Raw genomic sequence first — 57,671 nt, 5'->3', positions numbered from 1 at the left:
CAAAAAATAATTGGAATATATACTTATATTATGAAGAAGGACAAGTTAAGGGGACTATTTATTTCGTATATACTCCATTACTTATGGAAATTTTTGGTGTGGATTTTCAAGATAATAAATTTGATAAAAAAATTATGAATAATTTATTAATAAAAGCTCTAAATGTATCAAAAAGTGATGGGCAAAAATATATGACTTATTTTGTAGGAGAAGAGGAAATAGATATTGTTGAAAAATTAGGATTTAAGTTTTTAGATAAGTATGAATTATATAAACTAGAGCTTAATTAACGTATTTCTATTGTAATCGAAATTATAATATTTAATTGAATTATATAAAGATTAAAAAATAAGAATTTTTCAATTAAAAAGTACATTTTAATAAATAAGATAAAATGATATAATTATAAAAAAATCTAAAGAGGTGAAATATGACAAGGATACTTTTAGTTGAAGATGATAGATCATTAAGCGTTGGGTTAGTTTATTCCTTAAATAAAGAAGGATATGATATAATTCATACTGAAAATATTTTACAAACAAAAAAAGTTTTAGAAGACGAAATATTTGATTTAGTAATTTTGGATGTTACACTTCCTGATGGGGAAAGCTTTGAATTGGTTCCAAATATTAGAAAAAATAAATCTACACCGATAATATTTTTAACTGCGAAAGATGAAGAAGAGGATATAATTAAAGGATTTGATAATGGTGGAGATGATTATATTACTAAGCCATTTAGTCTAAAAGTTTTACATGTAAGAATTAAAAGATTATTGGAAAGAACTGTTTCTGTAAGTGATATGACTAGAGTTTCAGGTGAAATTAAAATAGATGTGCCTTCACTTAAAGTTTATAAAAACGATAAAATGATAGATTTAACGCATTCAGAATATAGACTACTAAATTATTTTATGGATAATTATAATTTAGCATTGAGTAGGGAAAACATACTGGAATTTTTATGGGATTCAGATGCTGAGTTTCAAGCATATTCTACTATTTCCGTATATGTAAATAGAATTAGAGAGAAGATTGAGGATAATCCAAGTGAACCAAAATATTTAAAAACTAAAAGAGGAATAGGTTATATTTGGTCGGTGGAGGTTAAATAATGGTTCTACTAAAGGGAAAAAAATATTTTACAATTGTTATTGTAAATATATTTATAATATTTTGTGTTGCAGTACTTGTAACTCAATATTTGGATTATAGAACAAGTAAAAAAAGATTAATTATAGAAAAAACCCTAATAAAGCAAATGCGTAGATATGAAGATATGACCGGAGTAAATATTTATGAAAAATTAAAAAATGAACCTGATGAAAATTTAATAAATGAAAAGTTGACAAAATTAAATGATGCAAGATATGGATTTATAAATTTTAGAGGGCAATTATTTTCGTTAAGATTGGTTTATATTTTATGTATAGTAACAATTGTATTTTTAATTTTACAATTAATTAACTTTATTTTTATAAAAAGAAATCAAAAAAAATATATAAAAAAGATTGATAAATTTATAGATTCATTGCAAAATAAAAGATTTGATTATCAGCTGAAAGAAAATGATGATAGTGTTATTTCCAGCTTAAATAGCAGATTCAATAAGTTGGGATTATCTATAAAGAGTAATTATGATTCCTTAGAAAAAGAGAAGGAAAAATTGAAGGATACATTAGTTGATATATCCCATCAAATAAAAACTCCATTAGCCTCTTTAATGATGAATAATGAAATTATAATGGATTCAAACAATCTAGAGAAAAGTCAAATAGAATTTTTAAATTTAAGTCAGTCTCAAATTATTAGATTATCTTGGCTAGTTTCATCTTTATTAAAAATAGCAAGATTTGATGCCAATTCAATTCAAATTAAAGAAGAAGATTTTAAGATATCTAATTTATCTTTAGGTTTTGAAGATGTTTTGTATGAACAATTAAAGAAAAAAAACTTGAAATTGATTCATAGTGGAGATTTGGATTCAGAAGTTAGACTGGATTTAAATTGGACTAGAGAAGCTTTACTTAATATTGTAAAAAATGCTACAGAACATGCATATGAGGGTACGAGCATTATCATTGATTATTTAGTAAATGTATCTATGATTAGAATAGATGTAAGTAATTTAGGTGAAAATATATCTAATGATGATATCACAAATATATTTAAAAGATTTTATAAATTAAGCAGTAATACTAATAAAGAATCTGTAGGAGTTGGTTTAAACTTATCTAAAAAGATAATTGAAGCTCAATTAGGAACGATTTCTGTTCAAAATGACAGTAATGGTGTTACATTTACAATATTATTTTTAAAATAAAAAATTAAAAATAAAATGATCTAAAAGTTAACATTTAGATCATTTTTGTATTTATAACAAAATTGTTATATAAATTTAATAATTATTTAAAAAATAAATGATATAGTATAAATATAAACTTGTTTTACGTTCTAAGGAGGAGAAGATGAAAGTAATACAAACTGTTAATTTAAATAAAACATATGGAAAGGGGGATACATTTGTACACCCGGTAAACAATGTGAATTTAGAGGTTGAAGAAGGGGAATTTGTTGCCGTAGTTGGAGCTAGTGGAGGAGGGAAATCTACATTATTACATCTTTTAGGTGGGTTAGATATACCGACAAGTGGAACTGTATATTTAAATGGTAAAGATATATATGCAATGAGAAATGATGAGAGAGCGATATTTAGGAGAAGAAATATCGGATTTGTATTTCAGTTTTTCAACTTAATACCGGTTCTTACTGCTGAAGAAAATATAAAACTTCCTACATCATTGGATAATATTGAAATTGATAAGGAAATGTTTGATGAAATTATAAAACAATTAGGGCTTACAGACAGGTTAAATCATTTTCCTTCTCAATTATCGGGCGGAGAGCAGCAAAGAGTTTCTATTGGAAGGGCATTGATAAATAAGCCATCCATAATACTTGCTGATGAACCGACCGGGAATTTAGATAAAAAAAATTCACAAGAAATTTTAAATTTATTGAAACTTTTTGGAAAAAAATATGGAATTACTGTGGTAATGATAACCCATGATTTAAGTCTTGCGGCAGCAGCTGATAGGATAATAAAAATTGAAGATGGAAAAATAATGGGGGCATAAGATGAAAATTATAAGTAAACTTAGTTGGAGGTATATTAAGAAAAATAAACTGAGAACTATTTTGACTTTATTAGGCATTATTATTTCTATTTCAATGATTACATCAATTGGAAATATAGCGTATTCACTAATAAAAGAAAATAGATCTTCGTACGAGAATGTGGATGGACCATATGATTTCAGGATTAAGGAATCAAATAGTAGTGAAGAAATGAAGGCTAATAATTTAAAAAATTTAGGAGGTATATATAAAATATCCAGAAAATATATTTCAAGGATACACACAAAAACTTCAGATTTAGGTATTGATAACTATATTGAATTTGAACACAGAAACGCTAATGAAGAATTTTATAATAAATATTTTCCTAAAGATAAGTTAATAGAAGGTAAGCTGCCTAAAAATGAAAATGAAATTTTAGTTCCATTTAATTTAAAATATATCGCACCGGGATTTGATAAAATAGGAAATACTGTAAAATTAGGTGTTCAAGAAAGTTTGAAATTTGATAATTTTTTTGATTATAATCCTACTTTTAATAAAAATTACATAAATAGGATGGAAAATAAACCACTTTTAAAGGGGAAAATAGAAGAAAAAAATTATAATAAAATTGATAAATCAAAATTAGTTAATATTGATGATATAAAAAAAATGACGGATGTATTTAATGGTGAGTATAAAGATTATAAAATTGTTGGCTTTATTAAAGAAGAGGTAAGAGATGGGAATTTTTTAGCTCATTTTGATGATGAAAATATTAATAGAGATAAACAAATATGTCTATTTTACGGAGATATACTCGGATTTGATAATAAGATACATGATAGATTTGATCTTTTTGGATTTTTTTCAAATTATGATAATTTAGATGAAAACTTAGATAAATTAAAAGAAATATCAAAATATGATGAAAACACAAGTGATTTAAATAATAGATTAGTTATAAGAAATGATTACATAAAATTAAAGGATATAACTCAATCTAGAGTTTTAGACACCCTGTTTAATGTAGCAATAACATTAATAGTGGTTGTATCGGTAGCAATTGTATTGTTTATATATAATATTTTTACTACAAATTATTTTGAAAGATTAAGAGATTTGGGATTACTAAAAGTTGTCGGATTTACAAACTTGCAACTATTTAAAATGGTTATGTTAGATTCACTATTTTATTTTGTAGTATCGGTTCCTTTAGGTTATTTTGTAGGAAACATAAGCATGAAAATTGTTTTTGAAATAGTAAACAGAATTATTAGGACAACATCTATAATTTTTACAAATAATATAAATGTTCATTTTAGTAAAGAAGTATTATTAGTATCGGTAATTGTAGGGTTTTTAGTTATATTTATTTCGAATATACTTTCAGCATTATTTGTATTTAATAAATCGCCAATTGATGCCTTAAATCAAGTTACTAAACAAAAGAAAAAGGTATATAAACCTAAAAAAAGAAGAATTATTAATAAATTATTTGGATATGATGGATTTTTAGCGTCAAGAAATATTGATAGGAATAGAAAAAGATTTATTATGACGACTATTTCAATTTCTGTAAGTGTAGTTCTTTTTGTTGTAATGTCAAGTATTATTAGCTTGTTTGATAATGATGTTGTAAAATCTATGGAAAACAATCAAAAAAATAATATTGTTCTTAGAACGAACAAAAAGTTTTCAAGAAATCTAGTTAGTGATATTTCTAAAATTAATGGAATTAACATAACAGAGGAAAAAGATTTGATAGAATTAAGAGGAAATATAAAAGGTAAAAATGTAAAAACTCAAAGTGATGTAGATTATATAAGGATTGAAGTGTTAGATGATAAAATTTTTGACTATCAATTTGGTAAAGATGAACAAAATGTCATCACAAATATAAAAAATTCAGCAGAAAATAGTGAAGCATTTAGCATTGAGATTATTCCTATAAAAGTTATTTATGATAAAGAGGGATTAAAACATGAACAAGAGCTTGTAAAAAATAGTGCTACGAACCTACATGTTAAAAACATAAAAAATTCAGATGATACAAGGCAATATGTACTTTATATTAGGAGATCCAACATTGAACAAATTTCAAAATTAGAGAAAAATGCCTTAAGTGCACAAACAGAAATTGGCATATATAGAACAAAATTTGACAATGAAACCAGTTATGAATTTTCATCAATAATGACAAAATATCCTAAGACATCAAGTGTATCATTAATTTTTCCTGTGATAAAAATTGCAAGATTATTTGTTTATGGATTTATAGGGTTGATATGTGCTATAGGAGCATTAAATATTATAAATTCAACTTATTCAAATACATTAACTAGAAGAAGAGAATTTGCGTTAATTAAAGCGGTAGGAATTAAAGAAAAAAGACTTCGAAAGATAGTTTTATTAGAAAATTTACTTTCAGTAATTATAGCTTCGGTTATATCTGTAGTATTTTCGCTAATTATATTTTATATAATGTATGGACAACTATTAAGCGGATTACCAATTTTGTATTCAAAAGAATTATTAAAAACATTTTCAATTTCATTTGGAACTTGGGGATTAGGAGTATTAATTGCATCTATATTAATTTACATTTCGGTTATAATACCTTATAATAGGATAAGTAAAGAAAATATTACTGAAATTTTAAAGTAGATTAGCTACAACAAGAGGAAAATATGAATGATTTAGAAGAAAGAAAAATTTTAGATTTAGAAAATATAGAAGAAGAAAAACCTGCTAAATTTGAATTTTCAAAATTAGTTTTGTCTTTTTTCTTTATAATATCTATAGTTTTCGTTGGTTTTATATTTTTATATAATGTATTTGATACTAAGATGAAAGCCATTATAATATTTTCAATTTTGGTGTTTAATATTTTAAGTTTTATAATTATATTAAAAAATAAAAAATATAAAAAGACAGTAAGATTTATAGTGTCTATAATTATGATATTATTAATAGCAGCTATGTCAGTTTTTGCTATGTATTATCTAAAACTTGATAATTCTATAAAAAAAATGAACCAAAATGTAGAAAACAGTAATCCTAATATAGGATTTGAATCAAAAGATGTGCATACTTCAGAGTCATTTAATGTTTATGTTTCCGGTATTGATATAGGTGGGGATTTGAAGAAAAATTCAAGATCTGATGTGAATATAATTGCCAGTGTCAACCCAAGTAAAGGTAAAGTATTATTAACATCTGTACCTAGAGATACCTATTTACCTATTGCAGATGGGGGAAATGACCAATATGATAAATTGACACATGCAGGTAACTATGGCGTTATGAGTTCTTTACACACCTTAGAAAGATTTTTAGAAATTAAAATTCCATATTTTGTTAGAGTAAATTTTGATTCAGTTGTTAGAATAGTTGATGAATTGGGAGGAGTAGATGTTTATATAGACGAATCTTTTACATCAAATGTAAATCATAAATATTATGAAAAAGGATATACGCATCTAACAGGAAGCGATGCCATTGCATTTGTTAGAGAAAGATATGGACTTGAAGAAGGTGATATTGGAAGAGGCAAAAATCAAGAAAAACTTTTAACTGCTATAATAAAAAAAGTTACACAACCATCAATTTTAAAAAATATAGACGGTCTTTTGAAAATATTAGAAAAAAATGTAGTAACAAATCTTTCTACTAAATCATTAGTTGATTTAGCTACAAATCAATTAATATCAAGAACAAATTATGATGTGAAATCACAAACATTAATGGGAGAGTATACTTTAGACTTACCTTCTTATGCAATGCCTAATTATAGATTGTCAATGATGATTCCAAATGAAGAAAGTTTAATAAAAGTGAGGGAAAAAATAAATAAAATTGTAAAAAACACATATGTAAAAACACAAATTGAAACAATTCAAGAAAAAGATGAGGATTCTAATTAATAAAGACATTAACTTGGAAGCATTGCGAAATGATTAAAATTTTATTTTGCAATATTTCCAAGTTTTTTATTAATCTTCACATTTTAAACAAATTTTACATATTTTGAATACAAATTTTATGTATTATATAGACAAATAATAAATGGGAGGATAATATGAAAGATAATTATAATGATGAATTTAAAAATTGGCTAAATAAAAATAATGATGATGAAAATATTACTCCTGATATTTCAGAAGAAAAAAAGTTTTCAGAGTATAGTGGAAAAGAAAATAATGAAAATCATTCCAAAAATGATTTTGAATTTTCAAATACTATAGATAATAGAAAATATAAAGATAATATATTTTTTAATAGAGAAAGGAATAGAGAAAAGTTTGAATATGTTGATAAAAATTATGTTGATGAACAAATAAAAAATAGTAAACCTAAATTTGGTTTTGTAAAAGCTACAGCATTGGTTTTAGTGGGGTCTATTATAGGATCTTTTATGGGACCATATACTATGGGTTATTTTAATAAAAAAAATAAAACAATATCTGAAAATGTTCAAACAGTTAATATATCTAAAAAGTCAGGGATCAATGTAGAAAATGCAGTAGCTAAAAAAGCTATACCTTCAGTTGTTGGAATAAATACAAAATTTGAGGGAAAGAGAAGTATATTTGGCGAAGCATTAAAAGGTGAAGGTATAGGTTCAGGGGTAATTGTAAGTCAAAATGGATACATACTTACAAATGCTCATGTGGTTCAAAATAATCCAAAAGAAATAAATGTTATTTTTTCTAATGACGATCATGCAAAGGCTAAAGTTGTTTGGAAGGATGAAACATTAGATTTATGTATTATTAAAGTAGACAAAAAAGGATTGCCTGCTGTAGAATTTGGAAATTCTGATGAATTAAATATTGGAGATAAAGCTATAGCTATTGGAAACCCTGTAGGGCTAAATTTGCAATCAACGTTAACATCCGGTTATATTTCAGGATTAAACAGATCAATAACTATGGAAAATGGCTTAATTATGAATGGATTAATTCAGACTGATGCCTCGATTAATTCTGGAAATAGTGGGGGTGCGTTATTAAATGACAGAGGGCAGCTGATTGGTATAAATACTGCTAAAGTTGGAAGTACAGATGGAATCGGGTTTGCGATACCTGTAAATATAGCTAAATCAGTTGTTGAAAGCGTGATAAAAAATGGGAATTTCAGTCCGATACTTTTAGGTATAAGAGGTATAGATTTAAAAAACTATATTCAATATACTTCTGATTATGATTTAGATGTTAAAGAAGGTGTTTATGTAGCTGAAGTTATGCCGGATAGTACTGCATCATATGCAGGGATTAAAGCAGGAGATGTAATTTTATCTATTAATGGTAAAAAAATAGGATCAATGAATGCGTTAAAACAGGCATTATTAAAATATAAAATTGGAGATAAGGTTAAAGTTACCGTATTAAGAGATTCTCGTAAAATAGATTTAAATATAATTTTTAAGGGGGAAAAACCTAATGCTTAAAATTTTCCGGAGATAATATTATAAATATTATCTTAATAAAGTTATCAACAATTTAGACACAACTTCTCCTCAAAATATATTTTCTAGATTTAAGTTATCAACCTGATTTTAATAAAACAAGTGGATAATGTTGATAACTTTATATAATATTTATAATAAAAAATAAATATTGATATTGAATTAAATTTCAGTAACAAAAAAATCACTATTGTGGATAACTTTAGTGATTTTTTTGTTGGAGATTTTCGGTTTTAATTGTTATTTTTTTATTTAAAAGGGTATATAAAAAATAACAAAATAGTAGGAGGTAACATATGAAAGTTCAATATGTTGGGAAAAATATAACTGTTCGAGAAAACTTCAAAGAAGAAGTTGATAAAAAGTTAGGAAGAATAGATAAATTCTTCGATAGTGATATTGAGGCAAAAGCTTCATTTTCAAATCATGGTAATTTCAAAACAGCAGAAATTACAATATGGTTGAAAAAAGGCACTATTTTAAGAGCAGAAGAAACTTCAGATGATATGTTGTCTTCAGTTGATAGAGTTATCGAGTCATTAGAAAGACAAATAAGAAAATATAAAACTAAATTACAAGTAAGAAACTCAGGAGAATCTATTAGATATGATGAGATACCTGTTGATGACTCAACTATTTCGGAAGATGATGAACCAAAGGTTGTTAAAATAAAGAAAATAGGATTAAAACCAATGTTTATAGAAGATGCTGTGATGCAAATGAATCTTTTAGGTCATGATTTCTTTGTATATCAAGATGCGGAAACTGAAAAGGTATCGGTAGTATATAAAAGAAATGATGGTAATTATGGTTTAATAGAACAAAATTAAATTATATATTTAAAAGTTGGTAATGGATTTTCGTCCATTATCAACTTTTTTTGAGTATTTAACCTCATTATGATATAATAAAACGGATTGTAGAAAAGTATGAAAGGAAATATAATTAATGGGCTTTTTAAGAAAAATTTTTAGATCTTTTAGTGAAAAAGAAATAAGTAAATTACAGCCAAAAGTTGATCAAATTTTATCACTGGAAGAAGAATATTCAAAATTAACAGATGAACAATTAAAAAATAAAACAGAAGAATTCAAAGTAAGATTAAAAAATGGAGAAACTTTAGATGACATTTTAGTAGAAGCATTTGCGACTGTTAGAGAAGCATCATGGAGAGTTTTAGGCATGAAGCACTATCCGGTTCAATTAATAGGAGGGATGATATTGCATCAAGGAAGCATCTCTGAAATGAAAACTGGTGAAGGTAAAACCTTAGTAGCTACATTACCTGCATATTTAAATGCATTGGAAGGCAAGGGGGTGCACGTTGTTACTGTTAACGACTACTTGGCGGAACGTGACAAGGACTGGATGGGTAAGGTTTATAGATATTTAGGCTTATCAGTAGGTTGTGTACTTTATGGACTAACTCAAAGAGAGAGACAAGAAGCATATAACGCAGATATTACATATGCAACAAATAATCAACTAGGGTTTGATTATTTAAGAGATAATATGGAAATCTATAAAGAAGATACGGTGCAAAGAGGTCTACATTATGCGATAGTCGATGAAGTGGACTCAATTTTAATTGATGAAGCAAGGACTCCTCTTATTATTTCTGGACAAGGTGAAGAATCTACAGATATGTATTTAAAAGCAGATACATTTGTAAAGACTTTAGAAGGTAGAATTTTAGATCCTGAAGAAACTGAAAAAAATAAATTAGATATGCTTTTAGAAGATGTAAAGTTAGAAACTGTAGATTTTGTGGTAGATGAAAAGAGAAAATCAGCAACACTTACAGAACAAGGTACAGAAAAAGCTGAAAAATTCTTTGGAATTGAAAATTTATCAGATGCTGAAAATATGGAATTAGCACATCACATTAATCAAGCGTTGAAAGCTAGAAATACAATGCATAATGATATTGACTATGTTGTAAAAGATGATGAGATTTTAATCGTTGATGAATTTACAGGTCGTATCATGCAAGGTAGAAGATATTCTGACGGTTTACACCAAGCATTAGAAGCTAAAGAAGGAGTAAATATAAAGAGTGAACAAAAAACTTTAGCGACAATTACATTCCAAAACTTCTTTAGAATGTATGATAAATTAGCTGGTATGACAGGTACAGCTATGACTGAAAAAGATGAATTTGCTGAAATATATAATTCAGATGTTATAGAAGCTCCTACAAATAGACCTGTTATAAGAATTGATGAAAATGATAGAGTTTATGTAAATGAAAAAGCAAAGTTCAATGCTGTAGTTGAAGAAATAAAAGAAGCTCATGCTACCGGACAACCGATCTTAGTTGGTACGGTTTCTATTGAAAAGTCAGAATATTTATCAAGTTTATTAAAGAAACAAAGAATACCTCATGAAGTACTTAATGCTAAGCAACATGCCAGAGAGGCTGAAATTGTTGCTCAAGCCGGCGAATTTGGAAAGATTACAATAGCAACCAACATGGCAGGTAGAGGTACAGATATTGTGTTAGGTGGTAATCCTGAATACATGGCAAAAGCTGAGATGAGAAAGAGGGGTATTGAAGAATATCTAATAGATGAAGCTGATGGTTATGCTGAAACATCGGATGAAGAGATTATTGAAGCAAGAAAAATATTTGCTGAACTAAAGAAACATTTTAAAGAAAAAACAGATGAAAATGCTAAAAAAGTACTAGAAGCAGGTGGATTATTAATAATAGGTACTGAAAGACATGAGTCAAGACGTATTGATAACCAATTAAGAGGACGTGCTGGACGTCAGGGAGATCCCGGTAGATCAAGATTTTTCGTATCATTAGAAGATGATCTGATGAGATTATTTGGTGGACAAGCATTGAAGAGATTTACATCATTCCCAGAGGATGAACCAATAGAAGCCGGTATATTATCAAAAGCAATTCAAAGAGCTCAAGCTAGAGTTGAAGCAAATAACTTCTCAACAAGAAAAAGAGTTTTAGAATATGATAATGTTATGAATAAGCAAAGAGAAGTAATCTATGGAGAAAGAAACGCAGTATTAAATGGAGATAATATCAAAGAAAGCATTATGACGATGTTAGAAACTGTTATTGATGAAGCTGTTGATTTGTTCTGTAATTCTTCAACAAAGAAATCTGATTGGGAATTAGTCGGACTTAAAAATTATTTAGCTGATATATGTGTACCTGCTAATAAATGGACTACATTAGAAGTTACTTCTATTGAAAAATTAAAAGTAGATTTATTAAATATTGCAAAATCAATTTATGAAGTTAAAGAAGAACATATTGGTTCTGAACAAATGAGAGAAATTGAAAGGATAATTCTTCTAAAAGTTGTTGATCAAAAATGGATGGATCATATCGATGCAATGGATCAATTAAAACAAAACATCGGGGCCAGAGCTATTGGTAATGAAGATCCAGTTAGAGCATATGCTAATGAAGGTTATGAAATGTTTAATGAATTAAATCATTCAATTAGAGAAGATACCATAAGATTTTTATTTAGAGTTGAAGCTGAATCAAAACTTGAAAGAGAAAAAGTTGCAAAAGCTGAAAGAGAATCTTTGGAAGGGGCTGCGGACGAAACACCAAGACAAAGAACAGTTTCAAGAAAAGTTGGTAGAAATGACTTGTGTCCATGTGGGTCAGGTAAGAAATATAAAAACTGTCACGGGAAGAATGAATAAAAATATTTATAGCTATAGTAAAATAATTAAAAAGTTATTTTACTATAGCTTTTTATGTTTTAGGGAAAATAAACAGATTAATTTTTAAGCAATTAAAATTTTTTAAGTGTCATAAATTTTTAATTACAATGTAATAATATAATAAATTATTATATAAAATATAGTATTTTACTCTAAAAATATACTTTATTTTATGTTATAATATAGTGATATAAAAATTGAGAGGTGATCGTCATAGAACAATTTGAAATGAACAATGAAATTGAAGGTTTACTTAAGATTATGAATAGCCTAGGGAAATCTTTAGACATTGAAGGTAAAAAAATTGAATTAAAAAAATTACAAGATAAATCATTTGAACCGAATTTTTGGGATGATTCTGAAAAAGCTCAAAAAATAATGATAGAGTTAAATTCTATAAAGGATACAGTTGAAAAATATACCGATATAAGTGATAGTTTAGACTCTGTAAAAGATTTACTTGAAATAATGAGTGTTGAAGAGTTTATTGAAATGCAGGAAGAATTGACATCTGATTTAATTAAAGTTAAGAAAGATGTTTCCAAGTTGAAAATAGAAACATTATTATCTGGAGAATATGATGCTAATAATGCTATAATTTCTATACATGCTGGCTCTGGTGGGCTTGAGGCTACTGATTGGGCAGAAATGATATATAGAATGTATACACGATGGATCGATTCTAAAGGATATAAATATGAAGTTGTTGAATACAATAATGAGGATGGTGGCGGTATTAAGTCTGTTACTTTAATTGTTAAAGGTAAGAATGCTTATGGATATTTAAAGGCTGAAAAAGGAGTTCACAGATTAGTAAGAATATCTCCTTTTGATTCAAATGCTAGAAGACATACATCATTTGCGAGTTTAGATGTTTACCCCGAATTAGATGATGAAATGAATATTGAAATTGAAGAAAAAGATTTGAGAATTGATACATATAGAGCAAGTGGAGCAGGTGGACAACACGTTAATACAACTGACTCGGCTGTTAGGATAACTCATATTCCTACTGGGGTTACAGTGAGTTCACAAAATGAAAGATCTCAAATTCAAAATAGGGCAACTGCTATGAAAATGTTGATGGCGAAGTTGATTCAAATAAAAGAAGAAGAGCATAAGGAAAAAATTGAAGATATTCAAGGAAAATATTCACAAATATCGTGGGGATCACAGATAAGATCATATGTATTTCAACCATACACAATGGTTAAAGATCACAGAACAAATTATGAAGTTGGTAATATTGAAAAAGTTATGAATGGTGATTTAGATGATTTCATAAATTCATATCTTAACATGAAAGAAGTAGAGAAAAGATGAATATAAATAAGAAACTATCAGAAATATTAAATATTAAAGAAAGTCAAATTGAAAAAACTATTGCGTTAATGGATGAAGGAAATACAATTCCTTTTATTGCCAGATATAGAAAAGAAGTTACTGGAAATTTAACTGATGAAGTTTTAAGAGAACTGGAAACAAATCTTAATTATTTGAGAAATTTAGAAACTAGAAAAGAAGAAGTAATTTCATCTATTGAAAAACAAGAAAAAATGACTGATGAATTAATGAAGCAAATTCAAGCAGCTGAAACACTAAAAGAAGTAGAAGATATTTATAGACCATATAAGCAAAAGAAACAAACTAGAGCTACAAAAGCTAAAGAAAAAGGATTGGAACCACTTTCAAACTTCATTCTTACTTGGAAGGAAGGCAATGAATTAATTGAAGAAAAAGCAAAAGAATTTTTAACTGAAGAGGTTGAAACTGTTGAGGATGCGATAAATGGTGCTAAAGATATAATTGCGGAATTGATTTCAGATACAACTGTATTTAGAAATATTTTAAGAAGGGATGCAGAAAGAGCGGGAATATTAGTTTCTGAAAAAGCTAAGATAGATGAATCTCAGGAAGAAGAAGCAAAAGTTTTTGAAAATTATTTTGAGTTTGAAGAAAAAATTACAAAGCTTCCTTCGTATAGAATTTTAGCTATAAATAGAGGTGAAAAATTAGGATTTCTAAAAGTAGGAATTAAATTACTAGATGAAGATAATATTTTTCAAATTGCTATAAGTATTCAAAAACACAAATTCTATGACTCATATAAGTATATTTTCGAAGCAGCAGAAGATGGATATAAAAGATTATTATTTCCGTCAGTTGAAAATGAAATCAGATCAGAATTAACAGAGAAAGCAGAGTCCCAAGCTATTAATGTTTTTGCTGAAAATTTAAAACCATATTTAATGCAAGCTCCGATAAAAGGAACAGTTGTAATGGGACTTGATCCGGGGTATAGGACAGGTTGTAAATTGGTTGTTGTTTCTGAAACGGGAGAATTATTATATGATACAGTAATTTATCCGGCAAAACCAAAAGAAGATATTGACGGCTCAATAAAAGTTATGAAGACATTAATTGAAAAATATGGAGTTGGGCTTATAACAATTGGAAATGGGACAGCTTCAAGAGAAACAGAAGCGGTTGTATCAAAAATGATTAATGAAAATGAGTTTTCTAAAAAGGTATTTTATACAATAGTAAATGAATCGGGAGCCTCTATATATTCGGCTTCTAAAGTTGGTATTGCAGAATTTCCGAATAAGGATGTTACTGTGAGAGGTGCGGTTTCAATTGCCAGACGTATACAAGATCCATTGGCAGAACTTGTTAAAATTGAACCGAAGCATATTGGTGTTGGTCAATATCAACATGATGTAAATCAAGCAAAATTATCAGAAACTCTTGAAAATGTAGTTGAAGACTGCGTTAATACAGTTGGAGTAAATCTAAATACAGCTTCACCATCTTTACTATTATATGTTTCAGGTATAAATGCTAAAGTTTCACAAAACATTATTGATTATAAATTGGAAAACGGTAAATTTACTTCAAGAGAACAATTGAAAAAAGTTAAGGGATTAGGGCCTAAAACATTTGTGCAAGCAGCCGGATTTTTGAGAATTCCTGAGAGTGATAATCCTTTGGATAATACTGCTGTTCACCCCGAATCATATAAGATTGCAAAGCAAATTATGGATAGAGATTTAGAAAATATAAATATTAAAGAAGTATCGGAAGAATTAAATGTTGGGGAATTGACATTAAAAGATATTATAGAGGAATTGAAAAAGCCGGGTCGTGATCCAAGAGAAGATATGCCGAAACCTATTTTAAGGGCTGATGTTTTAAGTATTGACGATTTAGAAGTTGGAATGGAGCTAAAAGGAACTGTAAGAAATGTGGTAGATTTTGGTGCTTTTGTAGATATTGGAGTTAAAAATGACGGTCTTGTTCACATTTCTGAGATAAGTGATAAATTTATTAAGCATCCAAGTGAAGTTTTAAAAGTTTCAGATATAGTAAAAGTTAAAATAATAAATGTAGATAAAGCTAGACACAAAGTTGGTCTAAGCATGAAAGGATTAAAATAATGAAAATGGACAAATATTATATGCCTACTTTAAAAGAAGATCCTCAGGATGCAGAAATTGCAAGCCATAAACTTCTTTTAAGAGCTGGAATGATTAGAAAATCAGCATCGGGTATTTATTCATACTTACCATTAGGATATAGAGTTATTAAAAATATTGAAAAAATTGTAAGAGAAGGAATGGATAAATTTGGAGCTCAAGAGGTTTTAATGTCTGCATTGCAACCTCAAGAAATTTGGGAAGAGTCGGGTAGATGGAAAAAATTTGGTGAAGAGATGTTTAGGTTAAAAGATAGAAATAATAGAGATTTTTGCTTGGGACCTACAGCAGAAGAATATTTCACAACATTAGTTAGAGATGAATTAAAATCTTATAAACAATTACCGTTAAATATATATCAAATTCAAACAAAATATAGAGATGAGAAAAGACCAAGATTTGGTATAAATAGAGCAAGAGAATTTACAATGAAAGATGCCTACTCATTTGATAAAGACCAAGAAGGTTTGGAAAAATCATATCAAAATATGTGGGATGCGTATGAATATATTTTTGATAAAATCGGCTTGGATTACAGAGTTGTTCAAGGCGATAGCGGGCTTATGGGAAGTGGTATTTCTCATGAGTTTATAGCTATGGCTGAAACCGGAGAAGGGGTTATTGTTTATTCAAATGATAGTGATTATGCAGCAACAGATGAAAAATGTGTTGTAACACTTCCTGAACTTGAAAAAGAAGAAGCTCTAGAATTAGAAAAAATTTATACACCTAATGTAAAAACAATTGAAGAGCTTTCATCATTTTTAAAAGAAGATTCAAGTAAATTTGTAAAAGCTATTGCATTAAAATCAGATGATGAATTTTTTGTGGTATTTGTACCGGGCAATAGAGAATTAAATTTATTAAAATTTTTATCATATGTTAAAGTTTCAGAAAATGAAATTCAAATGATGAATGATGAAGATATCCGAAAATTAACAGGGGCAGATGCTGGATTTACGGGACCTATAGGTTTGTCTAAAGAAGTAAGAATAATTGTAGACTCAAGAGTAACAAAAATGTCCAATTTCGTTGTTGGAGCAAATGAAACAGATTACCACATTAAAAATGTAAATTACGGAAGAGACTTTGTAGGTGAAGTTGTTGAAGATTTACTAATGGTTCAAGAAGGTGATAAAGGACCAAATGGTGAAGAACTTTTATTTGCAAGAGGTATTGAAGTTGGTAATATATTCCAATTAGGCACAAAATATTCCGCAGAAATGAATGCTAAATTTTTAGATGAAAATGGAAAAGAAAATTATTTCATCATGGGTTCATATGGTATAGGGATAACAAGAACTGTAACAGCTATCATTGAACAAAACTACGATGAAGATGGGATTATTTGGCCTGAATCTGTTGCTCCATATAAAGTAATTATTACGGTTGTAAAAGTTGGAGATGAAGAACAAGATAAACTTGCGGAAGAAATCTACAATACATTAACAGAAAATGGTGTAGAAGTAATGCTAGATAATAGAAAAGAAAGACCGGGAGTAAAATTTAAGGATAGAGATTTAATTGGTATCCCATATAGGATAACTGTTGGTAGAGATTCTAAAGATGGTATTGTAGAATTTTCAACAAGAAAAGAAAAGGAAAATGTATCTAAAGATTATAAAGAAGTAATAAAAATATTGACAAAATAAAAATTATTTTATGCATTAAATTAATTTTTATGCAGTGTATATAATTTATAAATTTATTAAATAAACTTAAAAACAAGTCTCTAGTGTGTATTTTACACATTTGAGACTTTTTTGTATTGTTTTTTGTTGAATAATATTCAATATACATTTTGTGTGATTCATATATAATTTATAAAAAATTTTTAATATTTAACACAAAAAAACTTGACAATTGTAAATGATTTGATATAATAAGTAACAATATATAGAAATTGGGATGGATAAAAAATCTGGAAAGATATCTATAAAATATACTTTAAGGAGGAATTATGAAAAACAGTAAGAGAATATTATCATTCTTTATGGCTTTTGTTATGGTATTCCTTGTTGCGTGTGGAACAAAGGGAACAGATAAAACAAATTCGGGAAAAGGTAACAAAGTAAAACAAGTAGAAGGTTCTGAAGTAAAAGAGCTAACAATGCCTGGTGGAAATTCACTTGCATCTATGGACTATGTTGTATCAGATAAGGCTGCTGATAATGAATGGAATGCAAACTTTGTAGACGGTTTATTAGAGTTTGATAGATTAGGACAATTAAAAGGTGCATTAGCTGAATCATGGAAAACAAATAAGGATATGTCAGTTTGGACATTTAAGCTAAGACCTGGAGTTAAATGGGTAACACATGAACAAGTTGAATATGCTGATGTTACAGCTGAGGATTTTGTTACAGGGCTAAGACACGCTGCAGAATTCAAATCAAGAACTGCTTCATTACTACAAGGTGTGGTTAAAGGATTATCAGAATTTATGTCTAGTGATTTTTCTGATGCAGCTTGGGAAAAAGTAGGGGTTAAGGCAGTTGATAAATTAACTGTTGAGTATACATTAGAGGCACCAACACCATATTTTGGCGATTTAACAACATATGCTATCCTATTACCAATTAATAGACAATTTTTGGAAACAAAAGCTGGTGCAAAATTAGGAAAACCAGATCCAAAGAATTCAGCATTTGGGTCAACATCACCTGATTCAATTTTATATAATGGTGGTTATGTATTAGAAACATTAGATGATAAATCACAAATTGTTATTGTAAAGAATAAAAAATATTGGGATGCTAAGAATGTATTTATAGAAAAAATTACAGAAGTATTTGATGATGGTAAAGATCCATATTCAAGCAAAAAAGGTTTTGAATCAGGTATTTACCCTTCAATGTCACTGAAACCAACTTGGCCAGATTATACAAAAGTAAGAAAACAATATGAAGAATATGTAAGAGAAACAGTACCAAATCCAACTGTATTTGGTATGGTATTTAACTTCAATAGACAGGTATTTAATAATACAAATTATGCAACAACAAAAGAGGCACAAGATAACACGAGAAGTGCTATTCAAAACCTTAACTTTAGAAAAGCTGTAAGAGCTGCATTTGATAGACAATCATATATTGAAATTGACGCTCCAAAGCAATTAGCTACTCAGGTAAAGAGAAATATTAATAACTTCCCTGAAGCTGCATTAACAAAAGATGGTAAAACATATTATGATTTAGTAAATGAAGTATACAATAATACTACAGGAGAAAAAGTTGATTTACACGATGGACAAGATCCATTCTATGGAAAAGAAAATGCATTGAAATTTATCGAAGCAGCTAAAAAAGAGGGAATTAAATTCCCAGTTCATTTGGATATGTTAGTAATATCAACAAGTGATAGATTAATTAAACAAGCAAATTCATTAAAACAAAGTATTGCTGAAAATACAGATAATCAAATTATAGTTGAATTAGTTCAAAGATCAAAAGATGAAGTTAATACTTTAGCTTATAGAAATGAAGATCCTTCTACTGTAGATTATGATATTTCAACATTTACAGGATGGTCACCGGATTATAACGATCCAAAATCATTTGTAGATATATATTCACCAACAACAGGTGCTTATATGATTAATGTTGGATTAGGTAACTTAGATGAAAAAGGAAATCCAATAAATAATGATTTAAAAGAAAAATTAGGCTTTAATGAATATGAAAAATTATATAGAGAAGCAGATAAAGAATATAAAGATTTAGATAAGAGATATGCTGAGTTTGCAAAAGCTGATTCTAAATTGATAGAAAATGTATTATTTATACCTGTTCAAATGGGTGCTAGATTTGAAATGGTTTCAAAATTACAACCTTATGAAGGTATATATGCTTTGGTTGGTAATTCAAAATCAAAGTATAAATTTAAAAAATTAAATAAGGACCTTGTAAAAACTCAAGATTATAATAATATTAAATCTGAATGGGAAAAAGAAAGAGCTAAATCAGCTAAAAAATCTCAATAATTTAAAATTTAGAGGTTGAATTAAATATTCAGCCTCTTTTTTTATTATTTAATCTAAACATGTTGATTACAAGGTTTTAGGTTGAAAAATATCCCGGATTATTATATAATGTTTGGTATATAATTATCTCTAAAAATAGAAAAAATTTATAGAGAAAGGAGAGTTAATTATGAAAAAATATTTATTTATGAGAATCATAAAGTCTATTATTTCAATATTTGTAGTGCTTGCTATTGTAATAGCTATGCTATATAAAGGTATACCTATTAGTAATATTTTTGATCAAGATAAAACTTATAATAAGTTACAAGGAAATGCAAAGACTATTCATAGATATAGTACATTAGATCAGTTAGGATATTTAGATTATAAGACAATTGGAGCAATGTGTAGTCTAGAATCTAAAGATATTAATGAATGTTTGAAACAAGATAGTTCCGAACAAAAAAGAATTATAAATTTGTTTAAGGATAAAGGTTTTAAAGTTGAGAAACTAACAAAGGGAGGTGTAAATCAAGGACAATATATTGCAACAAGAGAATTTGGTTTACATGAAATTATTTTTAGATATTTTAAACAATTATTTAATTTTGATCATCCAAATAAAGTTGTTGATGAAACAAATCCACAATTAAATGAAAATAGAGGATATTATTTTGGAACAGATCATAACGGAGTACCTGCATTAATGTGTAACGGTTGTGAATATAAATATCAATTATATTTCAATACATCATTTCCGTTTATACATTCAAACTTTTTATCATTAAATTTTGGTAATTCGTTCCCTACAAAACCAGGAACTTCAACATTGGAAGTTATTACTACTCCACAAGGACCATCAGTAAGAAGAGAAGTTACATATCCAACAGGATTTAAAGCTAAAACTGCTGATGATTTATATTCATTAAGATATAAGAAAACTACTGATCACTTAGATAAACAAAAATTTAAGGATAAATATGCTGACGTAAGTATTATAAGCAGGGATCCATCAATGGTTGGGACATCATATCTATTTGGTATTATTACATTAATTTTAGCATATGCATTTGCCTTACCAGCTGGGATTGCAATGGCGAGAAATAAAGGTAAACTAGTTGATAAGATTGGGATTTTATATATTAATATATTAATTGCTTTACCATCATTGGCATTTATATTCTTTATGAAATATTTAGGTTCATTAATTAACTTGCCTGATAAATTTCCACAATTAGGACCAAATAATATTAAATCATATATTATGCCGGTTCTTATTTTAACTATCTTATCTACATCAGGAATTATGACATGGATAAGAAGATACATGATAGATCAGTCTACATCTGACTATGTAAAATTTGCAAGAGCAAAAGGTTTATCACAAAAAGAAATATTTAAAAATCATATTTTGAAAAATGCTATCATACCAATTGTAAATGGTATTCCAGGTTCAATCGTTTTAGCGATAGGTGGAGCTGTTATAACAGAATCTGTTTTTGCCATTCCTGGTATGGGTAAGATGTTACCTGATGCTATTAATTCTGTAAATAATAATATGGTTATTACATTAACGTTTATATTTACAACTTTATCGATATTTTCATTATTAGCGGGAGATATATTATTGACAATAGTCGATCCAAGAATTTCATTAAATGCTAAGAAAGGAGACATATAATGACTGAAGAAAAAATATTATCTAAAGAAAATTTAACAGATGATATGTTTGAGTTTGTTCATGTAAGCTCAAGAGAATCAGAAAAAATTGCTACTCCTGAATATTCCTATTGGGGTTCGGTATTTAAGAAATTTTTCTCGTCAAAAGTTGCGGTATTTATGTTGGTTGTTTTAGTTATTGTTTTATCTGTTTCATTTATACAGCCAATATTTTCCGGATATGATAATTTAGATTTAAGATATGTTAATGACAGATCTAAACATTTTTTACCACCAAGTTCTGAACATTTATTTGGTACTGATGATGTAGGTAGAGATGTATTTAATATGGTTTGGGCTGGAGCTAGAACAAGTTTAACAATTTCATTTATAACTACATTTATAACAATGACATTAGGTATTGTTGTAGGAACTATTTGGGGATTTAATAAAAAATTAGATTTCTATTTAATGGATTTTTACAATGTTATATCCAATATCCCATATTTACTGATAGTTATGATACTTTCGTATGTATTGGGAGGTGGTACGTGGCAATTGATTTTTGCTTTGTCTGCAACGTCATGGGTTGGACTTGCATATTTCATGAGAGTTCAAGTTTTAATTATTCGTGATAGAGAATATAATATGGCATCTAAAGTTTTGGGTTCAAGTACATGGAAGATTATTAAACATAACATTTTGCCACATTTAATTTCAGTAATTGTAACTTCAGCTGCTGCAAGATTGCCGGGATACGTTTCGACAGAAGTATTTTTAGGTTTTGTTGGGGTAGGTTTAGATGAAAAAATACCATCCTTAGGGAGAACGATACAAGCTCACTCACAATATATGCAATCTAAGTCATATTTGTTTATATTACCGGTTGTTGTTATTGCTATAATAACAGTTTCTTTATATATTGTAGGACAAACATTGGCTGATGCTAGTGATCCACGTAACCATGAAGTTTAGGGGGAGTTTATGGAAAATAATAAAAATGTAATACTTTCTGTAAAAGATCTTGAAGTAAAGTTTGCGGTTCGTGACAGAGAGTTAACAGCTATAAGAAAAATTTCTTTAGATTTTGAAGAGGGAAAAGTAGTAGCTTTAGTAGGCGAATCAGGATCTGGAAAATCTGTTTTTACTAAGACATTTACAGGAATGTTGGATGAAAATGGGGAAATATCAAATGGTGAAATTTGGTTTGAAGGACAAGATTTATCAAAATTTAAGACAGATAAGGAATGGTTAAATATTCGAGGGAAAAAAATAGCTACTGTATTTCAAGATCCGATGACATCATTGAATCCTGTGCGTACAATAGGATATCAAATTTCAGAGGTGATTATAAAGCATCAAAAGAAATCAAAGTCCGAGGCAAAGAAAATTGCAATCGAATTGATGGAAAAAGTTGGAATTCCTGAAGCTGAAAAACGATTTAATGAATATCCTTTTATGTATTCAGGGGGGATGAGACAAAGAATTGTTATTGCGATTGCATTGGCATGCAGACCCAAGATTTTAGTATGTGATGAACCAACTACTGCGTTGGACGTTACAATTCAAGCACAAATTATTAAATTGATTAGAGATTTATCAATAGAATATGGATTTACTACTATCTATATTACTCATGATTTAGGTGTTGTTGCTAAAGTGGCAGATACAGTTGCTGTTATGTATGCCGGACAAGTTATAGAATACGGAACAGCTGAAGAAGTATTTTATGATCCTAGACATCCTTATACATGGGGGTTATTATCTTCACTTCCTCAACTTGAAGAAGATGGAAAAGAGTTGTTTGCTATTAAAGGAACTCCACCAAGTTTATTCAATGAAATAAAGGGAGATGCATTTGCTCCTAGAAGTGAATATGCAATGAAGATTGATTTCGAATTAGAACCTCCGATGTTTAGGATTAGTGATACACATTATGCCAAAACGTGGTTATTACATGAAAAAGCACCGAAGGTTGAAAGACCTTCAGCATTAAATAATTTACATGAAAAAATGTTAAAAGCTACATCAAAAGGAGGTACTTATGGAACAAAATAATAAAGAAGTACTAGTTGATGTTAAAGATTTAGAAGTTACTTTTACAAATGGGAAGAGAAAGTTTGTGGCGGTGAAAGGCGTAAATTTCCAAATTTATAAAGGTGAAACATTTTCATTAGTAGGAGAATCCGGTTCAGGAAAAACTACAATTGCAAGAGCTATTATTAGACTTAACAAGACATCAAATGGAGATGTAATGTTTAAGGGTGAAAAAATTAATGGAGATATTTCAAAAGAGAAATCAAAAACATTAAAAAAACAAATTCAAATGATTTTTCAGGATCCGGCAGCTTCGTTGAATGAAAGAGCAACTATTGATTATATAGTTGGTGAAGGTTTAGATAACTTCAAATTATATAAAGATAAAGAAGAAAGACAATTAAAGATAAATAATGCTTTAGATTCTGTAGGGTTGTTACCAGAGCATAAGTCAAGATATCCTCATGAATTTTCAGGGGGGCAAAGACAAAGAGTTGGTATTGCAAGAGCTATAGTAATGAGTCCGGAATTAATCATTGCGGATGAGCCAACATCTGCACTTGATGTTTCGATTCGTGCACAGGTTTTAAATTTGTTAAATAAGTTTAAAAAAGAAGAGGGATTAACATACTTATTTATAGCTCACGATTTATCGGTTGTAAGATATTTTTCTGATAGAATTGCTGTAATAACAAAGGGAAGGATAGTAGAAGTTGCACCAACTGAAGAGTTATTTAGAGCACCAATTCATCCTTATACAAAATCATTGTTACAATCAGTTCCGATACCTGATCCGAAAATTGAAAAATTTAAGGAAGTTCACGTGTATGATGAAAGTTTGGCTAGTTCAATTACAGAAAATCATATGTTAAGAGAAATTGCTCCGGAACATTATGTATTTTGTACAGAAGAAGAAGTTGCTAAATTTAAGGAAGAATATTCAAAATTTAACTAATGAAGATTTAAGACTGACATATTTTTTGTCAGTCTTTTTTTATTTAATAACACTTTTATTTTTGATATTTAAAATTAATGAAAAACTTAAATATTTAAGATTATTTAATGTGTTTTGATAAAAATTATTTATGTAATTCGAACAGATATTATTACAAAAAATTAATATATAACAAAAAAGTTACTATTATTATTGCAAAAAAGTTACAAAAAATATATAATTTAATACATAAGTTACAAAAAAATTACAGGAACGGTGATTTAAATGGATAAAAAAAATATAAAAAAAGCGGGGATTCTAGCTTTATCAACTGCACTAATAAGTGGGGCTTTACTATTTCCTTCATTATCATCTGCTAATGATGAAATGTATAAATTAAATAATAAAGTTAGTGTTTATATGAATGCATATGACGCTAAAAATAGAAAGAATGCAGCGGGGAAATTTGGTGCAGGAGAATATTATGTATTTAGAAAATTTGGGAACTATATAAATATTTCTGACACGCCAGGAGAGCCGGGAGGATGGATTAATCCATCTGATAATAAAGAAGAAATAAAGAAGGTATCTTCTGTAAAAATGACTGAAGTAAAGACATCTGAAAACAAATCAATTAGATTAAATAATGATGTGATTACATTAAATGTAAATACACCTATTTATATATCTGCTTCAGATGCAAAATCTTCAACTGATCAGAGAGGTACTTTTTTCCCTGGTACATATTATATATACAGAGAATATGATGGAGCATTTAATATAACAAGAGAAAAGGGCATTCCGGGAGGATGGATATATTTTGATAGTGAAACAAAAAATGAAATAAAAGTTTCAAATAATTTACCTAAAATAAGTGAAACTATTGAAACTGCTAAGCAAACCTTGGAAGTTATTTCGGGTAAAAGAAACGATGATGTAATTAATATTGTAGATCAAAATAAGTTTATATTAAAAACTAAAGTTAGTGGATTTATGACGGCATATAATGCTGAAAACTCTTTAGAAGATGTAAATACAGTTTATCCGGGCGAATATTATGTGTATACAAGATATAATGGAATGATAAATGTTACAACACAGAAAGATGTACCGGGTTCTTGGATCAATCCAAACCACACAAAGGTTGTTGAAGTTAAAATTGAAAAAACTGAAACTGAAAAAGAAGAAATTAAAAAAGAAGAAACTAAAAAAGAAGAAACTAAAAAAGAATCAGTAGAAGAAGTTAAAGAAGAAAAAAAACAAGAAGAAAAATCTTCAGATGTTATGGAAGAAGTAAAAGAAACATCTAGTGAGGTTTTGAAAGAAGAAAAACAAGAAACCACTTCGGAAGTAGAAAAGAAAGTAGTAGAAAAAAAATCGGCGGAAAAAGAAGTTGTTAAAGAATCCGCACAACAATTATATGATATTGTTGACTTTGCAAGGCAATATGTAGGTTATAATTATGTATATGGTGGCATGAGTCCAAGTATAGGATTTGACTGTTCAGGATTAACAAGTTATGTGTTAAAAAATACAAAGGGAATTTCAATCGCTAGAGGAGCTCAAGGGCAGTTTTATGGTGGGCAACCGGTAAGTAAGGATAATCTGCAAGCGGGAGATTTAGTATTTTTTGGTGATTCTATATATGATATTAATCATGTTGGAATATATGACGGAAATGGTAATGTAATTCATGCTTCTACAGAAGATACAGGAGTTATAGTAAGCAATTTCTACTCATCATGGTATCAAAATTATTATGTTGGAGCAAGAAGATATTAATTTGATTTATTAAGGAAAATAGGCAAGATACATCAGTATCAAGCCTATTATTTTTTTTGTTTATATTATATAATTAATATAAGAAATTATATTAAGGAGATGTTATGACAGAAAATATCATTTATACAAAATTAAAAACAGCATATAATGATTTAGTTAAAAAGATTGATTTCAAGCCGGAGCTTGCAATAACATTAGGTTCGGGATTAGGCAAACTTGCTGATGTTGTAGATGTTGAACAAGAAATTTCATATTCAGATATTGAGGGATTTCCTGTTTCTACTGCTCCCGGACATAAAGGAAGATTTGTATTTACACATATTCACGGCATTCCTACTGTAATTATGCAGGGGAGAGTTCATAGATACGAGGGATATAGTGCTTCAGATACGGTAATTCCTACTAGATTAATGGGAATGATGGGAGCTAAGACACTTATAGTTACAAATGCAGCAGGTGGAGTTAACAAAAACTTTAGTATTGGCGACTTGATGATTATCAGAGATCATTTAACACAATTTGTTGAATCTCCATTAATGGGGCCAAATGTTAAAGAATTAGGAACAAGATTTCCTGATATGACTGAAGTTTATAATAAAGAATATAGTGATACAATTGAAAAATTAGCTAAACAAAAAGGAATTTCAGTTCAAAATGGTGTGTATTGCCAATTTTCAGGTCCGGCATATGAGACTCCGGCTGAAGTAAGAATGGCAAGTATTTTAGGAGCTGATGCAGTAGGGATGTCAACTGCTATCGAAGCTATGGCTGCAAAACATATGGGAATGAAAGTTTGTGGTATTTCACTTATTACAAATTTAGCAACAGGAATCTCAGAGGTTGAATTGTCAGAGCAAGAAGTAATTGAGGCTGGTGAAAATGCTTCAAAATATTTTATTGATTTGGTATTAGACTTTATAAAAACATTGAAATGAAATCATCCTCACATTTTGTGAGGCTTTTTAATAGGAAGAAATATGAATATAAATTATAATCAAAATGAAGCTATAAATACTATAGATGGACCGGTATTAATCATTGCAGGACCGGGTACGGGCAAAACTTTTACATTAGTTGAGCGAGTTATAAATATGGTTGCAAATTTAGGTATTGATCCCTCTAAAATATTAATTTCAACATTTACAAATAAGGCCTCTTTTGAATTAATTGACAGATTGTCAATTAAATTTAAGGAATTAAATATACATAAAGATGTAAATGATATGATGATTGGCAATTTTCACTCTATTGCAAGACGAATATTAGATGAATATATAGATTTTACACCTCTTAAGAGAGGGTATATACAGATTGATTCAGTTGAACAAAATTATCTTATAAATAGGTTTTTACCATATTTTAGAAATATTGATGGATATGCTTATGTGATAAATAAAAATAGAGAAGTAAAAGATATAGCAAAGATAATAAATAAAATTTGTGAGGATGGTATACTTGATAGAAAATCAGATAATCAAAGATATAATTTATATTTCAAGATAGTTGAAATGTATGAAAATATTTTAATGAAATATAATATGATTGATTTTTCTCATGTACTTTTTTATACATATAAGTTACTAGTTGAATATCCCGAAATTAAACAATCATTAAGAAAAAAGATTAATTATATGATGATTGATGAATATCAGGATACAAATATTATTCAAGAAAAAATAATCTTTGAATTATTAAATGAAAATCAAAATATTTGTGTTGTAGGCGATGATGATCAAAGCCTTTATAGGTTTAGAGGTGCTACTGTAAAAAATATTTTAGAATTTGGGAAAAAATTTGAAAGTGTTAAGAAAATAAACCTACAACAAAATTATCGTTCAGAAGGAAGTATAATAGGATTTTATTCTAAATATATGAATGATTTAATTGAAAGTAATCCGGATTTGAGCCAATACAGATATAAAAAAGTACTTTTTTCTGATAGAATTGCTGGTTGTGAAAGAGTAAGAAGACTTACAGCAAATTCTGATGAACAATGGTATGAAAAAATTTATGAACTTATTTATAATTTAAAAAATAAAGGAGCAATAAATAATTATAATGAGATTGCTTTATTATTTGGTTCTTTAAATCATGAAAAATCTAGAAAGTTAATTTCATTTTTAAAAAGTAGAGATATAGACGTATATATGCCTGCTACATCTACTTTAATTTCACAAAATGAAATACGAAAAATATTAGGTGCACTTTATGCAGTTTTTAAAAATGTGATAATAAATAAAGTTAAAAACTTTGATCGTGAAACACAAGTATTTTTAGACAACTGTTATGATAATTTTTATAAATCTAAATTAAAAGAAGATGAGCTTGATCAGTTTATAATAAGAATGTCTAACTATATTTCCTCAGAAGATATTAAAATTACATTACATGATATATGTTATAGGTTATTTGCGTATAAACCTTTTTTTAACTATATGAATGATATTGATAGGGCTAAGAAATATTCAAGATTTTTAGAGTTGATTGATGCATTTAATTTAATTGAAGGTATTTATACTATAAATTCTTCTAATATAGAAAAATTTGTTAATGTATTCTTTTATGAATTTATAAAATTTATAAAGGATGAAAAAATTTCTGATTTTGAAGAAGAAACAAAAATTCCTGATAAAAATTCTGTAAGTGCATTAACCATTCATGCTTCAAAAGGAATGGAATATCCTGTAGTTATCATGGCTTCAATGTGGGATAAAGTATTTAACAGTTATAAAAACAAGCTTGATGATGACTTAAATAAAATTAGTTTTATGTATGAAAAAGATACTTCATTTGAACCAAGTGAAATGATAAATTTATTAGATTTTTATAGAAAAAATTATACGGGATTTTCAAGAGCAAAGGATTTGTTAGTTTTAGCAGGTCTTGAAACAAATTATATTTCCGTATCAGACGATTTGAGGCAAATCTTTTTAAGTTTAGATGAAATTGACTTAAATGATTTGGATATAGAAAAGGGAAAAGCTAAGGATAATAAAGTGAAATCTTTATATTCTTTTACAGCAGATATAGTACCATACAATAACTGTCCATTTGAATATTTTTATACAAGGAAATTAAAATTTTCAATGCCAAAAACTCCAAGTCTTTTCTATGGTTTAGTTGTCCATGAATCTATTGAATACATTAATAAAAAGATTATAAAAGGAAGAGATGTTTCTAAAGAAGAAATTTCAAATATTGTGTTAGAAATTTCAAGACAAAAATATATTCAAGGTGCAGAAAATTTAAATAGAGAAATTGTAGATAAAGCGATAAAAGAAGTTTTGTTATATTATAATTTCTTAAAAACTTTAGGTAAACCTGTAGAAAGTGAGTTAAATATTACTATGTCGACAGATAACTATGTAATAACCGGTAATGTCGATATGATTTATGAAAAAAATGGAGAATATCATATAGTTGACTTTAAGACAGGTACACCACCGGATGAAAATGATGGGCATCATTCACTTGAAACTTATTTTAATCAAATAAACCTATATGCACATTTATTTGAACTTACTAAAAATAAAAAAATTGCAACAATGTCACTATATTTTACAGATTTAAATGCAAAAAAACGTTTATTCATTTTTGAATATGATGAAGCTAAAAATATAGAAATTCAAAAAATGATAGATGATACAGTTTCAAAGATTGAAAATGAAGAATTTAATATATCAGATAAATGTAAAGAAAGCAGGAGTTTATTGAAGTTTTTTATGGCTAAAAAATAACAAAAACTCATTTACGACACTAGTCCTTGCTTAACGAACTGACCTCCTTAAAGTCGACTTTTATAGCCTACTTTAAGGAGGTCAGTTCGTTTGTTGTGGCTGCGGAGGTGTATAAGTGGGTTTTATTTATTTTATATAATGTAATATAAAACCAAAGGAATGAAAAATAAAAATTTGGTTCTATAATATCAGAATGATTAGTCCTTAAAATGAACCAAATATATAAAATATAATTAAATGGTTTTAAATAAATGAATCTTAAGATATAAAAATACAAGAAAATTCAAACCAAAATAAGAAAACAAGTAGAAATGGTTTTAAATCCACTTATTTGAATGCTGAAAATTCAAACCAAAATAAGAAAACAAGTAGAAATGGTTTTAGATTTACTGTTGAAGCTACGAATGTGTATAAGTGAATTGTATTTATTTAAAATTAATTTTATTATGAATAAAAAATAGATTGTTAATAAAAGTAAATAATTATAAAAGTATTGAATTTTAAGTGATATATAATATTTCTAATCAAATTTTTAAATTTTAGTGGATATTTTTTTTTTTTTGTATAATTAATATAGTTTATTATACAAAGGAGGTAAAAATATTTGGAAAATAAAAAAGAAAATACAAAAGATGGAAGATTATCTAAACAATTAGGTGATTTTGGAGAAAATTTAGTAGTGTTTTTGCTTGGTAATTTAAAAAAACATAGAGTAGCTTTAGTAGATCATGAAGGAGCTGATATTATTGCTACAGATAGAGAAAATAGTAATTTTAAATATGCTGTATCTGTCAAAAGTAGATGGTTTCAAACAGATGATGCATCGACATCTTTCGATGAAAAAAATCAACGAAAGCTAATAACTTTTGCAAATGAGTTTGGTATGATTCCTTGTGTTGCTTATGTATTAATTGATAAATTGTGTAAATACATAGACGTTTATATCTTAAAGTTAGAAGATTTTGAAAAATTAGCAATAGATCAAAATTTTACGGGAATAAAAAAACGAAGTAAAGGTCTTACAATAATTAATACAACTGAAGGAAATCAAAAGAGTTTAAGGGAATGCAATCTTATAGATCATACTAGAATTAATTTTGAATTATGGAAAGATAATTTTTTGGGTAAAGAAGGAAATTTAGAATAAAAAATTTAGGAGGAGAAAAAATACTTTAAAAGAACTATATAAACTTGAAAAAATAGATTAGTAAAATTAATTTGTAATTTAATTTTAAAATTTAAAAATTCATTATTAAAAATTCTAAATGGTAAATTCTAATATATAAAAATTGATAATAAGGGAAATATTATGAAAATAAATATTAAAAATAAATTAATAGTAATATCTTCTATGTACAAGATAAAGACACATATGTAATAGAAGTTGAGTTTTCTATAATAGATAAAATAATATAAAAATAAATTTTAACAATAGGAGAAAAATTTGAAAAATAAATTTTATAAATTAATAGTGAGCTCTATTTTAGCAACTTCATTTTTCTTTTTAACACAAAATGCAAGTGATGCAGTTAATGGAAGATGGATTCAACCAACTAAAGATACATGGAAATATCTTGAAAATGGTAAAACACAATATGGATGGAAAAAAGTAGATAAATACTGGTATTTTTTAGATAAACAAACTGGTGTTATGAAAAAAGGTTGGAGATTAATAAATGATTACTGGTATTATTTAGACCCTAAAAATGGGGATATGAAAACTGGTTGGAAATTGATTGATAATTACTGGTATTATCTAGACCCTAAAAATGGGGATATGAAAACTAAGTGGAAATTTATAAATAACAAATGGTATTATCTAGACCCTAAAAATGGGGATATGAAAACTAAGTGGAAATTTATAAATAACAAATGGTATTATTTAGACCCTAAAAATGGAGATATGAAAACTGGTTGGTTAGTTTATAATAATGAAAAATACTATTTACATCCAGTAAATGGAGATATGTTTTTAGGTGATTTTTCTTTAAAAAATGAAAAATTTACTACTAATAAAAATGGAGTTGTTTCAAAATTAGTTTATGTAAATAAAATAGATAATTCAAACTCTACTTCTAGTACAGTAACTCCTAAACCAGTTCCTAATCCTACTGTAAAAACACCAGTAGTTAAAACACCAGTGGTTAAGAAACCAGTGGTTAAAACACCAGTAGTTAAGAAACCAGTGATAAAAACACCAGTGGTTAAAACTCCAGTAGTAAAGGTACCAGAGGCTCCAGTGGTTAAAAAGGACGATGTGAGGGTTGATAGCAAGACTGAAAGGGAAGTATTGAAGTACAAAACGGTTTCAAAACACTCAAGCGGGCAATCAAGGATAAAACAAAGGGGTACTGACGGATATATCGAGAGAACATACAAGATAACATATAAAAACGGCGTACAGGTGTCAAAAGAATTATCAAACACTAAAACAGTAAACCCACAAGACGAGATAATCCAACACTATGTAAAGGTAAGAGACGCTAAATACGAAACAAGAGAAGTAGATGACAAGTCAAGACCAATCCATGAAGGAAAATCAATACCTAGATGGTTCGTATCATGGGGACCAGAGGGTAAAGAGCGTACTGTGGAATATTACTATGATGAGGGTAAAGCATTCAACAGATACGATCAAATTGTAGCAGAGGGTAAGTACTTTGTTAATTGGGGTGACGCCGAGAACGAATTCGACCCAAACGGTGGTAGAGTTATAGGTTATGAAAAGAAAACAGAAAAAGTCAAAGTACAAGACGAAGTTTGGCTGTGGGAATAAGATATTAATATCCAATTTAATAAAAAATTAATTTAAATCAGAGATAGTTGTTTAAATCCCGAGTTTGACACTTTAAAGATAAAAAAACTCCTTAAGTAGTTGCAACAACTTGCTTCTGGAAATTTTAGTATTTTTAAAAATGTAGTAATGTTTATTGTGTTTTAATAAATTTTAGAATTTTTCGGCTGATTTATGGACCACTTTTAGATTAGCATTTACAAAAGATGTTAAGAAATTAAAAAGAGAATTAGAAATTTTACTCTCTAATTCTCTAAATATTTTACTTTAGTTCTTCACCAACACTACTTGTGCCCTATGGGTATTTGACAAAGAACCTATAACCTGACTTTTTGAGTTAGATATAAAAATATGATGCTAAGCTAGGTCTTAAAACCTATGGCTTAGAATCTTTTTAATTTTTCTATTACTAAAAAAAGTATGACGTCAAAAAAAGATTGTATATGGAAGCAAACTCTTTTATATGGGGCTGTTGCAAAATAAAAAATAGCCTTTAAATTACAAAAATTTAATAAAAACATAAAACAAGCCCTAGATTTCAACATCTAGGGCTTGTTTTTGGTATAATATTAATATGAAAAGTAAAAATAATATACCATGCTTAAATTTTAATTTAAATAATGGACAAATTCAAGTTAAAATGGATTTTAATACTGATGTTGTGGTTGAAAATGAGGCTAAATTAATGGTTTTGCAAAATTTAGTAAAGGAATTAAACTTAGATTTAATAAATAATGCTTACTCTCAAAAAGGGAGAAAACCAGTAATAGACCCAATTTCAATGTTTCAGATTTTAATCTATTGTTATTCAGAAGGTATCAAATTTGTTGTGGCTGCGGAAGTGTATAAGTGGGTTTTATTTATTTTATATAATGTAATATAAAACCAAAGGAATGAAAAATAAAAATTTGGTTCTATAATATAATTATAATTAGTATTTAAAAGAACCGAATTTTATCTTTTAATCCTCTTAAAATGTTACTTTAATTCTTAATTAAATCTATGTATATTTGATAAAAAAACTAATATCTAATTCTCCAAATGTCTTATTTTATTTACTGACGATATTTGACTAATAAATTTTTAATTAATATCAAACATTGTGTATTAACTTTTAATAATGAAACACATTCATTAATAATTACATCTATCTTGATATAGAAATATGATATGGAGTTAGGTATCCCGCTCGTTGTGCAGTATACATCGCATTTACAGCTATATTTTGAATACTAGAATACTTGTTAGGCTCAAAATCATAATAATCTCTTATTATCAAATATCCACTTGAACCTCTTTCCCAGCTAAACTTATGTATGGCATAATATAAATCCTTTTGAGATGTTGTTCCAGAATTTGGAAAAGCATCATCACCTGTGCTTTTATATGGTTTATTCTTTAATTTTGAAAAAACTGGAGAATTCTCAACTTTATACCCATTAACTGGTGAATAAACCGAGTTTTTATTTTTATTTTTAACTGCATGAGTTAATAATTCTGATGATAAAACATACCCCTTAGCATAAAACCAGGCATTAACCGCTGCAACCTGTATTCTAAATTCTCGGTATGGATCTATTGTAATAATAGGACTTACATGTGATATATTTTTTAATAAAGATTTCCGGGAATAGTCATTTTTTCTATTTATCATGTTATTATATTTATAGTCATTGTAATCCTTCAATTGTTGTTCAAGTGTATCAATAAGTTCTTTAGTTTTTATAGTTTTATCATGATTTAAATTTCCGGATAGTATCAAATTTTTATAAAATTTGATACTATCTTCTAAACTTTTTTCAACGGAATAATTAATTTCAGATAATTGATTTTCAATAGCATTAATTTGATTATCTAGATCTGATATATTAACCACTTTCGAAATTTGATTATATGATTCTTCATTTGGATCTATAGCATAAACATTAGATTTATAAAAAGTTAAAACGGTAAATAAAATCGCTAAAAAAATTTTTTTATATTTTCGCATAAAAATCCTCCATTTATTATATAATATTTTCAAATATATAATATATTTTCTTATTTTCATCAAATATAATTATTAAGGTCTTGAAAAAAAATGAATCATGCTTGTTTTTTTTTACAGAATCTATAATCTTTATATCTTTCAATTTTATCAATCTTGTTAATCCTGCATTTTTTATCATTTCAGATAATAATTTCATATCACTATCTAATTCTACATGTCTATAGCATTCAGCACAATCAATACTATAATCAAAGTTCTTAGAATTTAATTTTAATATTCTTTGACCATCATTTACAAATCCTCTTTCAGATTCATATAAAACATCAATATTATAAGGTTTTTTGATACTAATTCCCCATGAATTTAATAATGTTTTTTTATAAAAATTGTTATTATATTGTATAAAAAATAAAATTAGAGCAAGTAAAATTAATACAAATAAAATGATCCCTATTCCTATTTTACATTTTCTTTTCAAAAACACCTCCTTATTTCTACAAAAATTATATTGAACATAAATATCATTTAAAAAAATAAATATTAAAAATAGTAATTTTGAGATTTATTTATTTTTTTTAGGAAATCGTTTTTTTTAAAACATAACAAAATACAATTTAAATGTCAAGATAAAATTAATAATATTAAAATAAACTATTTTTAGTATATTAATATTATTTAACATTATAATTATTTTAAAATAATTTAATATTATATACCTTTTCGTTAATACTAAAATAAAAACGTGGTATTAAGTAACACTTAAATTCTTTGATGTATAAATATTATAAAAAAACGTTTTAGAAACTAATCTCCCTTTATTTGCTATATTAGTTTGATTTTTCTTGTATTTTTTATTTAATCATTTTTTGTACATTCTTATATTAGCATTAATATTGTTACATTTATTTTATAATTAAAAGCAGACGGATTTCTAAATTTTCTAAGTTTTGTCCGTAAAATTTTGAATCTTTTGAAGAAAATAGCAGACAAAAAGCCTTTATTCGCCATTTTTGTTCGTAAATTTTAAGTAGGAATGTGAATTACTTCGATAAAAGCAGATGAAATCAATTAAATCGGATATTTTATCCGTAAATTTATCCGAGAAAAGCAGATGAAAGTGTTAAAAATAGAGATTTCATCCGTAAAATATTCAAAATAGGGGTGAAATTGATCTATTTAAAACGAACATATCATTAATATTTCATCCGTAAAATATTCAAAATAGGGGTGAAATTTTTTAGTAATGTATTTTTAAGTGCAATATTTATATATATTTTCTTTCAGATATTTTTGCAACTTTAAAATTGTGTACGAAGTCAAATAAAACGTCAGAACTATAGGCATTATTTAAAAACTTAAATTGTAAAAGTTTTGTAAGTAAAACATCAAGATAACAAATTAGAAAATGTCCAATGATAGTATCTTTTTTTTGTAAATAAACGGATCTAGCATCAAGTTGAGACTTCATTATATGAAAAGATACTTCTATTCTCCAAAGTATATGGTAAGCCTCATATACATCTTTTTCAATCATAGACAGTTCAGAAGTAATAATAAGATTGTAACCAGCTAGTTCCAAAGATTTTTTGATTAGTTTTTCATTCATAGTTACTTTAATTTTGCCATCTGTTTCATTTCCTTTTTTATCAGTTTCTTAAGTTTTTTAAAATTTAAAAAATCTAGTAAATATACTAGCTTAAAGTATGTGATATATTAATTTAATTAAAAAAATCATGGTGCTAAATCATAAATACGGGAACTGTCAAATTCCTTTATATAATATTACAAATTATTCTAGTTATAGATGTGAAAATATATGAATTAGGTTAAGTTATACACTATAATTGTTTTTTTAGCCTTAAAAATGGTATAATAATAGTTATAGAATGGAGAAAATATGATAAAAAATAAAAGATTTGAGAGTGCTTTGGATATTTTAATGACAAGTGTTATTTCACTAATGATTATCTATTTTTTAGGTGTATCTGGGATATCTAATTTATTTTTGTTTGTTCCATTTATAATACTATTGATTAGATATGATATTAAGAAATTTTTAATTTCATTTTTAATTACTATAGTAGGAATGTATTTCATGACGGGTATTTTAAGCACTATGATTTTTGGAACTCTTATATTAATTATGAGTTTTGTTATTTCAAATTTAATAAAAAAACAATGCAAAATAGAAAAAATAGTTAAGATTTCTACATTTGTATATATCGGATGTATTATTTTAACATTTTCAACACTTTATTTTGTTTTTAAGGTTAACATGATTACGGATATTAAAAATTCTATGGAAAACATTGTAAAATATATGGAAGAATCTTTGAAGAGTGATATAAATTTTTCGAGTAATTCAATTGATTTGTATATTCAAACCTTGAAAAGTGCAACAAATTATTTTATAAGTATTATTCCTGGATTTTTGGTAGTTTTTGCAATATTAATCGCATTTTTTAATACAGTTTTTAGTCTTAAATTATTGAAAAAAATAGGATATGAAATAAAGCAAAATACTAAATTGAATAATTTTAGATTAGGAAATGAATTTAGAGCATTTGCAACAGCTGTGGCAATAGGCTATTTAATTTCGCTTGTATTTAAAATAAAAAATATAGATTTAGTAATGAAAAATATATCATTTGTATTGATATTTTTATTATTTGGAAATGGTATATTAACGTCAAACTTTTTATTGGAAAGAAAATTTAATCTTATAGTTGCGTATATCATTGTCATGTTTGTATTTGTATTTTTACAAGGATATATGATATTTGCCTTTATAGGATTGATGGATTTAATAGTAAATTTAAGGATGATATTTAATTTAAGAGAGAGTATAAAATGAGTAATAATTTTTTTGATAAAAAATATTTAAATATATGGATTAATCCAATAATTGTATTTATTATTACAGTAATTTTATTAGTTCTAAATATATACTTTGGAATAATAGGTATAATTGCAACTTTCATTGTATCTGCTGTAGCTTACGACACTTACAAGAAGAAAGATAAAGAAATTAAAGATTATATTGATAAATTGGAAATCTCATTTGAAGGATTTACAAAAAGTGCAATATTTACAATGCCTTTTCCAATTGCAATATTAAACTATAATCATGAATTGGTATGGTATAATGCTAGATTTAAGGAACTTATAGGAGAAAAATCTTCATTAATTCAAATGAAAATGTATAATCTTATACCTGAAATTAATATTGAAAAATTAGATAGTAGAAATTTTTATAGTATGGATATAGTATATGGATTTAGAAATTATAATGTACAGTTTAACTATACAAATCATGATGGAATTAGTCCGATGACTTTATTATATTTTATTGATATTACTGAAAAAGAGGAAACATTAAAAAAATATGAAGATCAAAAAATCGTTTTGATGAATATAAGACTTGATAACTACGAAGAACTTTCACAAAATACATCGAGTGAAAAACGACCAATTATTTTTGCTGAAATAGATAGTAAGATAACTTCATATTTCCATAAATATGGTAGTTATATTAAAAAGAACGACAATGGGAAATATACAGCGGTTGTTCAAAATAAAGAATATAATCAAATGACACAAGAAAAGTTTACTTTTGTTGAAGATGTTAGAAATGTAAATACCGGTGCATCTATGGCACCGACCCTTTCAATTGGTGTTGGTAAAAATGAAGATTCTCCAAGGGCTATTGAAAAATCTGCAAACTCTGCATTAGATATTGCATTAGGTAGAGGCGGAGATCAGATTGTTATAAAATCTAAAGATAAATTAGATTACTTTGGTGGGAAAAATCAAGCTACTGAAAAACGTACAAAAGTTAAAGCTAGAGTTGTAGCTCATGCGTTGATGCAATTAATTGATAAATCTACAGATATTTATATATCAGGGCATAAAAATCCTGATATGGATTCATTTGGTTCAGCATTAGGTTTGTGGCATGTTGCAACTAAAAGAAATAAGATAGCATATATTGTTTTATCAGAGATAACTCCTGCAATAAGAAATTTATATGATTATGCAGTAGAAGAAATAGAAGGTTTGAAAGAACATATTATTGTTCCTGATGAAGCATTTGAAAAAATAAAAGAATCATCACTAGTGATAGTGACAGATAATCATAGAAAAGCATCAATCGAGGAACCTCGTATGCTTGAAAAGACAAAATCAGTAGTAATAATCGATCATCACAGAAGAGGTAGTGATTATATAGATAATGCTATATTGAATTATATTGAACCTTATGCATCATCAGCATCAGAACTAGTTACAGAAATGCTGATATATATGGATGAAAAAATAGAAATCGATAAAATAATTGCAAATGCTCTGTTTGCAGGTATAGTAGTTGATACAAAGAGTTTTAATCAACAAACAGGAGTAAGGACATTTGAAGCAGCTGTTGTATTAAAAGATAATGGGGCAGATTTAGGTATTGTAAATAAACTTATGAGTGAAGATTTACAAATTTTGAAATATAGATCGGAAATAATATTAAATTCTGAAATATACAAAGATAAATATATTTTTGGTGAATTTAATTATGATTTTGAGGAATCAACACTTATAGCATCTCAAGCTGCAGATGAAATGATGAATATTGGGAATATACAGGCATCATTTGTGTTTACTCTCTCAAAAGGGAGAGTTCATATTTCTGCAAGATCTTATGGAGATGTATCTGTACAACTTATTATGGAAAAATTGAATGGGGGTGGACATAGAACAATGGCTGCTACTCAAATAGATTCAACAATAGAAGAAGCAAAAGAATTGCTTAAAAAAGCAATTTCTGAATATGAACAGGAGGAAGATTAATGAAAGTTATATTAAAAGCGGATGTTAAAGGTTTAGGGAAAGAAGGCGAATTAGTAAATGCAAAGACAGGTTATGCAAGAAACTTTTTATTTCCAAATAAATTAGCAGTAGAAGCAACAAAAGAAAATAAAAAAGCATGGGAAGAAGAACTAAGAATTAGAAAAGAAGAGTTTGAAGCCAATAAAGCTGAAGCTGAAAAATTAAAAGAAAAGTTGGAATCATTATCAGTGGTTGTAAAGAAAAAATCAGGAAATGATGGAAGATTATTTGGTTCTGTTACATCAGGAGATATTGCTAAAGCTTTAGAAGAAAAAGGCATAGAAATAGACAAAAAGAAAGTAGAATTAAGTGATAATCTAAAAATAGCTGGAAACTACGTAGTTAAAGTTAGAGTTTTCCCGGAAATGTTAGCAGATCTAAAAGTAGAAGTTAAACCGGAATAATTGGAGTAATATATGGAATCAAATTACGCACCAAGTGATATAAAGACAGAAAAAGCCATTTTAGGGCTTGTAATAGTTCATAATGATTTGGTGAATTTATTATTAGAAAAAATTAAGAGAGACGATTTTTATGACCTAAGAAATTCTGTAATTTATGATGCCATATCTGAATTAAGTTTTGAAAATTCTCCAATAGACTTTAATATGATAAATGATAAGTTAAGTTCTAAAGGGACACTTGCAGATGTTGGAGATGAAACATATGTTATGACCTTACTTGATAGCACATATTATAGGGCTAATTATGATTCATATTTAAATATTGTAAAAGAAAAGTCTATGCTTAGAAAATTGTTAACATTTGGAGATGATGTAATTAATAAAGTTCATACAACTAAAAATTCATCAGAAGAACTAATAGGGGAATTTTCAGAAAAACTGTTTAAGTTAAGTAGTTTTGATAATAATGAAGGACTTGTAAAACTTGAATATACAATGGAAGAAGCATTTAATCATATATTAGAAATGTCTCAAAATGATGGTGATATCACAGGAGTTACTACAGGATTTAGAGATTTAAATAGACAATTATCAGGCTTACAAAATTCCGATATGATATTATTAGCTGCAAGACCATCTGTAGGAAAGACGGCCTTAGGAATTCATATGGCACTTAATGCAGCTTTAGCAGGAAAAAAAGTGGCGGTATTTTCACTTGAAATGAGTAGAAGACAAATATTTCAAAGAATTTTATCAATTATAACAAATGTTGAATTGCAACACATAATTTCAGGTAAAATTCCGGAAGAGGATTGGCAATTATTATATGAAAAATCAAATATAATACCAAGTATTGATATGTACGTTGATGACACTGCAAGCATATCATTAACAGAACTTAGGGCAAAATCAAAACGTATGAAACAAGAACATGGTATTGACTTGATACTTATAGACTACCTTCAACTAATGACTACAGATATAGGTAGAAATGAAAATAGACAACAGGAAATTTCAAATATTTCAAGAGGATTAAAGGCGTTAGCTAAAGAATTAAATATCCCGGTATTAGCTCTTTCACAATTATCAAGAAAATCTGAAGAAAGAACTAATAAACGACCTATGTTATCAGATTTAAGAGAGTCTGGGGCTATCGAGCAAGATGCTGACGTTGTAATGATGCTATATCGTGATGATTATTATAATGAAGATTCTGAAGAGCAAAATACAATTGAAGTAATAATAGGAAAACATAGAAATGGTCCTACTGGTACCGTTAAATTATACTTTAAGAAAGAAAATACTAAGTTTTATGACTTTGAGCATATGCAAGAAAATGAATAAGGAATATTATTTAAGACCATTAAAAAAAGAAGATGGCATATTATTAAGACAATGGACAGATCATGATGATCCGCTTTTTGTTGGATATAATTATAGTGATTTATCTGATAAAGAATTGGATATTTGGTTTAAGATGAAACAAGGCAGAAACAATGCATTATATTTTTCAATATTTAATATTGAAGGCAAATTAATAGGCTATATTGGGATAAAGGAAATAAATAAAGTATTAAAAATAGCTAAATTAGGTATCGTTTTAGATTCTAAGTTTATGTCTAAAGGTATAGGTTCTAAAGTGCTTCAGCAATTTTTAAATTTTTATTTTGAAAAATTAAAAATGAGAAGATTAGATTTAGAAGTAAATGCATGGAATACAAGGGCTATAAATTTATATAAAAAGTTTAATTTCAAGATGCATTCCTCAGAATATATAAAATTTGAAAATCAAGTTATTGATATTGAAGAAGAAAAATATGAAGGTTATTTTGAAAGAAAAAATGGAATTATATTTACTAAAATATATGAAATGAGATTGAAAAGGCAGGAGTATTTAGATGAGATTAGAGATTGAGCAAAATATTATCGACTTAGGTACTACACCAATTGAAAATATGTTTATAAATACTTATTTGTCTTTTGCAAATGATGTACAAATAAAAGTGTATTTATACGCATTATCTGTTGCGTATTGTGAAAAACAGGAAATTTCAAATGCTAATATTGCAGTAGAAATGAAACTTACAGAGGGACAAGTAGTAGATGCTTGGCAATATTGGATTGACCAAGGATTGGTAGAACAAAGTGGAGACAAGTATATATTTAAGTCTGTTCGAACCCAATATTTACAGTCAATGTATGGAACAAATGACCATAAGGGGAATTCATTTTCCAAGAGCCCATTTGAAAAAGAACAAATGCAAAAAGAAGAGATTTACAATAATTCCCCTGAATCTATTGAAAGTAGAGAACTTATTGAAAATATAGAAGAATTTATATCTCAAGGACAAGATATACCTAGAAAATTGAATCCTAGAGAAATTAAGAAAGTACTAGGAACAATGAATGATTTTGGAGTAAGCTGCGATTTCATATCATATGCGTATATGATGGCATCTAATATTCGGGGTGTAAAAGCAGTAGATCAAATAATGGCAACAATCAGAAATTGGATGATTGATGGTGCTACAAATATAGAAAAGCTTGAAAAATATCTTGAACAAAAAGAAAATAAAGAAAAAGAAAATAAAGCTGAAATCAAAAATAATAAATCTCAAGCTAAAAAGGTTTCACTTGCAGATAAAGATGACAGGATGAGCAAAGAAGAGAGACTAAAATTTGTTCAAGAAAAAATGAAAAAGAAACTTCCAACTAGAAGAAGGAAATAACTATGAAAACAGTTCAAGAAATATTAGAAGATAGAAGAAGGCAAAATGAAATTAATTTGGAAAATAGAATTAATGAAATTAAACAAAAAGTGCCTAGAATTATTGAAATTTCAAATGAAATAAAAATAAAAAATATCGAAAGAATAAATAATTTAATTTCAAAAAAATCATGTGAAGATATTTCTATAGAAATTTCAAAATTAATTTCTGAGAAAAAGCATTTAATGAAAGAAAATAATATTCCTGAAGATTATTTAGATATGAAATACCATTGTGAAATTTGTCATGATACAGGAATTGACGGGACTCATACTTGTGAGTGTAGAAAAAAACTAGAAATTCAGAAGTTATATAAAGATAGTGAAATTGAAGAGATTATAAAAGAAGAAAATTTTCAAAATTTTAATTTGGAACTGTTTAGAAAAGATCGACAAATTAATGAAAATCTAAGTCCATATGAAAATATGAAAGATTTAAGAGAACAGTTTTATGATTATGCAATTAATTTTAGCAGAGATTCTGTAAATTTGTTTTTATTTGGACCTGTTGGCACAGGTAAAACCTTTATGATTAATAGTATTGCAAAAGAAGTGTTAGATAGAAACTTTTCAGTAGTGTATCTTTCGGAATCAGATCTTGTTAATTTAATTTTAGAATATAAATTTGCATTTTCAAATCAAAAATCAGATCTTTTGCCAAGAATAAATTCAATATATAATTGTGATTTACTCATAATTGATGATTTAGGTTCAAATAATATTAATGATAATACAAAATCAGCGGTTTTTGAGGTTTTAAATAAAAGAATTGTAAAAAAACTTCCGGTAATAATATCATCTAATTTGGACACGGAGGATGTTAGGTCTGCATATGACACGAGAATTTATTCACGTATTGTGGGAGAATTTTATCAAAAATATTTTTATGGAAATGATGTAAGGATAAAACAATGAATTATATCTTAAGGGATGAATTTAATAGATTAAAAAAATACAATATTGAAGAACTTGGTATAAAACCTGAAATTATCATTGAAAATCAAGCTTTAAAAGTAATAAAAAATATTGATTTAGATAGAAGAAAAACTTTTGGTATACTTTGTGGGCTTACAAACAATGGTGCAATCGGATTAGCTATTGCTAGAAATTTGTTTGCACTTGGAAAACAAGTTGAAATTTATATTATCGATAATAAAGAAGGTGTAGATGAGGATTTTGAATATCAATTTAGTTTGATAAAGAAATTAAATATAAAAATAAATGATCTTGAAACTTTAGAAGAATTACAGAGTTTATCGAGTGATTTAAATAGAGTTAATACTATAATAGATGCAGTTACAGGATTAGAATATAAATTTATGTTTAATGGTACAACAGAATACATTATCGACACTATAAACAAAGCAAGGATTTACACTATTTCAGTAGATATTCCATCAGGATTGGATTCTGATGATGAAAATTCAAATCTGAAATGTATAGATTCAGATATCGTTGTTACATTTCATAAATTAAAAAAAGGATTAAATAAAAAACATAGAATTAATAATATAGAAATTTTTGTAGAAAATATCGGATTATTTGAGAGAGGTAAAAATGTTAGATATTAAGCTTATTAGAAAAGAAAAAGATAAAGTTATCGAAGGATTAAAAAAGAGAAATGGAGAATTTCCAATTCAAGAAATTATTGATCTTGATGAAGAAAGAAGAGCTTTGATTACCGAAGTAGAAGCTAAAAAAGCAGAACAAAATCAAGTTTCTAAATCAATTCCTCAATTGAAAAAAGAAGGAAAAGATGTTTCTTCAATTTTTGCTAAAATGAAAAAATTATCAGCAGAAGTGAAAGAAATGGATGAAAAAGTGAGAAATTTAGATTTTGAAATTAGAAATAAATTACTTTACATACCAAATATTCCAAGTGAAGATGTTCCTTTAGGAAAAGATGATAGTGATAATGTTGAAATTAGAAAATTTGGAGAACCTAGAAAATTTGATTTTGAACCAAAGGCTCATTGGGATTTGGGTGTAAATTTAGATATTTTGGATTTTGAAAGAGCTGCAAAAATAACGGGAGCTAGATTTTCAATATTTAAGGGCTTAGGAGCAAGATTAGAAAGATCTATAGCTGCATTTATGCTTGCAACACATACTGAAGAATCAGGCTATACAGAATTATCTGTGCCATATATGGTTAATAGAGATTCAATGATAGGTACAGGACAGTTGCCAAAATTTGAAGAAGATGCATTTTATTTACCAAGTAAAGATTTCTTTTTAGTACCGACAGCAGAAGTGCCTGTTACAAATTATAGAAGAGAAGAAATATTGTCATATGAAGAATTGCCAATTAAATATACAGCATATACTCCTTGCTTTAGACAAGAGGCCGGATCAGCAGGAAGAGATACAAGAGGATTAATAAGAAATCACCAATTTGACAAGGTTGAATTAGTGAAATTAGCAAAACCTGAAGATTCTTATGAAGAATTAGAAAAATTAACATCAGATGCTGAAAAAATTCTACAATTATTGAATATTCCATATAGAGTAGTTATGTTATCATCAGGAGATTTAGGATTTTCATCAGCTAAGACATATGATATTGAGGTTTGGATGCCATCATATGGCAGATATGTTGAAATTTCATCGTGTTCAAATTTTGAAGATTTTCAAGCCAGAAGAGCAAACTTGAGATATAGAGATGAAGAAGGAAAAGTTCAATTTGTTCACACATTAAATGGTTCTGGATTAGCAGTAGGAAGAACATTTGCAGCAATTTTAGAAAACTATCAAAATGAGGATGGTTCAATTACTATTCCGGAAATTTTGAGACCATATTTAAATAATAAAGAAAAAATATCAAAATAGGAAATAATATGTATAATGATAAAATAGTGCTTACTGGAGGGGGGACAACAGGACACGTTTCAGTAAATTTAGCACTTATACCGTTATTAAAAAAAGAAGGGTGGGATATTTACTATATCGGATCTAGAAATGGGATCGAAAGAGATTTAATAAAAGATATTGAAGGGGTAAAGTATATTCCAATTTCCACGGGAAAATTAAGAAGATTTTTATCGTTTAAAAATTTTTTAGATGTTTTTAAGGTTATGTGGGGAATATTACAATCTATAGTTATAATATTTAAGATTAAACCATCTGTAATTTTTTCAAAGGGAGGATTTGTTTCTGTGCCTGTTATTGTTGGAGGATGGGTTAATAGAGTACCTTCAATTGCTCATGAATCAGATTTAACACCTGGATTAGCAAATAAATTAGTTCAACCATTTGTAAAAACTATATTTACTACATTTCCGGAAACTGAAAAATATATAAAGTCTGGAAAAGGAAAATTTTTAGGACCTGTAATTAGAGATGGACTAAAAAATGGAAATAAAGTTTTAGCTAAAAAGAGGTTAAATATTAATAATGATAAGCCAACATTATTAGCCATGGGGGGATCTTTAGGTGCTGAATTTATAAATAAAACAATTGTAGATAACCTAGATTATCTAACATCAAAATATAATGTTATCCATGCAACAGGAAAAGATGGATATAATCCATCAATTCAACATGAAGGGTATTATCAATTTGAATATATTAAAGAAAATTTAAAAGATATATTTGATTTATCGGATATTGTTATTTCAAGATCTGGTTCAAATGCAATTTTTGAATTTTTATACTATCAAATTCCTATGATTTTGATTCCTCTACCAATGACTCAATCAAGAGGAGACCAGATTGATAACGCCAAATCATTTGAAAAAAATGGATTTGCTAAAATGATTTTGGAAGAAGATTCAACTAGTGAGAAATTATTAAATTTAATTGACGAAACATATACAAATAGAATAGAATATATTTTTAATATGAAAAATTTTAAATTTGATGATAATGTATTGAAAATATATGATAAATTAAAAGAATTAAAAAAATAAAATTATGGAAGGAAAAATTATGATTAACTTTACAGTTGGTCCAGTCCAATCTTCGAAGGCTGTTAGAAAGATTGGTGCTGAACAAGTGCCTTATTTCAGAACTCAAGAATTTTCAGATGTAATGTTAGAAAATGAAAGATTAATAAAGGAATTTGCAAATGCAAGTGATGACTCCAAGGTGGTATTTTTAACAGGATCAGGAACTGCATCAATGGAAGCTACAGTAATGAATACTTTATCGAAAGAAGATAGAGTTTTAATAGTAAATGGTGGTAGTTTTGGACAGAGATTTGTAGATATATGTCAAATACATGAAATACCTCATGATATTATTAAATTAGAAGCGGGAAAAGCCTTAAAACAAAAACATTTGGAAAAATATGAAAATGCCGGTATTACAGCATTTTTAGTTAATGTACATGAAACTTCAACAGGTGTTCATTATGATATGGAATTAATTAGTGAATTTTGTAAGAGAAATAATATATTTTTAATTGTTGATGCAATAAGTTCATTTTTAGCTGATAATTTTGAAATGTCAAAATGGAATGTTGATGTTATGATTACGGGTTCCCAAAAAGCATTGGCGTGCCCTCCGGGAATTTCAATTATTCTTCTATCACAAAGAGCTGTAAATAGAGTAAATGATTCAAAAGTTAAAACATTATATTTTAATCTGAAATCAGCTTTAGAAAATGCAAAAAGGGGTCAAACTCCATTTACGCCAGCAGTAGGTATACTTTTACAAATTAATCAAAGGTTGAAAGAAATTGAACAATCTGGTGGACAAGTTTCTGAACAAGAAAAAATTGAAAAGCAAGCAAGAGATTTTAGGGATAGAATTAAAGATTTTCCATTTGAAATAGTATCAGAGTCTTTATCTAATGCAGTTACTCCTTTAAGAGCATTGACAGCTTCAGCATATGACATTTTTTTAATTTTAAAGGATGAATACGGCATATGGGTAACTCCAAATGGAGGAGAATTAAGAGAAAAAGTATTTAGAGTTGGACATATTGGAGAATTAACAGTAGATGATAATACTAAGCTTATAGAAGCTTTTGAAGATTTAAAAGCTAGAAACATTATTTAGGGGAATATGATGAAAAAGGTTATAACTTATGGAACATACGATTTGCTTCATTATGGACATATAAGATTATTAGAAAGAGCAAAGGCTTTAGGAGATTATTTGATTGTAGGTGTTACAGCTGATAATTTTGATATGACTAGAGGTAAAATCAATGTTCAACAATCTCTAATTGAAAGAATAGAATCTGTTAGAGAAACTGGTATAGCTGATGAAATTATTGTTGAAGAATATGAAGGACAAAAAATAGATGATATCATAAAATATGACGTCGATATATTTACTGTTGGTTCAGATTGGAAGGGATATTTTGATTATTTAAATGAATATTGTGAAGTTGTTTATTTAGATAGAACACAAGGTATTTCAAGTTCTGAATTAAGAACTGAAACAAGAAAAATTAGATTGGGAATTGTTGGAGATTCTTTATTCTTAAATAAGATAGAAACGGAGAGTAAATTTGTAAATGGGATAGAAGTAAATTCCATATTTACAAAAAATATTGATAATCTATCAGATGATATAAAAAGGTTACCTTATATAATTAGTGAAAATTATGATGAATTTTTAAATAATGTTGATGCAGTATATATAAGATCTAAACCTGAATTTCATTATAAACATATAAAAGATGCTATATTGGCTAAAAAATCTGTTTTATGCGAGTCGCCAATGACATTGAAAATTGATGAGTGGGAAGAATTAAACAGTTTAGCAAATGAAAATAAAGTTGTATTGATGAACTCCATTAAGACAGCATACTCCACAGCATATTCGAGATTACTACTTTTATTAAAAGGTGGTAAAATTGGAAAAATAATGTCAGTTGATTCAAATTGTACAAGACTTGAGGATGTTTTTGATTTTGATTATTATAATAAAAACTGGAATAATATTTATGAATGGGGGCCAACAGCTTTATTGCCAATATTTCAGATATTAGGTACAAACTATAAATCAAAAAATATGATAGCTCATTACATAGATAAAGAAAATAAATTTGATGATTTTGTAAAAATTGATTTTATTTATGACAATGCAGTAGCATCTATGAAAATAGGCTCCGGAGTTAAGACAGAAGGATATTTAGTTATATCAGGGACAAAAGGATATGCTTATGTACCGGCACCATGGTGGAAAACAGATTATTTTGAATTAAGATATGAGAAAATTGAAGAAAATAAGAGATATTTTTATCAGTTAGATGGAGAAGGAATCAGATATGCATTAGTTGCATTTGTTAAATCCATAGAGTCTGGGCGTGTATTATCTAAAATTACACCAGATGTTTCTAAAGGAATTATTAAGTGTATGGAAGAATTCTCAGATTCTAGAAATGTAATTAAAATTTGAGAAATTTAAGGAATAATTAATGAGTAGAACAAAAAATGTATTAAGAAATAGTGCTTGGGGAATAATATATAGATTAGTTACAATGGTTGGACCATTTTTAATAAAAACTATAATAATTCATCAACTGGGTATCCAATATAATGGACTAAATGGATTATTTACATCTATTTTAACTGTTTTGAATTTAACTAATTTAGGATTTTCTTCTTCATTAGTTTATATGATGTATAAAGCAGTAGCAGATGATGATAAAGAAGCATTATCTGCAATGCTAAATTATTTTAAAAAAGTTCATAGGATAGTGGGAAGTATTATTTTAATTATGGGATTGGCATTATTGCCTTTCTTAAATTTATTTGTTAAAGGTGAGGTTCCAAGTGATTTAAATCTTCACATATTATTTGTAATATTTTTATTAGAAGTTGTGTTTGATTATATACTATTTTCATATAATACTTCTTTATTTACAGCATATCAGAGAGAAGATATTACATTAAAGATTCAAACTGTAAGATATATTTTTCAATATATAATACAAGCTTTAATTTTAGTGGTGTTTAAAAATTATTATTTATATGCTATATTTTTACCTATAATGGTAATTTTAAATAGCATAGGTTATCAAATAAAAGCTAGAAAAGAATATCCTGATATTATATGTAGAGGCTTATTGTCTGCAAGAGATAAACAACAAGTTTATCAAAAGGTATTTACCTTATTTGGGCATAACTTGGGAAATACATTTTTAGTAAGCGTAGATAGTATTATTATTTCGGCTTATTTAGGATTAACATCATTGTCAATTTATAGTAATTATAATTATGTGCAGACTGCTGTAAATGGATTGATTCAAGTTTTTTCGGGTGGTAGTTTATCAGCAATAGGAAATAAACTTATAACCGATACAAGAGAATCAAATTATAAATTCTTTTTAATAATGCACTATATATGGTTGGGGCTGGTAGGAATCTCAACAGCGTTTATGTTATGTTTATTTCAACCATTTATAGTAGTTTGGGCAGGACAAAAGTATTTGTTGACAAATTTTGAAATGTATTTTGTAGTTTTATATTTTTATGCGTGGGTGTTTAGAGTTATGACTTTAACATATAGAAATGCAGCCGGACTATGGACTAAAGATTGGTTAAAGCCATATATTGGAATGATAATTAATGTTGTAGGCAGTATCTGGATGATACAAGCAACTCAAAGTATAATAGGTGTACTTGTACCGACTATATTTGTTTTTTTCTTCATATATTTTCCATGGGAAGCGTATGTTGTTATAAAATACAAATTTAATACGAAAGGAATTGAGTTTTTTAGTAAGATTGTTTATTTGATTTTTGTTACATTAATTGGATGTTTATTATCTTATTATATTTCAATTAATTTATTTTACGTAAATAATTTTAGATCTTTTGTATTGAGATTTTTTATTGTTTTATTGGTTTTTCCTATTATTTGGATTTTAACAACATTTAGGATGAGTGAATTTAAGTATATTATACAGAGGATAATGATTTTTGTAAAAAGTAAATTATTAAAATAAGGAGTTAGTTTTTGTTTATGAAATTTATATCAGATTTTTATTTTATGATAGATAGTTTATATTATAAAATTTCGAGTGTGTTTTCAAAGAATAATTTAAGAAGAATGTCATATTTGGGAGCATTTTTATTATCATTGCAGTTTATATTGAATAATATGAGCTTTTTGTGGTTGTTTACAGAGGGCATAGGTATTTTAAATAAATCCGTAGGATTTATTTGGGAATTTACGTTTTCAATATTTTTTATATTAATGTTTTTAATTTTATTTAAGGAAAAAAATGAAAAAGTTGAAATAAAATTAAAAAATTTTAATTTTTGGATAGTGTTACCTTTGACAATTTTTTCTATTTTTTGGACATTGTCTTCATTTACAGCAGGTTTTGGTAGACTTAAATTGACACTTATTATTATATTTTTAATTAATCCTGTAATTTTTAGATTAAGTAATCTTAACGAATTTAAAAATATAGTAAATAGATTTATTTATTCAAATATGATTTTGGCATTTGTTTATTACTTGTTATCAATTATATGGATGCCATATGCAGGAATAAGATACCATGCATTATCTTTTAATCCAGCAGCTGTTGCTGTATTGTCATTAAATTTTATAATTTGTGCATTATACTTAAGTTATATTTCAGATAAGTTTTTAGTTAAATTATATTCGAATTTTATTGTAGGTATTTCTATAGCCATGATTCTATTGACAGAAACTAGGACGATAATAGTTGTTTTAGCAGTGTTATTATTCTTTTACTATACATATATAATTATGGTTAAAGGTAAAAAACAAATTTTAAAACAAATAATAAATATTTTATATGTATTATTTATTACGTTAATGTTTGTATTATTTATGAATAAAGTAAATTCAATTGATACATATAGAAGTAAATCAGATTTTAAAAATAATTTTTATTATAAAGCTATAACTATTCTTAATAAGAAGAAAGTTCCTTTATTTTATAAGGCAGATAAAGAGGAAGAAAAGAAGACGAATGTTTTTAAATTGTTTGATAGATTTAGCATAGAAGATGAAAAAAAAGAAAAAGAAGATGTTAATGGTATTTTGAGTGGAAGATTAAAAATTTGGAAAGATTATATAAAAAGACTTGGAGTATTGGGTCAAAGAGAGTTGGATAGAGATTATAAGAGACAAAATAATATTCCGGTTCATGCACATAATATATACTTACAGCTATCATATGACGCAGGTATTATTGCAGGATTATCAATACTTATTTTGAGTATATATTTATCGATTAAAACTGTGATAATTTACTTTTCTAGAAATGATGATAAATTAGGACTTTTATTGGGATTAACAACAATTTCTTATGTATTGAGAGGATTAGTTGAAGCAAGTTATTCTCCACTTTATTATAATATAGGATTTATATTATTAATTGCCATAATGCCTTTTATGGTTAAATTAAATAAGGATAAATAAAAGCGAAACATAATTAAATGAACTGGCCAGAAATTTATGTTTAAATACAAATTTTTAGCAGGTCAGTTCATTTAAGAGTGTTTCGCTTTTTAATAATTTTTTTCAAAGTTTATTAATTTTACACTATGAGTCTCTCTTTTTTCAACAGGAGGAATCTCCATATATTCTCCATAATAGGTTTTTAAGTGTTCATCATAATTATTGGGAACTGGAAATTCATAGTCTTCAAATTTTAATGTTTTTGTTGGGAAAATATTATTTTCATAAAAATAGTATGGATCATTAAAACTTAAACAAGCTAATTTTTTATTATTATATGATTCATTAGCATACTTTGTAAATTCATTATTAATTTTTTCATCAAAAATTTTTGCAGGTATAAACATAAATAAGATTCTTGCTAATTTCTTTTTTAGCCACCCTATTATAAAAGATGAAGAAAAAGTAGGTTTTTTATTTACTGTTGGAACATATTTTCTAATACCTTGTCTATTAAGTTTTATGCATTTTTCAACGTATTTTTCAGTATTTTCTAATGGTAATGTGTCAAATATGAAAACATCTACATATATTCCATGATGCATATTTAATCCTCTAAATGCCCATTCAACGAATGATGTATTATTTTTTCTTACTTTTGCATAAAAAAGAGGATATTTTTTATCTGTGTTTTTAGTTTGTAGAAAATATTCATTTCCAAAATCTTTTTGAGCAACTTTTAAAAATTTTTCATAATCTTCCCTTAACATTGCAATATCAATGTCATCATCCCATGGGATAAATCCTTTATGTCTTACGGCTCCTAAAAGAGTACCGGAATCAATCCAATATTTTATATTGTGTTTTTTACACACTTCATCTATCTTTTTTAATATTTCTAGTTCAATTTTTTGAAGTTTTGTCATTTTATGCATAATTAAGCCCTCTTTATAATATGTTATATAGATTATTATAGTTTACATATAATTCAATATCAATAATAAATATATTCTAATCATTAATTTTACAACATTTTTTCAATTTGATATAATTGTAAGTATATTAATAATAGAAAGTGTAAGGATATGGATATAAATAACGAATATGGAATAAAAGATATTCAAGAGAAATTATTAGAAATTTTAAGATATTTTGATAAATTTTGTAAGGAAAATAATTTAAAATATGTATTAGCAGGAGGGACCCTTTTAGGAGCAGTTAGAAATAAGGGGATTATTCCTTGGGATGATGATTTAGATGTATTTATGTTAAGAGAAGATTATGAAAGGTTAATTAAAATTTGGGATGAAAAAGCTGACACGAAAAATTATTCATGCTTAAGATCAAATGATAAGTATAATATACATCATGCAGCTACGGAAATTAAAGACAACAATACTACATTTATCAATAATCATAGCAAAGATTTAGATATAAATCACGGATTAATGATAGATGTTATTCCTTTGGATAATATACCTTCAAGCAAATTTAAGAGGATATATCAAAAAATCAATGCGTTCATATTTTCATGTTATAATTTTCAACGATTACCTAATCATAAAAGTAAATTGATTTATTATATGACATATATTGCATTGAAGCTTGTTCCATCATTTAAGTTGAAATATAAAATATGGAAAAAAGCTGAGGACAATATGATAAGAGCTGGAAAAATAAATGATGGTATGATAGCGTCGATTATTGAAGGACCTACTATTATGAATCAAATTTTTCCAAGGGATTGGGTTGAGAATCCTGAATATTTAGAATTTGAAGACATGGTGGTGCCTGTTCCTAGGGATTATCATTCTTGGTTAGAGATGTCTTACGGTGAATATATGATTCCACCTAAAAAAGAAGATAGGGTTTTGAGACATGATATATTTTTTTATGATATGAACACGCCATATAAAAAATATAGGGGGATTAAATACTTTACTAAGGGGGAAAAATGTTAAAAAAAATAAAAAACGCTTTTTCAACAAGAAAAGCACTTCAAGTGAGTCCTCCAACAGATATTGTTAGAGAACTTTCTGATGATGAACTAAAACAGTTACAAAATTGTTTTTTAGAAATCTTAAAGGATATAGATAAGGTATGTGAGGAAAATAATATAACTTATATGGCTGCAGGCGGGACAGCATTGGGAGCTATAAGACATGATGGTTTTATTCCTTGGGATGATGATGTGGACATATTGATGCCTACTTCTGATTTGAAAAGATTTTTAAGGATATTTGATGAAAAATTAGGAGATAAATATGAAATAACCTCTCCAAATTCTAAATATCAAATTGAAAGTATGATTACAGCTGTTTATAAAAAAAATACATTAAAGGCATCATTTGGGGCGTATAATACACCATTTCCAAAGGGTGTACATATAGATATTTTTCCAATAGTTACAGTTCCGGAAAATGGATTTATAAGAAGAATTAAAGGAATTACTTCTTTATTTTTACAGTATATTGCTGTTTCATCAATATTTTATAAATATAGAAGTGAAGAAAAAAAGAAATTTTTTTATCAAACATCAGCTGGAAAATTTAATTACAGACTAAGAATTCTAATAGGATTTTTATTTTCATTTAGAAAATATGAAAAATGGGCTAATTTATATGATAATTTTGTAAAAGGTCCAAGAAAATCAAATTTATGGGCTGTTCCAACAGATATAGGACATTATTTTGGACATATTATGCCAAAAGATGTATATTATCCTCCGGTAAAAATGAAATTTGAGGACATGATGATAAATGTACCTCATAATATTGATGAATATTTAAAAAATCAATATGGAGATTATATGATAATTCCTCCTGTTGAAGATAGAGAAAAACATTATTCGGTTGGTTTTAGTTTAAATGTTGAAGAAGATTTGAAAAAGGGAAAAGATATTTATAGTTAGGAGAAAATATGGAATATCCAATAGATATTGTAATACCATGGGTTAATGGATCTGATGAGGAATGGCTAAAAGAAAAGAGAAAATATACACCTCTAAAATCTTCAGATAATAATATTGCGAGATATAGAGAATGGGAAACTTTTAGATATGTTTTTAGAGGCATAGAAAAGAATATGCCATGGGTTAGAAAGATACATTTTTTAACTTGGGGGCACACTCCAAAATGGCTTAACGTAAATCATCCAAAATTAAACATTGTAAATCATAAAAAATTTATACCAAATGAATATTTACCTATGTATAGTGCAAATGTAATAGAGGTTAATTTACATAGAATTCCAGGTTTGAGTGAGCACTTTATATATTTTAATGATGATGTTTATCCGATAAAAAGTTTAGAAAGAGAAGACTTTTTTATAAATGGATTGCCATGTGATACAGCAGTTTTGGGAGCTGTAAAAAATGATAGTCAGGAAAATTTTATGCCTTATATAATGTTAAATTGTTTAGGGGTTATAAATGATTATTTTAATCAAAGAGATGTAATTAAAGGTAAATTAAGTAATTGGTTTAATGCTAAGTATGGAAAATATAATCTTAATAATTTATATTTGTTGCCATGGAGTAATTTTTTAGGATTTAGAAATTTTCATACAGCCCATAGTTTCTTAAAGTCTACTTTTGAAGAATTGTGGGAAGAGATACCGGATGCATTGGAAAATACATGTAAAAACAGATTTAGAGATAAGATGGATTTTAATCAATATATATTTAGATATTGGCAATTAGCTAAAAATCAGTTTGTTCCCAAAAAACCGGATTCATCTTATGTAAATGTCGGAAAAGTGTCAAGAAATGATTTAGAAGATATAATATTAGGTAAAAAATACAAAATAGCATGTATAAATGACGATCCAGGAGATTTTGATTTAGATAAAAAAAATAAAGAGTTAGAAGAATTGTTAATTAAATTATTTCCAAAAAAATCTAAATTTGAAATATAAAAAATTTAATAATTGAAAGAGGAGAAGAAAATGAAAAATAAAATTAAAAATATGTTGTTTATTATAAGTTTGATAGTTACAATTGTATTATTAAGTAATGTATCACAAGCTCATCCCGGGAAATTAGATAGTAATAATGGACATTATTGTCGGACAAACTGTGAACGTTGGGGGTTAAAATATGGAGAATATCATAAGCATACAAAAGATGGAGGTTATTATAATTCTAAAGGTCAACGTTTTACTAAAGATGGGAAATTAGTTAATTCTGAATTAATTAAAAATTCATGGAGTAAAGTAGGAGAAAGCTGGTATTACCTTAATGAAAATGGAGAAAAAGTTACAGGTTGGGAAAAAGTATCAGGAAAATGGTATTACTTAAAATCAACAGGAGAAATGGCAACAGGTTGGGAAGAAGTATCAGGAAAATGGTATTACCTAAAATCAACAGGAGAAATGGCAACAGGTTGGGAAGAAGTATCAGGAAAATGGTATTACCTAAAATCAACAGGAGAAATGGCAACAGGCTGGGAAAAAGTATCAGGAAAATGGTATTACCTAAAATCAACAGGAGAAATGGCAACAGGCTGGGAAAAAGTATCAGGAAAATGGTATTACCTAAAATCAACAGGAGAAATGGCAACAGGTTGGGAAGAGGTATCAGGTTATTGGTATTTTTTAGATAGAACAAATGGAGATATGAAAACTGGTATATTTTATGCTGATGGTAAAAAATACCAAGCAGATTCATCAGGTAGATATTTGAGAGTTGAAGAATCAAAAACTCCAGCACCAGGAAATCAAACACCAACAATTACTTTTGGAGATATTACTTGGGACTTAGTAAGAACACGTACTCAAGCTGAATTAGACAACCTAGAAGTAGGACTTGGTGTCAGCACAAACATTGAAGGTAAGGTACACGGAGATGGCAGAGTAATTATGGGAAGCAATCACGCAGACACTTGGGTAGGAACATTCCATGATGGTATTAATAGCATTAAAATTAAAGATACTAGAGGCGAAACCAGAACTTATGTATTAATAGACCAAAAAATTAACAGACTAGTTGATGAAATTTATGACATAGGCTGGGACATAGTAAAAAAAGGTGGAGACTTAGTGATTATAATAACTTGTATGCCAGATTCTTATGATGGTCAAAGAGAAGCTCTTTGGGTTTACAAAATGCAGTAAGAAAAATATTAAACAGTATGTTGGAAGACATACTGTTTTTTTGGTATGACGGGCATGCCGTCAGTCTGTGGTGAAAGTCCACAAGAGGTGTAGTTGCCGACGAACTCCATAGTGATTCCCAAGGTTTGCATCGTGAGGTGTAGGCGAGAAGAAGGGATAGCAAAATCGTAGCCTGACGAACAGAAACCTAATAATAAGGCTTGCATAGCGGGTAAGCGAGCCATGAGTTGTGAAGCCCTAAAGGCAAACGTAACCTATGCAAGTAGATTAGGCAGGTAGACGAGGAAAGACTGAAGACTTATCCCGTGAGGTCTCACAGACGGTCATTAGCAGTGGTAACAACTAACTGTGAGAAGTCAGCCGAAGCCATAGTAGTGATGAAGTTTCTGTAATGGAAACGTAGCGAAAGGCTGAACAATTCAAAGAGTCAACTTGACTTGCCAAAGTAACCGCTCATACCCGACTAGAATGGAAGTAGCAAAGACGTAATGGAGCGAACATTCATAAGAGATA

45 protein-coding genes (1 of these 45 running past the window's edge) are annotated in these 57,671 nt (G+C 27.4%); 41 read left to right on the top strand and 4 right to left on the bottom strand.

Annotated elements, in window-relative coordinates:
- The 23 genes from ABGF45_RS05640 to ABGF45_RS05530 all read left to right on the top strand — a co-directional run.
- Window positions 1–290, top strand: the final stretch of a protein-coding gene (locus ABGF45_RS05640; RefSeq protein WP_134744257.1) for a hypothetical protein. 337 nt of this gene lie to the left of the window's left edge; the window shows 290 of its 627 coding nt (coding positions 338–627); the start codon falls outside the window, past its left edge; the stop codon is at window positions 288–290.
- A gap of 140 nt (window positions 291–430) precedes the next feature.
- Complete coding sequence (locus ABGF45_RS05635) at window positions 431–1,114, top strand: response regulator transcription factor (protein ID WP_134711421.1); 684 nt, start codon at window positions 431–433, stop codon at window positions 1,112–1,114.
- Window positions 1,114–2,322, top strand: coding sequence for a sensor histidine kinase KdpD (locus tag ABGF45_RS05630; protein WP_134711422.1), 1,209 nt, complete (start codon window positions 1,114–1,116; stop codon window positions 2,320–2,322). The genes ABGF45_RS05635 and ABGF45_RS05630 overlap by 1 nt, the downstream gene beginning before the upstream one ends.
- Before the next feature lie 145 nt (window positions 2,323–2,467).
- Complete coding sequence (locus tag ABGF45_RS05625; protein WP_134711423.1) at window positions 2,468–3,136, top strand: ABC transporter ATP-binding protein; 669 nt, start codon at window positions 2,468–2,470, stop codon at window positions 3,134–3,136.
- Window position 3,137: 1 nt separating this feature from the next.
- Window positions 3,138–5,786 carry an ABC transporter permease gene (locus tag ABGF45_RS05620; protein ID WP_134744258.1) on the top strand — a complete coding sequence of 883 codons (2,649 nt, stop codon included), beginning with the start codon at window positions 3,138–3,140 and terminating at the stop codon, window positions 5,784–5,786.
- A 23-nt stretch (window positions 5,787–5,809) separates the two neighbouring features.
- Window positions 5,810–7,045, top strand: coding sequence for an LCP family protein (locus ABGF45_RS05615; RefSeq protein ID WP_134711425.1), 1,236 nt, complete (start codon window positions 5,810–5,812; stop codon window positions 7,043–7,045).
- 155 nt (window positions 7,046–7,200) lie between these two features.
- Window positions 7,201–8,571: a S1C family serine protease gene (locus ABGF45_RS05610; RefSeq protein ID WP_134711426.1), complete on the top strand. Its 1,371-nt coding sequence runs from the start codon at window positions 7,201–7,203 to the stop codon at window positions 8,569–8,571.
- A gap of 314 nt (window positions 8,572–8,885) precedes the next feature.
- A complete protein-coding gene (hpf, locus tag ABGF45_RS05605; RefSeq protein WP_134711427.1) occupies window positions 8,886–9,419 on the top strand; it encodes a ribosome hibernation-promoting factor, HPF/YfiA family in 534 nt (177 codons plus the stop codon).
- A 118-nt stretch (window positions 9,420–9,537) separates the two neighbouring features.
- Window positions 9,538–12,273, top strand: a complete 2,736-nt coding sequence (secA, locus tag ABGF45_RS05600) for a preprotein translocase subunit SecA (protein WP_134711428.1) — start codon at window positions 9,538–9,540, stop codon at window positions 12,271–12,273.
- A 249-nt stretch (window positions 12,274–12,522) separates the two neighbouring features.
- Window positions 12,523–13,617: a peptide chain release factor 2 gene (gene prfB, locus ABGF45_RS05595; protein ID WP_408112702.1), complete on the top strand. Its 1,095-nt coding sequence runs from the start codon at window positions 12,523–12,525 to the stop codon at window positions 13,615–13,617.
- A complete protein-coding gene (locus tag ABGF45_RS05590; protein ID WP_408112701.1) occupies window positions 13,614–15,731 on the top strand; it encodes a Tex family protein in 2,118 nt (705 codons plus the stop codon). Before prfB ends, ABGF45_RS05590 begins: the two co-directional genes overlap by 4 nt.
- Complete coding sequence (locus tag ABGF45_RS05585) at window positions 15,731–17,422, top strand: proline--tRNA ligase (protein ID WP_134711431.1); 1,692 nt, start codon at window positions 15,731–15,733, stop codon at window positions 17,420–17,422. Before ABGF45_RS05590 ends, ABGF45_RS05585 begins: the two co-directional genes overlap by 1 nt.
- Window positions 17,423–17,730: 308 nt before the next feature.
- A complete protein-coding gene (locus ABGF45_RS05580; RefSeq protein ID WP_134744264.1) occupies window positions 17,731–19,752 on the top strand; it encodes an ABC transporter substrate-binding protein in 2,022 nt (673 codons plus the stop codon).
- Window positions 19,753–19,921: 169 nt separating this feature from the next.
- Window positions 19,922–21,415: an ABC transporter permease gene (locus ABGF45_RS05575; protein ID WP_408112449.1), complete on the top strand. Its 1,494-nt coding sequence runs from the start codon at window positions 19,922–19,924 to the stop codon at window positions 21,413–21,415.
- Window positions 21,415–22,368 (top strand): oligopeptide ABC transporter permease OppC, encoded by a 954-nt coding sequence (gene oppC, locus ABGF45_RS05570; protein WP_134711434.1) that lies wholly within the window; start codon window positions 21,415–21,417, stop codon window positions 22,366–22,368. Before ABGF45_RS05575 ends, oppC begins: the two co-directional genes overlap by 1 nt.
- Window positions 22,369–22,377: 9 nt before the next feature.
- Window positions 22,378–23,451, top strand: coding sequence for an ABC transporter ATP-binding protein (locus tag ABGF45_RS05565; RefSeq protein ID WP_408112450.1), 1,074 nt, complete (start codon window positions 22,378–22,380; stop codon window positions 23,449–23,451).
- Complete coding sequence (locus ABGF45_RS05560; protein WP_134744265.1) at window positions 23,438–24,385, top strand: ATP-binding cassette domain-containing protein; 948 nt, start codon at window positions 23,438–23,440, stop codon at window positions 24,383–24,385. Before ABGF45_RS05565 ends, ABGF45_RS05560 begins: the two co-directional genes overlap by 14 nt.
- A gap of 264 nt (window positions 24,386–24,649) precedes the next feature.
- Entirely contained in the window at window positions 24,650–26,146 is a 1,497-nt protein-coding gene (locus tag ABGF45_RS05555) for a C40 family peptidase (RefSeq protein ID WP_408112451.1), read from the top strand.
- Between the two features lie 104 nt (window positions 26,147–26,250).
- A complete protein-coding gene (locus tag ABGF45_RS05550) occupies window positions 26,251–27,081 on the top strand; it encodes a purine-nucleoside phosphorylase (RefSeq protein ID WP_134711437.1) in 831 nt (276 codons plus the stop codon).
- Window positions 27,082–27,123: 42 nt separating this feature from the next.
- A complete protein-coding gene (locus ABGF45_RS05545; RefSeq protein ID WP_408112452.1) occupies window positions 27,124–29,883 on the top strand; it encodes a UvrD-helicase domain-containing protein in 2,760 nt (919 codons plus the stop codon).
- A 604-nt stretch (window positions 29,884–30,487) separates the two neighbouring features.
- Window positions 30,488–31,030 carry a hypothetical protein gene (locus ABGF45_RS05540; protein ID WP_408112453.1) on the top strand — a complete coding sequence of 181 codons (543 nt, stop codon included), beginning with the start codon at window positions 30,488–30,490 and terminating at the stop codon, window positions 31,028–31,030.
- Window positions 31,031–31,354: 324 nt separating this feature from the next.
- Window positions 31,355–32,659: a G5 domain-containing protein gene (locus ABGF45_RS05535; RefSeq protein ID WP_408120182.1), complete on the top strand. Its 1,305-nt coding sequence runs from the start codon at window positions 31,355–31,357 to the stop codon at window positions 32,657–32,659.
- Window positions 32,660–33,251: 592 nt separating this feature from the next.
- Window positions 33,252–33,560, top strand: coding sequence for a hypothetical protein (locus tag ABGF45_RS05530; RefSeq protein ID WP_408112546.1), 309 nt, complete (start codon window positions 33,252–33,254; stop codon window positions 33,558–33,560).
- Window positions 33,561–33,824: 264 nt separating this feature from the next.
- On the opposite strand, the gene ABGF45_RS05525 is transcribed toward ABGF45_RS05530, so the two are convergent.
- The 3 genes from ABGF45_RS05525 to ABGF45_RS05515 form a co-directional block, all read right to left on the bottom strand.
- Window positions 33,825–34,667 (bottom strand): hypothetical protein, encoded by an 843-nt coding sequence (locus tag ABGF45_RS05525; RefSeq protein WP_408112545.1) that lies wholly within the window; start codon window positions 34,665–34,667, stop codon window positions 33,825–33,827.
- Between the two features lie 16 nt (window positions 34,668–34,683).
- Window positions 34,684–35,145 (bottom strand): hypothetical protein, encoded by a 462-nt coding sequence (locus ABGF45_RS05520; RefSeq protein WP_408112544.1) that lies wholly within the window; start codon window positions 35,143–35,145, stop codon window positions 34,684–34,686.
- Between the two features lie 786 nt (window positions 35,146–35,931).
- The gene (locus ABGF45_RS05515; protein WP_408112499.1) at window positions 35,932–36,273 is read right to left on the bottom strand and encodes a hypothetical protein; all 342 of its coding nucleotides are present in this window, start codon (window positions 36,271–36,273) and stop codon (window positions 35,932–35,934) included.
- Between the two features lie 291 nt (window positions 36,274–36,564).
- Between ABGF45_RS05515 and ABGF45_RS05510 the strand changes: the two genes are divergently transcribed.
- The 14 genes from ABGF45_RS05510 to ABGF45_RS05445 are packed head-to-tail and all read left to right on the top strand — an operon-like array spanning window position 36,565 to window position 52,067.
- Window positions 36,565–37,521: a DUF2232 domain-containing protein gene (locus ABGF45_RS05510; protein ID WP_408111610.1), complete on the top strand. Its 957-nt coding sequence runs from the start codon at window positions 36,565–36,567 to the stop codon at window positions 37,519–37,521.
- Window positions 37,518–39,500, top strand: a complete 1,983-nt coding sequence (locus ABGF45_RS05505) for a DHH family phosphoesterase (protein WP_408112498.1) — start codon at window positions 37,518–37,520, stop codon at window positions 39,498–39,500. The genes ABGF45_RS05510 and ABGF45_RS05505 overlap by 4 nt, the downstream gene beginning before the upstream one ends.
- Window positions 39,500–39,943, top strand: coding sequence for a 50S ribosomal protein L9 (rplI, locus tag ABGF45_RS05500; RefSeq protein ID WP_134711442.1), 444 nt, complete (start codon window positions 39,500–39,502; stop codon window positions 39,941–39,943). The genes ABGF45_RS05505 and rplI overlap by 1 nt, the downstream gene beginning before the upstream one ends.
- Before the next feature lie 12 nt (window positions 39,944–39,955).
- Window positions 39,956–41,287: a replicative DNA helicase gene (gene dnaB / locus ABGF45_RS05495; protein ID WP_408112497.1), complete on the top strand. Its 1,332-nt coding sequence runs from the start codon at window positions 39,956–39,958 to the stop codon at window positions 41,285–41,287.
- Window positions 41,280–41,858, top strand: coding sequence for a GNAT family N-acetyltransferase (locus ABGF45_RS05490; RefSeq protein WP_167554095.1), 579 nt, complete (start codon window positions 41,280–41,282; stop codon window positions 41,856–41,858). Before dnaB ends, ABGF45_RS05490 begins: the two co-directional genes overlap by 8 nt.
- A complete protein-coding gene (locus tag ABGF45_RS05485) occupies window positions 41,842–42,672 on the top strand; it encodes a DnaD domain protein (protein ID WP_134711445.1) in 831 nt (276 codons plus the stop codon). The genes ABGF45_RS05490 and ABGF45_RS05485 overlap by 17 nt, the downstream gene beginning before the upstream one ends.
- Before the next feature lie 2 nt (window positions 42,673–42,674).
- On the top strand, window positions 42,675–43,625 hold the full coding sequence (locus ABGF45_RS05480; protein WP_134744478.1) for an ATP-binding protein: 951 nt from the start codon (window positions 42,675–42,677) through the stop codon (window positions 43,623–43,625).
- Window positions 43,622–44,281 carry an NAD(P)H-hydrate epimerase gene (locus ABGF45_RS05475; protein WP_134711447.1) on the top strand — a complete coding sequence of 220 codons (660 nt, stop codon included), beginning with the start codon at window positions 43,622–43,624 and terminating at the stop codon, window positions 44,279–44,281. The genes ABGF45_RS05480 and ABGF45_RS05475 overlap by 4 nt, the downstream gene beginning before the upstream one ends.
- Window positions 44,268–45,539, top strand: coding sequence for a serine--tRNA ligase (gene serS / locus ABGF45_RS05470; RefSeq protein ID WP_134711448.1), 1,272 nt, complete (start codon window positions 44,268–44,270; stop codon window positions 45,537–45,539). Before ABGF45_RS05475 ends, serS begins: the two co-directional genes overlap by 14 nt.
- An 8-nt stretch (window positions 45,540–45,547) precedes the next feature.
- Window positions 45,548–46,618, top strand: a complete 1,071-nt coding sequence (locus ABGF45_RS05465) for an undecaprenyldiphospho-muramoylpentapeptide beta-N-acetylglucosaminyltransferase (RefSeq protein WP_134711449.1) — start codon at window positions 45,548–45,550, stop codon at window positions 46,616–46,618.
- Window positions 46,619–46,637: 19 nt separating this feature from the next.
- A complete protein-coding gene (locus tag ABGF45_RS05460; protein WP_408112767.1) occupies window positions 46,638–47,711 on the top strand; it encodes a pyridoxal-phosphate-dependent aminotransferase family protein in 1,074 nt (357 codons plus the stop codon).
- Between the two features lie 9 nt (window positions 47,712–47,720).
- Window positions 47,721–49,061, top strand: coding sequence for an adenylyltransferase/cytidyltransferase family protein (locus ABGF45_RS05455; RefSeq protein ID WP_134711451.1), 1,341 nt, complete (start codon window positions 47,721–47,723; stop codon window positions 49,059–49,061).
- Window positions 49,062–49,080: 19 nt separating this feature from the next.
- Entirely contained in the window at window positions 49,081–50,613 is a 1,533-nt protein-coding gene (locus ABGF45_RS05450) for a lipopolysaccharide biosynthesis protein (protein WP_134711452.1), read from the top strand.
- 17 nt (window positions 50,614–50,630) lie between these two features.
- Window positions 50,631–52,067, top strand: a complete 1,437-nt coding sequence (locus ABGF45_RS05445) for an O-antigen ligase family protein (RefSeq protein ID WP_134711453.1) — start codon at window positions 50,631–50,633, stop codon at window positions 52,065–52,067.
- Between the two features lie 89 nt (window positions 52,068–52,156).
- Here the strand turns inward: ABGF45_RS05445 and ABGF45_RS05440 are convergent, their stop codons facing one another.
- A complete protein-coding gene (locus ABGF45_RS05440) occupies window positions 52,157–52,981 on the bottom strand; it encodes a phosphorylcholine transferase LicD (protein WP_134711454.1) in 825 nt (274 codons plus the stop codon).
- Between the two features lie 150 nt (window positions 52,982–53,131).
- Between ABGF45_RS05440 and ABGF45_RS05435 the strand changes: the two genes are divergently transcribed.
- Genes ABGF45_RS05435 through ABGF45_RS05420 form a run of 4 tightly spaced genes read left to right on the top strand, consistent with a single transcriptional unit; the run spans window position 53,132 to window position 57,158 of the window.
- The gene (locus ABGF45_RS05435) at window positions 53,132–54,007 is read left to right on the top strand and encodes a phosphorylcholine transferase LicD (RefSeq protein ID WP_134711455.1); all 876 of its coding nucleotides are present in this window, start codon (window positions 53,132–53,134) and stop codon (window positions 54,005–54,007) included.
- Window positions 54,001–54,957, top strand: a complete 957-nt coding sequence (locus tag ABGF45_RS05430; protein ID WP_134711456.1) for a phosphorylcholine transferase LicD — start codon at window positions 54,001–54,003, stop codon at window positions 54,955–54,957. Before ABGF45_RS05435 ends, ABGF45_RS05430 begins: the two co-directional genes overlap by 7 nt.
- Before the next feature lie 8 nt (window positions 54,958–54,965).
- On the top strand, window positions 54,966–55,961 hold the full coding sequence (locus ABGF45_RS05425) for a stealth family protein (RefSeq protein ID WP_134711457.1): 996 nt from the start codon (window positions 54,966–54,968) through the stop codon (window positions 55,959–55,961).
- Window positions 55,962–55,991: 30 nt separating this feature from the next.
- Window positions 55,992–57,158: a hypothetical protein gene (locus ABGF45_RS05420; RefSeq protein ID WP_408132174.1), complete on the top strand. Its 1,167-nt coding sequence runs from the start codon at window positions 55,992–55,994 to the stop codon at window positions 57,156–57,158.
- Window positions 57,159–57,671: the final 513 nt, after the last annotated feature.

Source organism: Helcococcus sp. KG196, from assembly GCF_046035495.1.
Classification (GTDB): Bacteria; Bacillota; Clostridia; order Tissierellales; family Peptoniphilaceae; genus Helcococcus; species Helcococcus ovis.
The sequence above is the reverse complement of the archived record's forward strand: the minus strand, read 5'-3'. Positions and strand labels throughout refer to the sequence as shown.

Excerpts from the sequence above, each read along its gene's own strand:
- ABGF45_RS05635 (WP_134711421.1), top strand. The coding sequence starts at position 431 with ATGACAAGGATACTTTTAGTTGAAGATGATAGATCATTAAGCGTTGGG.
- ABGF45_RS05630 (WP_134711422.1), top strand. The coding sequence starts at position 1,114 with ATGGTTCTACTAAAGGGAAAAAAATATTTTACAATTGTTATTGTAAAT.
- ABGF45_RS05625 (WP_134711423.1), top strand. The coding sequence starts at position 2,468 with ATGAAAGTAATACAAACTGTTAATTTAAATAAAACATATGGAAAGGGG.
- ABGF45_RS05620 (WP_134744258.1), top strand. The coding sequence starts at position 3,138 with ATGAAAATTATAAGTAAACTTAGTTGGAGGTATATTAAGAAAAATAAA.
- ABGF45_RS05615 (WP_134711425.1), top strand. The coding sequence starts at position 5,810 with ATGAATGATTTAGAAGAAAGAAAAATTTTAGATTTAGAAAATATAGAA.
- ABGF45_RS05610 (WP_134711426.1), top strand. The coding sequence starts at position 7,201 with ATGAAAGATAATTATAATGATGAATTTAAAAATTGGCTAAATAAAAAT.
- hpf (WP_134711427.1), top strand. The coding sequence starts at position 8,886 with ATGAAAGTTCAATATGTTGGGAAAAATATAACTGTTCGAGAAAACTTC.
- secA (WP_134711428.1), top strand. The coding sequence starts at position 9,538 with ATGGGCTTTTTAAGAAAAATTTTTAGATCTTTTAGTGAAAAAGAAATA.
- prfB (WP_408112702.1), top strand. The coding sequence starts at position 12,523 with ATGAACAATGAAATTGAAGGTTTACTTAAGATTATGAATAGCCTAGGG.
- ABGF45_RS05590 (WP_408112701.1), top strand. The coding sequence starts at position 13,614 with ATGAATATAAATAAGAAACTATCAGAAATATTAAATATTAAAGAAAGT.
- ABGF45_RS05585 (WP_134711431.1), top strand. The coding sequence starts at position 15,731 with ATGAAAATGGACAAATATTATATGCCTACTTTAAAAGAAGATCCTCAG.
- ABGF45_RS05580 (WP_134744264.1), top strand. The coding sequence starts at position 17,731 with ATGAAAAACAGTAAGAGAATATTATCATTCTTTATGGCTTTTGTTATG.
- ABGF45_RS05575 (WP_408112449.1), top strand. The coding sequence starts at position 19,922 with ATGAAAAAATATTTATTTATGAGAATCATAAAGTCTATTATTTCAATA.
- oppC (WP_134711434.1), top strand. The coding sequence starts at position 21,415 with ATGACTGAAGAAAAAATATTATCTAAAGAAAATTTAACAGATGATATG.
- ABGF45_RS05565 (WP_408112450.1), top strand. The coding sequence starts at position 22,378 with ATGGAAAATAATAAAAATGTAATACTTTCTGTAAAAGATCTTGAAGTA.
- ABGF45_RS05560 (WP_134744265.1), top strand. The coding sequence starts at position 23,438 with ATGGAACAAAATAATAAAGAAGTACTAGTTGATGTTAAAGATTTAGAA.
- ABGF45_RS05555 (WP_408112451.1), top strand. The coding sequence starts at position 24,650 with ATGGATAAAAAAAATATAAAAAAAGCGGGGATTCTAGCTTTATCAACT.
- ABGF45_RS05550 (WP_134711437.1), top strand. The coding sequence starts at position 26,251 with ATGACAGAAAATATCATTTATACAAAATTAAAAACAGCATATAATGAT.
- ABGF45_RS05545 (WP_408112452.1), top strand. The coding sequence starts at position 27,124 with ATGAATATAAATTATAATCAAAATGAAGCTATAAATACTATAGATGGA.
- ABGF45_RS05530 (WP_408112546.1), top strand. The coding sequence starts at position 33,252 with ATGAAAAGTAAAAATAATATACCATGCTTAAATTTTAATTTAAATAAT.
- ABGF45_RS05525 (WP_408112545.1), bottom strand. The coding sequence starts at position 34,667 with ATGCGAAAATATAAAAAAATTTTTTTAGCGATTTTATTTACCGTTTTA.
- ABGF45_RS05515 (WP_408112499.1), bottom strand. The coding sequence starts at position 36,273 with ATGAATGAAAAACTAATCAAAAAATCTTTGGAACTAGCTGGTTACAAT.
- ABGF45_RS05510 (WP_408111610.1), top strand. The coding sequence starts at position 36,565 with ATGATAAAAAATAAAAGATTTGAGAGTGCTTTGGATATTTTAATGACA.
- ABGF45_RS05505 (WP_408112498.1), top strand. The coding sequence starts at position 37,518 with ATGAGTAATAATTTTTTTGATAAAAAATATTTAAATATATGGATTAAT.
- rplI (WP_134711442.1), top strand. The coding sequence starts at position 39,500 with ATGAAAGTTATATTAAAAGCGGATGTTAAAGGTTTAGGGAAAGAAGGC.
- dnaB (WP_408112497.1), top strand. The coding sequence starts at position 39,956 with ATGGAATCAAATTACGCACCAAGTGATATAAAGACAGAAAAAGCCATT.
- ABGF45_RS05490 (WP_167554095.1), top strand. The coding sequence starts at position 41,280 with ATGAATAAGGAATATTATTTAAGACCATTAAAAAAAGAAGATGGCATA.
- ABGF45_RS05485 (WP_134711445.1), top strand. The coding sequence starts at position 41,842 with ATGAGATTAGAGATTGAGCAAAATATTATCGACTTAGGTACTACACCA.
- ABGF45_RS05480 (WP_134744478.1), top strand. The coding sequence starts at position 42,675 with ATGAAAACAGTTCAAGAAATATTAGAAGATAGAAGAAGGCAAAATGAA.
- ABGF45_RS05475 (WP_134711447.1), top strand. The coding sequence starts at position 43,622 with ATGAATTATATCTTAAGGGATGAATTTAATAGATTAAAAAAATACAAT.
- serS (WP_134711448.1), top strand. The coding sequence starts at position 44,268 with ATGTTAGATATTAAGCTTATTAGAAAAGAAAAAGATAAAGTTATCGAA.
- ABGF45_RS05465 (WP_134711449.1), top strand. The coding sequence starts at position 45,548 with ATGTATAATGATAAAATAGTGCTTACTGGAGGGGGGACAACAGGACAC.
- ABGF45_RS05460 (WP_408112767.1), top strand. The coding sequence starts at position 46,638 with ATGATTAACTTTACAGTTGGTCCAGTCCAATCTTCGAAGGCTGTTAGA.
- ABGF45_RS05455 (WP_134711451.1), top strand. The coding sequence starts at position 47,721 with ATGAAAAAGGTTATAACTTATGGAACATACGATTTGCTTCATTATGGA.
- ABGF45_RS05450 (WP_134711452.1), top strand. The coding sequence starts at position 49,081 with ATGAGTAGAACAAAAAATGTATTAAGAAATAGTGCTTGGGGAATAATA.
- ABGF45_RS05445 (WP_134711453.1), top strand. The coding sequence starts at position 50,631 with ATGAAATTTATATCAGATTTTTATTTTATGATAGATAGTTTATATTAT.
- ABGF45_RS05440 (WP_134711454.1), bottom strand. The coding sequence starts at position 52,981 with ATGCATAAAATGACAAAACTTCAAAAAATTGAACTAGAAATATTAAAA.
- ABGF45_RS05435 (WP_134711455.1), top strand. The coding sequence starts at position 53,132 with ATGGATATAAATAACGAATATGGAATAAAAGATATTCAAGAGAAATTA.
- ABGF45_RS05430 (WP_134711456.1), top strand. The coding sequence starts at position 54,001 with ATGTTAAAAAAAATAAAAAACGCTTTTTCAACAAGAAAAGCACTTCAA.
- ABGF45_RS05425 (WP_134711457.1), top strand. The coding sequence starts at position 54,966 with ATGGAATATCCAATAGATATTGTAATACCATGGGTTAATGGATCTGAT.
- ABGF45_RS05420 (WP_408132174.1), top strand. The coding sequence starts at position 55,992 with ATGAAAAATAAAATTAAAAATATGTTGTTTATTATAAGTTTGATAGTT.